Source organism: Ensifer sp. Root278 (assembly GCF_001429285.1).
Taxonomy (GTDB): Bacteria; Pseudomonadota; Alphaproteobacteria; order Rhizobiales; family Rhizobiaceae; genus Ensifer.
Genome location: NZ_LMJJ01000012.1, coordinates 55,601 through 109,492 on the forward strand (window position 1 = coordinate 55,601; position 53,892 = coordinate 109,492).

A 53,892-nucleotide genomic window follows, 5' to 3' on the forward strand; every position below is an offset into this window, starting at 1 on the left:
CACCTTCTGCGAAATGCCATCGATCTCGCGCTTCAGCTGATTGAAGCGCACCGGCTGTTCGTCAAGCTTGCCGAGCACCAGGACCGCCCATTTGTCGGCAAGCCGGTCCAGCACCAAGCGGGTCGGGCAAGTCTGGATATAGACGTCGTATTCCATCAGGCACGCCCCCACGGCGGTTTCCGGCCGGAAACCATGTCACCAAAACCTGCCTCCTTTACAGCATTTTTCTGGATTTATATCTAGTATCCATCCGCAATATGGTTTCATTTTGATACTAAGGAGCATGACGATGGCAGGCAAGATTCTGGTTCTCGGGGCAAATGGAACGATCGGCAGCAAGGTGGTGCGCGCGTTGATCGCAGCCGGGGAAACGGTCAAGGCAGCATCCCGCAAAGCGACGCCGGTCGAAGGCGCCGAAGCCGTCGCCTTCGACTACCAGGACGCCGCGACCTTTGGGCCTGCGCTAAATGGCGTCGACCGCATCTTTGTATTGACGCCGGGAGGTTACCTCGACCCGGTGAGCCTGCTCGGCCCGATCGTCACCGCTGCTGCCGCACGCGGCATCAAGATCGTGCTGATGACCGTCATCGGCGTCGACGCGGATGACAAGATCCCCTACCGCCAGCTCGAACTGCTTGTCGAAAAGACCGGCGCGCCCTTCGTCATCCTTCGCCCCAACTGGTTCTCCGACAACTTCCAGACCTACTGGATCGAGGGCATCCGCCATGGCGCTATCGCCGTGCCGGCGGCCGAGGGCAAGACGAGCTTCATCGATACGCGCGACATCGCCGAATGTGCGGCAGCCGCCCTCACGAGCGACGCCTTCAACGGACGCGCCTACAATCTCACCGGCCCGGAGGCGCTGAGCTACGACGAAGCCGCCGCGATCCTGTCGCGCGTCACCGGCAAACCGATCGCCTATGCACCGGTCGACGACGATACCTTCGTTGACATTCTGACAGCTGCCGGCGTGCCGGCGGACTATGCCCGCTTCCTTGCCTCCATCTTCTATCCGGTGCGCGAGGGCTGGGTCGCCAAACCGACCGGCGACGTGAAGACGATGACGGGCCATGAGCCGCGCAGCGTGGAGACCTACGCCAAGGACAACATCGCGGCGCTCAAAGGCTAGCCACTATCTGATCGCTCCCGCCCGCCGACTGGCGGGCGGCATGCCGACAGAGAACTATATATTCCTAAAGTTGCGGATGAAGCTTTTTGAAGTCCTGCGTCAACACGTCGCTGGATAGCCGCTGCTTAGTCGATCAATAAACTTGAGTATTTTACTCACATATCTTAACCGCATGCCCAAGTGGCCTCGCCCAAGGCCACATACATGCGGAGTTAATGATATGAAAAATAAGAATATTTTTATAGCTGCCCTGGCAAGCAGCACCCTGCTTTCAAGCCCTGCCCTGGCCGTTGACTTCCGCCCCCAGGCGGAGATCGAAGGCGGCTTCTTCAGCGGTGGTTCGGGTGCCAGTGGCGGCTTTTTCCTGCCCTTCGTGCTCGATTCGGGCAATGCGATTTTCATCGATACACGCGGCGCGATTGCGGCCTTGAGGCGTTGAGCGGCGACCTCGAAATGCGCGGCAACTTCTACCTGCCGCTGACGGGTGCCAAATCACTCAGCGCGTTCAATACGGCCTACGTGCGCGACCACGTGCTCGTCTTCCAGGAAGGCAAGGAACGGGCGCGGCGCGGCATCGATGCCGAAATCGGCGGCCGGCTGCCGGTGTTCGAGGAAGACTCCAAGGTGCAGCTCAAGGTCTTCGGCGGCAGCTACTGGTATGGCGGCCGCAACCTCGACGACATGTTCGGCGCCAAGCTGCGTGCGGAGCTGACCTTCGCCGACCTGCCCGGCCTCTCCGACGGCTCGACGGTTTCGCTCGGCGTCACCGGCACCTATGACAACGAGGACAAGCTCAAGGGCGCCGTCATGGCCCGGCTGCGCATTCCGTTCGGAGCGACCGGTTCGACCGGCAACGCCTTCGACCCGATGACGCAACGTGTCGAAAGGTCGACCAGGATCCACACCCACGCAGGCGCCACCGGCGACATCGAAGCGGCCCAGCTCGCCAACAGCGGCCGCAACGCCGGACGGGTCGTCACAGTTTCCTCGGCTTCGGGCAGTGCCTCTGATATCAACGCCCTGATCGGAGCTGCGGGCGCCAACGCGCTGATCCTCACCGACGGCAATCTCGGCGTCGACCAAGCGCTCGCACTCGGCAACGGCCAGACACTTCTCGGCGGCGGCGGTGCGCTTGCCGTGCGCGGCACAAGAAGCGGCGCGACGGCCACCTTCGTCAATGACGGCGCGGCCACGACGATCACCGGCTACAATCCGGCCCAGGACGTGATCGCGATGGCAAGCGGCAGCACGGTCTCGTCGCTTGCGGTCCGCGGCGGTCTCGCCGGCATCTCGGCGACCGATGCAGCGAACGTGACGATCGACAACGTCGATATTTCCGCCACCAATCACGACGGCGTTCGCTTTACGCGGGTCAATGGCGCGCTGGTTCAGGACAGCCGCATCCACGATCTCTTCATCTGCGAAAACAACACGACCTGCGAATTCTCGATCTACAATCCGAACAAGGCGCCCTTTGCCGCCGTCAGCTCCGTCGGCAGCCGCCACGTGACAGTACGCGACACCTCGATCGACAAGGTGACCTACGGCGTCTTTGCCGGCGGCGAATTCAGGAAGGTCGGCCGGACAGACTATGAGCTGGTCACCGGCACGGAAAACGTCACGATCGACAACGTGACGATCAGCAACTCCCGCCGCGAAGGTGTGCTGCTCGTCGCAGGCAAGGATGTCAAACTCGATCGTGTCTCGGTCGACAATTCCAAGCAGGATCGCGACATGGATCTCGTGGTGCTCCAAGGCACTTCGAATGTCGCCATCAACGACATGCGGCTCATGGGCGGCATCAACGGCCTGATGCTCGTTTCCAGCCCGAACCTCGATGCGACGACCACCGACGTCAACGTAAAGGGCCTGACGGTCGACGGCACGCGCAATGCCGGCATCTTCTTCAATCCGGTCTCGGGCATCTCGCTTCAGGACGTCGCCGTTACCAATGCCGGCACCTATGGCGCCTACATCTACGGCAACGAATACGAGTTCCTGGGAGGACCGGTGCGCGACATCGTGCTGAAGAACATGACGGTCGACAAGGCCGGCAAGGCGGGCCTCTACTTCTCCGGTCCGACCGAGGACATTACGGGCAATGTCAGCGTCACCAACACGCCGAAGGATTGCCTGCTCGACAACGGCTGGTCGGCGGGAACGATCACCCAGTCGCCCGGCTCGGTGCTGACAGTCAACGCTACCAAACTCGACCAGGGCAACGCCGCGGCCCGTTGCCGATAACGCGCAAGCCACGCCCGGACAGCTGGGCGTGGCTTCTCTTTGTTCCGATCGGGTTGACCTATTCTGGTTGACGGCACTCGAAGGTGACCGGGTGGTCACCGGCGATGCGGGGGACCGCCCCTCCCGGTTTCCGGGACGGTGCCCTGTCAGACCGGCAGGCGGCAGACTGCGCCGACGAGCCTGGCAACGAGCGGTCGCACGAGAAGCACGCAGATGAAGGCGACGGGCATTGCCAGTCCGTAGGAGCTGAGCACGCGGGCCGGATAACCGGCATCGATGCCTGTGTTGGCGCCGACGATGACGCAGCACATCAGAAACGCCATGATCGCCGACATGAAGAAGGCAAAGGCGATGGGCGCCGCTCGGGGCGGCAACTTGCGGCGACGCGCGATCCGCGGAGCCGATAGGGTGTCTTCCATCAGAAGCTCTCCTGAGATGACCGAGGGGACCACCCCCTCGCTTCGGACCGAACTTATACGGATCGCGCTGCGGCGATGTAGGCCATTGCAGCCTCCTTCAGAAATAGGCAAAACCATCGAATAGATACCAATATTCGATGGATGGGATTATGGACACGCTGCGCGGGGTGGAGAGTTTCGTCAGAAGCGTCGAAGAGGGCAGCATCGCCGCGGCCGCGCGAAAGCTGGGGATCACCCCCGCATCGGCAAGCCAGAACATTGCGCGGCTTGAACGTACGCTCGGCAGTCGGCTGCTCAGCCGGACAACCCGCCAGCTCGGGCTCACCGAGAGCGGCAGGATCTATTACGAGCGGGTACGCGGTGTCGTTCATGAACTGGAGCTTGCAGCCGCTGCCGTCTCGGCGCTCAACGCCGAACCGCGCGGACCGCTCAAGATCGCTTCATCTGTCGCCTTCGGCCGCCATGTCGTGGCACCCCTGGTGCCGTCCTTCGCTGCCAAATATCCCGATGTCTCGATCGAACTCGTCGTCACCGATCGGGAGATCGACCATATCGGCGAAGGGATCGACATCAGCGTGCGCTTCGGTCTGCAACTGGAACAGGGCTTGATCGCCCGCAAGCTTGCTTCCGTGCCGATGATCATCTGCGCCGCGCCATCCTATCTGGAGCGGCGCGGCCGTCCGCAACGGCCGGAAGACCTCATCCACCACGATTGCCTCGTCTATCGCTATGCCGGGCACGGCCGCATCTTTCGCTGGGCATTCACCCGCGACGGCTTGCGCTTCGAGCCGGAACTGAAAGCGACGATCGTCAGCAACGACATCGACACGCTTGCCGAAATGGCGATCGCCGGCGCCGGCATCACCCGCCTCGGAGCCTTTATCGCAGCGCCGCTGATGGAGCGCGGCCTGGTCGTGCCGCTGTTTGGCGGCGCACCTCGCGAAGGCGTTGCCAACACCGACCACGAGCCCTTCGACTTCTATGCCTGCTTTGCCGATCGCCAGGCGGAAACACCGAAGGTTCGGGCGTTCATCGACCATGCGGTGCAGTCGCTCAAGGGCCGGTGGTAGCCGTCACAATCGCCCGGTAGCCACGCTATAAGGCGGGCACCGCCTGCGGGACATTCTGCTGGTCGGCTTCCTCCGCGAGCTTTGCCTCGCGGCGAAGCTTGAGTTTATTGCCGACTTCGACGATCGCATGGATCGCCGGCACGAATTCCTCACCGAGGTCGCTGAGCCTGTATTCGACCGAAGGCGGTGACGTTGGCACGATCCGCCGTTCGATCGCGCCTTTCTCCTCCATCTCCTTCAGTCGTGTGCTCAGCACCTTCGCCGATATCCCGGGGATATCAATCTTGAGCTCACTGAAGCGACGCGGACCGCCGCTCAGATACCAGATGATGTTGGGCGCCCAGGCGCCGCCGAGCATGACCATGCACTCGCCGACCGGGCAGGTAGGCGGCAAGGGGGCGGCCCTATTCTTTCGAATTTTCAAGCTCATGGGCAAAATTCTCCAGTTACCGCGGGGAAACCGGAAACATCGGTAACATAAAGTTATCTCATATACAAAAGTTATCGCCTGAGGTTAGGTTCCGCCCGTCTTCGACAGAGACCACCATTGCAAAAGGAATTTGGCCATGAAGCTTTTTTATGCCCCCGGCGCCTGCTCGCTCTCGCCCCATATCAGCCTGCGCGAGGCCGGCGTCGATTTTGAGATCGTCAAGGTCGACACCACGACCCACCTCACCGAAGGCGGCGCCGATTTCAAGGCGATCAATCCCAAAGGCTATGTGCCGGCGCTGGTGCTGGAAACCGGCGACGTCGTCACTGAGGGTGCGGCCGTCGTGCAATATATTGCCGACCGTTTTCCTGAGGCCGGGCTGGCGCCCGCCAACGGTACGCTGGAGCGCACTCGCCTGCAGGAGCAACTGAACTTCATCGCTTCCGAATTGCACAAGGCGTTCTCGCCACTGTTCAGCAAGACGGCGAGCGCCGACGCAAAGGAAGCCGCCGCAGCGCAGGTCGGCAAACGCCTCGGCAACGTCGAGACGCTGCTATCCGATGGGCGCGCCCATCTGCTCGGAGACGCTTTTTCCGTAGCCGACGCCTATCTCTTCACCGTCGTCAATTGGACGAGCGTCACGGGTATTTCGCTTGGCCCTTGGCCCCACCTGACAGCCTATATGCAACGGGTCGGCCAGCGCCCGTCCGTGCAGGCGGCAATGCAAGCCGAAGGGCTGATCGCGGCATGAGTGGCGCCCCGAACGATCCGCAATTCGCCGCCATCGTCGAGGTGCTGCAAGGCTACTTCGATGGGCTCTACCGAAGTGACACCAGCATCCTCAAGCAGGTCTTCCATCCGAAGGCACTCTACGCTACGGCGACGGACGGCACCCTGCTGGAACTCGACATGGACAGGTATTTCCCTGTTGTCGACAAGCGTCCCTCGCCCGAAAGCCGTGGCGAGGAGCGCGCCGACCGGATCCTTTCGATCGAATTTGCGGGACCGGTGACGGCACTTGCGAAGGTTCAATGCGCTATCGGCGAAAAGGCCTTCACCGATCTTCTGTCTCTTGTCTTCGTAGACGGCCGCTGGCAGATCATCGCCAAGGTCTTCCACTACGACATCAAGCCCGCGAAATGAGGAGATGCAAATGCCCTATGTAAACATCAAGATCACCCGCGAGGGCGCGACCGCCGAACAGAAGGCCGCCCTCATGAAGGGCGTGACCGATCTGCTGCAAACGGTGCTCAACAAGGACCCCGCCACCACCTTCGTCGTCATCGACGAAGTAGCGCTCGAAGACTGGGGTGTCGGCGGACTGCCGGTTGACGAATACCGGCGAAAGGTCGGGGAAAAGTCCTAGCTGAACGAGGCCCCTTCTCCACCAAAGGAGGAAGGGGCAACTCAGCCGCCCGATGGCCAACATCCGTTGGGCGGCTCGTTTGCGCTTGATCGCTTTCGACAGGCTCTCTATCTCATTGTCTCCCGCCGCATTGATCCCGGAGACGCATCTTGTCCGTATTCAGCAACCTCCCCAAAGCTCCCGTCGCCGCAAAAAAGCCGGTGAGCGACACGCGCCACGGCATTACCCGCACCGATGACTACGCTTGGCTGCGCGCGGACAATTGGCAAGCGATGTTCCGCGATCCCTCGATCCTCGATCCGGAAATCCGCAAGCACCTGGAAGCGGAAAACGCCTATATGAACGCGGCCATGGACGACACGAAGGCGCTGCAGAAGGCGCTGTTTGCCGAGATGCGCGGCCGGATCAAGGAAGACGACAGCTCGATACCGGTCAAGGACGGCCCGTTTGCCTACGGCCACGCCTATGTCACCGGCGGCGAGCAGCCGCGTTACTTCCGCATTCCGCGCAACGGCGACCACAAGGACGAGGCGATCCGCCAACTGCTGCTCGACGGCGACAAGGAGGCCGAGGGCAAGGCTTATTTCCGCCTCGCGGGCCTCGACCACTCGACCGACCACAGCCTCGGCATCTGGGGCTATGACGACAAGGGCTCGGAATATTTCACGCTGAGGGTTCGCGATCTCTCCACCGGCGAGGACCTGACCGATATCATCGAGAACACCGGCGGTGGCGGCGCCTGGGCGCCGGACGGCAAGAGCTTCTTCTACACCGTGCTCGACGACAACCACCGGCCATCGAAGATCTTCCATCACGTGCTCGGCACCAGCCAGGCGGACGACCGGCTGGTCTATGAAGAGGACGATCCGGGCTTCTTCATGTCTGTCGGCGGCTCGCTGCTCGACGACTTCATCTACATCGACATCCATGACCACGAGACGAGCGAATATCGGCTGCTTTCGACCAGCGACCTGACGGCAGAACCGAAGCTCGTCGCCGAGCGCGTCACCGGTCTCGAATATTCGATGACCGAGGGCGGCGACGTCTTCTACATCCTGACCAACGCCGACGGCGCCAAGGACTTCAAGATCTTGGAAGCGCCGGTAAATGCACCGGGCAAAGAGAGCTGGCGCGAGGTGGTGCCGCACAAGCCGGGCACGCTGATCCTCAGCCACATGGCCTATGCCCGTCATCTCGTCTGGCTGCAGCGGCGTGAAGGTCTGCCGGAAATCGTCATCCGCGACCGAAAGACCGGCGAGGAACATGCGATCGCCTTTGCCGAAGAGGCCTATTCGCTCGGCCTTTCGGGTGCCGCCGAATACGATACCGACGTCATCCGCTTCTCCTACTCTTCGATGACGACGCCGTCGCAGCTCTTCGACTACGACATGGCGACGCGTCAACGCACGCTGCTGAAGACCCAGGAGGTGCCTTCCGGCCACAACCCGGACGACTATGTCACCCGGCGCGTCTTCGCCCCCTCCTGGGACGGCACTGAAGTGCCGGTGACGCTGCTCTATCGCAAGGACACGCCGCTCGACGGCTCCGCCCCCTGCCTGCTCTATGGCTATGGCGCCTACGGCATCACCATTCCGGCCGGCTTCAACACCAATTGCCTGTCGCTCGCCGATCGCGGCTTCGTCTACGCCATTGCCCACATTCGCGGCGGCAAGGATCGCGGCTTTGCCTGGTACGAAGACGGCAAGATGGCCAAGAAGACCAATACCTTCAAGGATTTCATCGCCGCCGCTGACTATCTGAATCAGCAGAAGTTCACATCCTACGCAAAGATCGTTGCCGAGGGCGGCTCGGCCGGCGGCATGCTGATGGGCGCTATCGCCAACATGGCTCCGGAGAAGTTCACCGGGATCATCGCCGCCGTGCCCTTCGTCGACGTGCTCAACACCATGCTCGACGACACGCTGCCGCTGACCCCGCCGGAATGGCCGGAATGGGGCAACCCGATCGAAAGCCGCGAATTCTACGACATCATCGCCGGCTACTCGCCCTACGACAATGTCGGCGCAAAGTCCTACCCGGCGATCCTCGCGCTCGGTGGCCTCACCGATCCGCGCGTCACCTATTGGGAGCCGGCAAAGTGGGTCGCGCGGCTGCGCGAGAAGACCACCGGCAGCGAACCGATCCTGATGAAGACCAACATGGATGCCGGCCATGGCGGCGCGTCCGGGCGCTTCCAGCGGCTCGAAGAGATCGCCTTCGAGTATGCCTTTGCGATCAAGGTCGCCGGCAGGATGTAACCAGTGCGGGATGAGGAAAAGTGTATGCGGTTTTCCGCCCGCATCCCGCTCTAGCTTATGGAATCGATCACGATGGATTTGGGGTCGATCCGACCCAAAATCATCGTGATCTAGGAGGCACTGCCATGCCCGTCCATGTCGCCCTGCTCCGTGCCGTCAATGTCGGCGGCACGACTTCGCTCGCCATGGCAGACCTGAAGGCAATCTGCGAGGGGCTCGGCTTTGCCGACGTCAAGACCTACATCCAGAGCGGCAACGTCCTGTTCCGCTCGGATCTGCCGGCAGCCAAAGCAGCAGCAATGCTGGACGGCGCCCTTCTCGAAAAGTTTGGGAAGGCGCCGGGCGTGATGGTCCGGACCGGCGCACAATTGCAGGCGATCGCCGATCGCGCCCCTTTCCCGGACGCCAAACCCAACCTGCTGCACATCGTGTTCCTCTCGGAGCCCGCACCCGCGGACGCGCTCGACAAGCTTGTCGCCCCGGATGATGAGGAAGTGCGGTTGGCTGGACACGAAATCTACATTCATTTCCCCAATGGCTCGGGACGTTCGAAGCTCAAGCTGCCGGCGGCAAAGGCCGGCACCGCGCGCAACCTCAATACGGTGCGCAAGCTCGCCGCTTTGGCGCTTGAGATGGAAGGTTAGGCGGCGGCCGGCTGGAACAGCAGCCGGACCAGGGATCGGAGTACGAGCAACTGCTGCGGCAGGCTTTCGGGCTGCTTCAGCGCTTTCGACAGGATGATGCCGCCTTCGAGCACGGTCGAAACCATGTCGGCCAATTGATCGACATCCAGCGGTTCGCGGGGCCGATAGACGCGCATGATCTCCGCGAACATCGCGCCGAAGCGTCGACGCCACGCCAACGCCGCCTGCCGGTTGATTTCCTGAATCTCGCGATCGAAGGCGCGCTCCTGGGTACACATCACCGCAACCAGACATCCGGGGTGGCCGTTCGGCAGGTCGGACAGAGTTTCGGACAGCAGTTTCAAACCGAGCAGGAACGCCTGCAGCGGGTCGTCGGCCAACTGATGGGCTCGACCGAAGATCTCATCGTAGATGCGCTCGTCGTTCTCGATGTAGCGTTCGAGCAGCGCCCGGGCGAGTTCGTTCTTGTCACGGAAATGGTAGAAGAACCCGCTCTTGGTAATGCCGATCTCGGCGATCAGTTCGTCGATCGAGGTCGCGCCGAAACCCTTCGCCAGCACCGCCGCCTCCGCGGTGTCGAGGATTCTCGCTCGCGTTTCCTCACCCTTTCGCATTAGCGGCTGCCCTACCATTGGTGCGGTTTCCGACAACGAAGGGGCCATCAGCCGACGACGCCGTGACGGAACCAACGCAGTAAGTGACTGATTTCGCTACAATATGCGGATATATTAGCAATAGTATACCTTAAGTCGTCTAGTTTAGAAGACGATAAAAAGGCAGTAATTTACGTGGTTCTGCGGGATTGGAGGCGTCCCCGAGCCCCATCAGCAAGACTGAACCGGTGGAGACCGACATGGCCAAATACCGACGGAGCCTGCCACTCTTGAAGGGTGGGCTGTTCCTGAGCGACGGCGGCATGGAGACGACGCTGATTTTCCACGAAGGCGTCACGCTTCCACACTTCGCAGCCTTCGTGTTGCTTTCGACCGCCGATGGGCGGCGTCGGTTGCTGAGCTACTACGCGCGCTACCTCGCGATCGCTCAGCAACATGGCATCGGCTTCGTGCTCGATACGCCCACATGGCGGGCAAGCTCGGACTGGGGCGTAAAGCTTGGCTACAATGACGAGGCACTGGCCGTCACAAACCAGAATGCCGTCTACATGCTTGCGGAACTGCGCGGCGAATATGAGCGCCCGCAGGCACCGATCGTGCTCAGCGGGGCGATCGGGCCGCGTGGCGACGGCTACCGCCTGGGCCGTATGAGCCCTGACGAGGCCGAAGACTACCATTCGCCGCAAATCTCGGCCTTTGCCGTCAGCGATGCGGACATGGTGAGCGCCTATACGCTGACCAGCATCGACGAAGCGACCGGCATTGCCCGTGCGGCCCAGAGCCACGGCATGCCCTGCGCCATTTCCTTCACGGTGGAGACAAATGGTCGGCTACCGGACGGCCGCACGCTTCAGACAGCAATCGAGACCGTCGACGCTGCGACCGGCGGCTATCCGCACTACTACATGATCAACTGCGCCCATCCGAGCCACTTCGAAACAATCCTCGACGCCGAAGGCACCTGGACGCAACGCATTGCCGGCATCCGGGCCAACGCCTCGATGATGAGCCATGCTGAACTCGACAATAGCGAAACGCTCGATGCCGGCGATCCCGCCGACCTCGGGCAGCGGTACAGAACACTGACAGCGCATTTGCCACGATTGCGCATCCTCGGTGGCTGCTGCGGCACCGATCATCGCCATATCGCGGCAATCTGCGAGGCCTGCCTTCCACCGACGGCGCTGAGCGCCTGAGGCACGGGGCCTCGCCCTCCCGGCCCTCTCGCGAGTAATCGCGGGAGGGCGCCGCGTTTTTGGGCTCCCGCAAAGCCATAGTGTTAGGGATGAGGAATGCGTGCGCGGCTTTCCGCCCGCATCCCGCTCACTTCCAAGAATCGATCACGATGATTTTTGGCCGCGCCGACCCACAATCATCGTGATCTCGTGTAGACTTGGGCGGAAAGGACGGCCCCGGGTTATCCCGGCAGACGCCGTTGACCGCTTGATCATGAACTACGCTCCCCCCTCACCGACCGGAAATGCTGAAGCCTTTGTCTTCGACACCAGCTATGCGCGGCTGCCACAGCAGTTCTTCGCCCGCGTCGAGCCGACCCCTGTTGCCGAACCCTGGCTGATCAAGCTCAATAAGTCCCTGGCAGAGGAGCTCAGGCTCGACGTCGCCGCACTCGAGCGCGAAGGTGCACAGATCTTCTCCGGAAACCATGTGCCTGTTGGCGCCGAACCGCTTGCCATGGCCTATGCCGGCCATCAGTTCGGCACCTTCGTGCCGCAGCTTGGCGACGGCCGGGCGATCCTGCTCGGCGAAGTGATCGATCGAAACGGAACGCGGCGCGACATTCAGTTGAAGGGACCGGGCCAGACGCCGTTTTCACGCCGTGGCGACGGTCGCGCGGCGCTCGGGCCGGTGCTGCGCGAATATATCGTCAGCGAGGCGATGTTTGCCCTGGGTATCCCGACGACACGGGCGCTGGCGGCCGTCGTCACCGGCCAGCCCGTCTATCGCGAACAGATCCTGCCCGGCGCCATCGTTACGCGCGTTGCCGCGAGCCACATGCGCGTCGGCACCTTCCAGTTCTTCGCTGCGCGCGGCGACATGGCTTCGGTGAAGATCCTCGCCGATTACGCGATAGACCGGCACTATCCCGACATCAAGGACAAGGACCGGCCGTATCTCGCCTTCTTCAAGGCGGTGACCGCGCGCCAGGCGGAGCTGATCGCCCGCTGGTTGCATGTCGGTTTCATCCATGGCGTAATGAACACCGACAACATGACGATATCCGGCGAGACGATCGACTTCGGCCCCTGCGCCTTCATGGACGCCTACGACCCCAGGAAGGTGTTCTCCTCGATCGACCAGATCGGCCGTTATGCCTATGCGAGCCAACCCGGCATCGGCCAGTGGAACCTCGCCCGCCTCGCAGAGACCCTGGTGCCGCTCTTCGACGATAATGCGGACACGGCGGTCGAACTGGCCAACGATGCGCTCGGCGAATACGGCGCAATCTTCCAGCGCCATTGGCTGGACGGCATGCGGGCCAAGATCGGACTGGCCACGAGCGAAGAGAGCGATCTCGATCTCGTGCAATCACTGCTGACCGCCATGCACAAAGGCGAGGCCGATTTCACTCTCACCTTCCGGCGGCTGTGCGACAGTGCCCGCGATCCGGCAGGCGATGCGATGGTCAGCGCTACCTTTGCCTCGGCCGAGGCAATCCAGCCATGGCTTCAGGACTGGCGCCAACGGCTTTCCCGCGAAACGGCAACGCCCGAAGCGCGCTCGGCGGCGATGAAGGCCGTGAACCCCGCCTACATCCCCCGCAATCACCGCATCGAACAGGCGATCGCGGCGGCAACCGACGACGCGGACTTTTCGCTGTTCGAAGCGCTGATCGACGTCACCGCGAAGCCCTCCGAGGATCAACCGCAATTTGCCGCCTACCAGGAGCCGCCAAAGCCCGAAGAGGAAGTGCAGCGAACCTTCTGCGGCACTTGACCGCCGCCTGAAGCAAGCCAGCTAATGCAACGTCGCCTTGAAGCGATCCCGCACAGTTCCTCCGGTATTGATTCACCGAAACGCTCTATCTTCTTGTTTTTGCGCGCTGCGAAGGCAGCGCCGCTTTCTCTGGCAGCGGGCCGAGCCGAAGCGCATGTCCGCCTTGCCTTCAGCTACCTCGGCGCCTTGAGCACAACCCCATCGCATGCCTCTAAATTTCCGCGCTGCGGAATTGTGGCTATTGAAAGGCAGGTGCGGCGCGTTAGGTGCTACCGGTAAGGGTGCCAAACGCGCCATTCCACGCCAGGCTGCCGCGAAGTTGCTTGCGACCGCCAACTCCGAAACCGACCTGTCTCACGCGGCCCCGAACGGGGACCGGCGTTATGGAAAAAACCGTGCCGCGGCACCGTTCTTCAATGCGGGAGTTTCCATCATGCTCATCCTGACGGCCATCGTCTTCGCTCTCATCGGCCTCGTGCTCGGTGGCGGCGGGGCCAAGCTGCTGATACTCGGCGGCAGCCCCTACTACCTCGTCGTCGGTATCGGCTTCCTGCTGACGGCCGTGCTCCTGTTCATGCGGAAATCGGCGGCGATCTGGCTCTATGCGTTCATTATCGTCGGCTCGCTCGGCTGGGCGATCTCGGAAGTCGGCTTCGACTGGTGGCAGCTTGGCCCGCGCGGCGGCGTCATCGTGCTTCTGGGGCTCTGGCTGCTGCTGCCGGCCGTCCGTCAGCCACTCGGCTTCCAGAGCCCTACGGGCGAGCGCTATGCGGTGAGCGCCTGGCCGCTGGCGATCGCCATACTCATCTCGATCGGCGTGGCGGGCTATGCCCTGATGCTGGATCAGCACGATATCCGCGGCGATCTGCCAAGCGATGTCGTTGCCGCCAACCCGCCGCTGGGAGGTTCGGTGCCTCCGGGCGAATGGCATCAATACGGGCGCACGCCGTTCGGTCAAAGGTATTCGCCGCTCAATCAGATCACGCCGGACAATGTCGGCAATCTGAGGGTTGCCTGGCAATACCAGACAGGCGACGTCAAACGGCCCGACGACGTCGGGGAGACGACCTATCAGGTCACGCCGCTCAAGATCAAAGACACGCTCTATGCCTGCACGCCGCACAATTGGGCGATCGCGCTCGATGCCGCAACCGGTGAGGAAAAATGGAAGTATGATTCCAACTCGGGCATGAACCCCGACCGCCAGCATCAGACCTGCCGCGGTGTCACCTATTGGGCCGATCCGGCTGCCGCGCCGGGCAGCCCCTGCGCCGAGCGGGTCTACCTGCCGACCTCCGATGCGCGCCTGATCGCGCTCGACGCGGCGACCGGCTCCGTCTGCACCAGCTTTGCCGATAACGGCGTGCTGCATCTCGAAACGGGCATGAAGTACAATCCGGCCGGCTACTATTATTCGACGTCACCACCGGTGGCCGTTGCCGGCAAGCTCATTATCGGCGGCGCCGTCAACGACAACTACTCGACCCAGGAACAATCCGGCGTCATCCGTGCCTTCGACATCAACACCGGCGCGCTGATCTGGAACTGGGACAGCGGCAACCCGGATGTAACGACGCCCCTTCCCGAGGGCCAGACCTACACGACCAACTCGCCAAACAGCTGGTCGGTGTTCAGCTACGACGAGGGCCTCGGCCTGGTCTACATCCCCATGGGCAACCAGGTGCCGGACCAGCTGGGCATGGGCCGCAGCGAGCACGTCGAGAAATACTCGTCGTCAATCGTCGCGCTCGACATCAACTCCGGCGCCGTGCGCTGGGTGCGCCAGACCGTGCATCACGACCTCTGGGACATGGACGTGCCGGCGCAACCGGCCTTGCTCGACATCACCAAGGAAGACGGCACAGTGGTGCCGGCGCTGGTCGGGCCGACGAAGCAGGGCGATATCTACGTGCTCGACCGCAGGAGCGGCGAGCCGATCATCCCCGTTGAGGAGGTTCAGGCGCCGGGCGGAGCGATCGCTGAGGATTTCACCGCGCCGACGCAGCCGGTCTCCGGCCTCACCTTCATGCCTGCGCCGCTGCAGGAGAAGGACATGTGGGGCGTCACGCTCTTCGACCAGCTTGCCTGCCGCATCGCGTTCCGGTCGCTGAAATACGAGGGGCGCTACACGCCGCCGTCGATCGAAGGGACGCTCGTCTATCCCGGCAACTTCGGCACCTTCAATTGGGGCTCCGTCGCCATCGATCCGGAACGGCAGGTGATGTTCGGCATGCCGACCTACCTTGCATTCACCTCGCGTCTCGTGCCTCGCGATCAGGTTCCGCCAAAGGGACAGGACGAGAAGGGATCGGAACAGGGCCTCAACCGCAACGACGGCGCGCCCTATGGCGTCTTTATGGGCCCCTTCCTCGGGCCGCTCGGCATTCCCTGCCAGGCGCCGCCATGGGGTTATGTCGCCGGCGCGGATCTTCGAACCGGCAAGATCGCCTACAAGCACAAGAATGGCACCGTCGAGGACATGACGCCGCTGCCGTTGCCGTTCAAGGTAGGTGTGCCAGGCATCGGCGGACCAATGATCACCAAGGGCGGCCTCGCCTTCCTCGGCGCCGCGGTCGACGACTATCTGCGCGCCTATGACCTGACGACCGGCCGCCAGCTCTGGGAAGCACGCCTGCCCGCCGGCGGCCAGTCGACACCGATGAGCTACGCGGTCGGCGACAAGCAATATGTGCTGATCGTCGCCGGGGGCCACGGCTCGGTCGGCACGAGGCCCGGCGACTACATCATCGCCTACACCCTGCCTTGAGGTGCGAGAATCATCCCTAATTCTCGCTAGAAGGTTGCATGGGCAGGCTCCGCGCAAGCCCGCAAAAGCAGCTTCCCCCGGACGACAGATTCCGGGGGTTTCCCATGAAGATCGACAACAGCATCTCGAACTACTACTTCTCCCAACGCCGCCAGCAGATGGGTACGGTTTCGCCGATAGAAGAGACCGGCACCGACGCGCGCCCGCGCCAAGCCCCGACGATTGCGCCGCCGTCGACGTTGAATGCGCTCTCCAACGCCTTGTGGGCGACCGCGACCCGCGACGAAACCGGCACGGCCTCGATCACGGACCAGGAAGGGGCGGCTCCCTCAGGCAACTCGGTCAGCGACGAATTCCTGAAGCGCGCGAAGATGAGCCTGGCGGAACAGATCCGCGCGCAGATCCTGGAATCGCTTGGTCTCAGTGAAGAAGACCTCAAGGCGATGGATCCCGATCAGCGCAAGGCTGTCGAGGACGAAGTCCGCCAGGCGATCGAACGTGCGATGGGTGTCGAAAAGCAACGTGATGACGCCGCTACGGACATCGCGAACGGCGGCGATGACATCCTCTGAGCAAGCGGAATTGCCGGTCCGGCTTGCCTCGGTCCGGTTATGGATTGTAACCGCGAGCCCGGCGCGCAAAGCGACCTTCGGCCGGGAGATGGCTGAGCTTGGCGCTGTTCGAGTAGGTCAGGCCAGGATTTGCCGACGCCACAGTCTCGGCATTCGGGAGGGCCTAGATGGGCCCTTCCCTCCCACTGCCATTGACACCCGACAGCGTGTCATTATCTATTGCTCCAGAAGCTATAGGTTTGAGGCGAGCATGTATTCCATCGGCGATCTCTCACGGCGCACCGGCGTCAAAATCCCGACGATCCGCTATTACGAGCAGATGGGGCTGATCGCGGCACCCGAACGGTCCGAAGGCAACCAGCGGCGCTATGAGAAGAGCGAGCTCGAGCGACTTGCCTTCATCCGCCATGCGCGCGACCTCGGCCTGTCGATCGATTCCATCCGCGACTTGCTCGCCCTCAGCCAGCATCCGGAACGCCCGTGCGGCGAAGCCGACCGGATCGCCAGCGAACATCTGGCGACCGTTCGCGAGAAGATCGCCCGGCTGAAGAAGCTGGAGCAGGAACTGGAACGCATCGTCGCCTGCGACGGCAACCATACGGTGGGCGACTGCTATGTGATCCGGGCCCTGGCCGACCACTCGATGTGCGAAAACGAGCACTGAGACTGCCGAGCCACCGTCGCTCGCGCGAAAAAATTCCCGTTGACAAAATCGCGAAAACGAACAATCTAGCGCCCATGATCAAGAACGCACCCATTTGCCGCGTGTATTTTTGGCTGTTCCGATAGGAGCGGCCTGCTGATCATATTCAACAAGGCCGCCATCAGGCGGCTTTTGTTTTTCCGGCTCCTGATGGCGAGAAAACCCGAGGAGCCAAGACATGCTACAGACCGCCATCCCTACCCTTCATCCGGTCCCGTCGACGCGGCCACCGATGGTCACGATCCGCTGCGCCAAGCAGCGCGACCTGCCGGAACTGCGCGAGATGATCGCCGAGCTTGCCGCCCACCACGGCGATGCCGCGCCGATCACGCCCGAACAGCTCGAGCGCGATCTCTTCGGCCGCACGCCCTGGATCACGGCACTCGTTGCCGAGGCCGGCAATCGGCTGATCGGCTATGCGATCCTGGTGCCGATCTACCGGGCAGCCGAAGGTGCACGCGGCATGGAACTGCATCACCTCTTCGTTCGCCCTGAAAGCCGCGGCACCGGCATCGGCCGTCACCTCGTTGCCAAGGCGCGCGAGCAGGCGAAGATGGCCGGCTGCGACTTCCTTTCGGTCAGCGCCGCCACGGGCAACTTCCAGGCGCATCATTTCTACGAATCCGAACGCTTCGTGCCTCGTCCGGTGACCGGCATGCGCTATATGCAGAAGCTTGGATGAGGATCGAACGATGCGTCTTGCAATCGTGCTCTGTGAAGGCTTCGCCGATTGGGAATGTGCGCTGTTGATGGCGGCGGCGCGCACCCATCTCGGCATCGATGTCGAGGTCGCCACAGCCGACGGCGCACGCGTGACGTCGATGGGCGGGCTCGACGTCTCGGCGCATCTGTCGATCGACGCGCTCGATCCTGCGGGCTTCGATGGCTTGGTGATCTGCGGCGGATCGATCTGGGACACGAATGAGGCTCCTGATCTCTCGACAACGATCCGCGCTTTCGATCGCGACAAGCGGGTGGTCGCGGCCATCTGCGGTGGTGTCAATGCGCTCGCCACAAGCGGTCTTCTCAACGGCATCGACCACACCGGCAACAGCGCCGAAAGCCTTGCGGCGCTGCCCGGCTATCGCGGTGGGCCGCACTATCGCGATCAGCCGCAGGCACTGCGCGGCGGCCATGTCGTCACCGCCGCCGGAACCGCGCCGATCAGTTTTGCCGGCGAGATCCTGCACGGACTTGGCCTTGGCTCGACGGAACTCGACGGCTTTCTCGCGCTCTACGGACACGAGCATCGGACGAATGAAAGCGGCAGCGTCGGCTGAGACTTGCGCTAAAGCGCCGTGCGTTCTTATGAACGCACAAAGGTCGCTCTAGCACTTTGATTCTAGAGCATCTTTCTGCCCACAGCGATTCCACTTGAGGGCAGGATGCTCTAGAGCCAGTTCGAGATCTGATCCAACGGCTTTTTCACCTTGCCGGCGACCGGAACGGTCGCATCCGGGGCGGGATAACCGACAACCAGGATCAGGAACGGCTTTTCACTTTCCGGTCGGCCGCAGATCTCATTGAGGAAATTCATTGGCGCCGGTGTATGGGTGAGTGTCGCGAGCCCGGCATGATGCAGCGCCGTGATCAGGATACCCGTGGCGATGCCGACACCTTCGTTGATGTAGTAGTTCTTCTTCAGGTCGCCCGGATTGGGGCCGCCGCGCTTCTGCGAGAAGATGACGATCAGGTAGGGAGCGGTCTCAAGGAAAGGTTTGTCCTCGTCCGTGCCCAGTGGCGCCAATGCGTCGAGCCATTCCTGCGGCGCCTTATCCCGATAGAAGATGCGCTCTTCCTCTTCCGCCGCGCGGCGCACCTCGGCCTTGATCGCGGCGCTCTCGATGACCGTGAAATGCCAGGGCTGATGATTGGCGCCACTCGGCGCCGTGCCGGCCGCCTTCAGACAGGTTTCGATCACCTCCCGCGGCACCGTGCGATCGCTGAAATAGCGTGTGGTGCGCCGACGGTTGATCTCGTCGTAGAAGTCGGCGGCACGCGTCGCCATCTCCTCGGGGCTGCGCTCGATCCACTGGTCATAGGGCACGGTTTCGTGTGGGCGCATTCAGTCTCCTCCTCGTTGTCCTGCAGCAACGCGCGCCCCTCTTGACGCACAAAGGTCGCTGCAGCACTTTGAATTCCTGCATGTTTTTCCCCTCAACCGGTGACGATCGGGGAAAGCATGCAGAAGGAGTTGAGCGCGCCTCGACGCGAAGATCAAGGGTCAGAGCGCCGGGACCGCCTTGAGATAGGCGGCAATCGCCTCCCGGTCGGCCGGCGTCAGTTTCGCCATGTTCTTCTGCACCTCGACCATCGAGCCGCCGACCGAATCGAATTCCGGCGTGAAGCCGGTTTCCAGATAGGAGGCGATATCTGATGCACTCCAGCCGCCGATGCTCTTGGAACCGGGTGTGATGTCGGGGATGCGGCCCTGGCCCTCCGGATTCGGCGCGCCGGCCAGCCACTGATCGGGCTCGAAACCGCCAATCGCATTACGGGGCGTATGGCACTCGCCGCAATGGCCCGGTCCCTCGACGAGATACTGGCCGCGGGCAAGCTTTGGATCGTTGGCGTCCACCGCGACGCGTGGCTTGTCTGTCAGGAACAGCAGCTTCCAGCCGCCCAATGCCACCCGCATATTGTAGGGGAACGGCAGTTCGTGCGGCGGCGCCACGTAAGCGCTCTTCGGCAGGGTCTTCATGAAACCCCAGAGATCGTTGACGTCATTGGGCGTCATGCGCGTATAGGAGCCATAGGGGAAGGACGGATAGAGATGCTCGCCGTTGCGTCCCACGCCGCGGGTCATCGCATTGCCGAAGTCCGCAAGCGTCCACCCGCCGATGCCGGCGGTCTCGTCAGGCGAGATGTTCGGCGCATGGAAGGTTCCGAACGGGCTCTTCAACGGTGCGCCGCCGGAAAGAACGAGGCGAGCGTCACCTTCGGCGCCCCGCTTGGCGTGACAGCTCACGCAGCCGCCGGCCCAGAAAACCTGTTCGCCGTTGGCAAGATCCGGTTCCCCGAGCCCCTCCCAATGAGACGCACTCCACGGCGCCGGCTTCGTCAGCCACCAGAAGGCTGCTCCACCCACGACGCCCAGCACCACAAGACCCGAAATCAGCTTTCTCGTGCGACGCCCCATTGTCACCCCTCATGCCTAGCCGCAGGCGGGCCGGCTCTAAATGCAGATAGAGGCACGCGGCTCGAAGTCGCGTGCCTCCCTAGTCAACATGATGCGACGTCGCCGCCCCTTAATCCTTCTTCAGGCGATAGCTCTCATGACAGCTGCCGCAGTCCTTGCCGATGCCGCCAAGGGCCGCGCCGACTCCGGCCTGGTCAGCCGGGAGCTGTGCCAGAACCGTCGCGGTATCCGTGCCGAGCTTGGCGGCCTTGGCCTTGAAGTCATCCATGTTTACCCAGATCTTCGGGCTCGCCTCGGTCTCATGCCCCGTCTCCGAACCGGCCGGGAAATGGTCAGGGAAGGTCTTTATCGTTTCGCTGATCGTCGTCAGCGACGCTTTGACGACCTCGGCGTCATAGGGTTTCTCACCTTTGGCGATGCCGGCAAGCGCGCCGGTCGCCGCACCCACCTTTTTCATCAGCTGCTGACGAACCACCTGCGGCTCGTCGGCTGCCGTGACGGCAGTAACCCCCAGGCCCGCAAGAGCGGCAGCCAACATCAGTGCGCGTATTTTCATCAGGTTCTCCCGGTCAATCAAATCTGTTTGGCGAATCTGCCTGGCAAGCCTTCATGTCCAATGCGCCGGCATGATGTCATCTTGATTATTCTGCGGAAGTAACATTTTTTTGATGTGCTTGTTACGACAGCAGAATTTCCAATGATCGCCTCGTATTTCCGGGATTTCGACCGGTCAGAAGTATAAATATGACATTTATAATCATGTTTATACTTCACTCGCGGCCACGATGGACATCAGTTCGCCCAGCCCTGCCAGATGGTGAACGCCGCGACCAGAATGAGCACCACGCCGGCGGCGCGGCCGATCCACATCGTTGCGCCGGGGCTGCCAACCAGGAAATCACGACCGCGGCCGGCGGCAAGCGCCAGGCCGCCATAGATCGCGAGCTGCGTTGTCGCGATCATTGCGGCCATGACCAGAGCCTGCGACCAGATCGGCCCAAACTGGGGTTTGAGGAACTGCGGATAGACCGCCAGCATGAAGAGATAGGCCTTGGGGTTCATCAGGCTCGTCAGCGCACCCTGCCGGAAACTCGCCCAGCGCGAGAGCTTCCCCGAGCCTTCGATGCCGCCGATGGTGATCGAACTCCTGACGAGCGAAAAGCCGATCCAGGCGATATAGGCAGCACCGGCGACGAGCAGCACGTTGAAGAGACCAGGCACCAGATGCAGAATGACGCTGACCCCGAGCGCCGCATAGAGCGTGTGCAGCACGCCGCCCGCCATGATGCCGGCCGTCGCCGACAGGCCGGAGGCCCGGCCGCCGGTCAGCGAGTTCGCCAGAACGAAGACCATGTCCATGCCCGGCACGATGATGATGCCGAACAGCAAGGTGAAGAAGAGCCAGAGATTTTCCGTGTAGGTCATGTCAGTTGTCCGTCGCCTGATTTTTCATTTCTCTATACGAATTGCTGTTTTTTCAATTCGTTGGCTGATGGTATAAATCCGGGCAACTGACAAGGTATTGTCAGGAGCGTTGACGACGGGAGCGGTTTTCGATGCGCAAGGCGGCACGGCTTTTCGAGATCATCCAGATCCTCAGGCTTGCGCGAAAGCCCGTGACCGGCGCGGCGATGGCCGAGACGCTGGAGGTGACGGTGCGCTCGATCTACCGCGATATCGCAGCACTTCAGGCGATGCGGGTGCCGATCGAGGGCGGCCGCGGCATCGGCTATATCCTCAGGCCCGGTTTCGACCTGCCGCCGCTGATGTTCTCGATCGAAGAAACGGAAGCGATCGCCGTGGCGCTGGCGCTGCTTTCACGGACCGGCGACGAAGAACTGAAGGCGGCAGCCGGCCGCGTCAACAAGAAGATCACTGCCGCGGTGCCCGAGCCGCTCCGGCTCGCCTTCCGTTCCCAGGCGCTGCATGCCTGGGGAACGATCGCCCCTTCGCCCGCCGGCATCGATCTCGCTTTGGTGCGCCGGGCGATCCGCGACGAGCAGAAGCTCGAACTCAACTATCGCGACGAACTCGGCCGCGCGACGGAGCGGATGATCCGGCCCGTGGCGCTGATCTACTATTCCGAAACTGCCAACATCGTTGCCTGGTGCGAATTGCGGCAGGCTATCCGCAATTTCCGCGCCGACCGCGTCGAACATTGCGAGGCGGCGGGCGCGTATTTCCCGGGCGAAGGCAACCGCCTGAGGGAACTCTGGGTCAGCGCCTGGAAAACGCCACCGACCGCGGCCTGACCCATCTATTGCCGGAGCGCAGCCCAAATGAAAAGACCCGGCGCAAGCGCCGGGTCCAAACGTCATGCACGGAAAACGAGCGACTTACTTGGCCGCGGCTTCGTACATTTCGAGCACGTAGTCCCAATTGATCAGGCTGTCGACGAAGGCTTCGAGGTACTTCGGACGGGCGTTGCGGTAGTCGATGTAATAGGAGTGTTCCCAGACATCGACGCCGAGGATCGGCGAAGCACCGTGAACGAGCGGGTTTTCGCCGTTCGGAGTCTTGGAGATCTCAAGCTTGCCGTTCTTGACCGAGAGCCATGCCCAGCCCGAGCCGAACTGGCCGGTGCCGGCAGCGATGAAATCGGCGCGGAACTTGTCGTAGCCGCCGAGGTCGGACTTGATGGCCGCGTCGAGCTTGGCCGGCAGGCTGGTGCCGCCGCCGCCCTTCTTCATCCACTTCCAGAAGTGGATGTGGTTGTAGTGCTGGCCGGCATTGTTGAACAGCGGCTGGTTGGTGCCATAGGACTTCTTGACGACTTCCTCGAGCGACAGGTCGGCAAGGCCGGCTTCTTCAGCAAGCTTGTTGCCGTTGGTCACGTAAGCGAGGTGATGCTTGTCGTGGTGGTATTCGAGCGTCTCGCGCGACATGTAGGGCGCCAGCGCATCGTAATCGTAGGGAAGGTTCGGCAATTCGAAAGCCATGTGGGCATCTCCTCTTGGCATGGGATTTCGTCAGGTAAATCTGTGAGCGGGAACATAGGCACCGGCCCCCATGGAGGCAACCGATGCAATGCCAATTTTTCCTCAACCCACGGAATATACTTTCAACATCATTTTGAAAGCATGACACTTTCGAGCACATTGACGCCACGGTTTGCCTGCAGCCTCGCCGCTCTTGCAATCATGCACTAAGGATCACCCATGCCACAGCGCTTGCTCCCCGCTCTCGTTCTCTCCACTGCTGCGGCCTTCACCGCATCCGGTGCCGCGGCCTCTTCCGGCGATGCGTGGGAGACGTTCCGGGCAGAGGTTTCGAAGAAGTGCCTGGCGGCCGCCACCTCCCTGCAAAAGGCCAGCGCCGTCGTCGATCCCTTCGGCTCCGAGAGCTTCGGTCTGGCGCTGGTGATCGGTACGCCAAAGGGCTCCAAGGCCGCGGTCACGCAGATCTGCGTCTTCGACAAGAAAAAGAAGACGGTCGAACTCGGCGGCGAGCTTACGCCCGACACGGTGAAGGTGGGCGTGCCGACAAAGAAGAAATAGCCGAGAGCCGACCTAGACCACGAACTGCCTGCCGTTTGCAGCCAGTTGGCGTCCGCCACAATGAGTTGCGAATCGAACATGCGATCCTGCAAGGCCGATAGGCCGGCAGCCGCAGACTTCGTCTGCCCAGCCGCACAGACCGGCTGGGCGCCTCTGCACCAAGACAATGGCACAAGCGCCTCGACGGCCGCTCGTCGCTTGAGCTTCAACCGACCCGTTGATAAGTCTTGGTCATGGTGAGCGATACCTATGAGAGGATCCTGGACTCAGCCGAACACCTCATGGTGTCGCGGGGCTACAACGCGTTCAGCTATGCCGACATCTCGGGCGAACTGGGCGTCGGCAAGGCGACCATCCACCATCACTTCCCGACCAAGGCTGACCTTGCGGCTATGGTGCTTGCTCGCTACCGCAAGAGCAATCGGCGCCACGTCGAGGGATTGTTTGCCGCCGTCAGCGATCCGGTCGCGCGGCTTGAAGCCTATGTCGGCTACTGGGAAGACTGTATCGCCAGGCAGGATTTGCCCTTCTGCATTGGCGCCCTGCTCGCCTCGGAGTTACCCTCGCTGCCGGACGCTGTCGTTCAGCAGGTACGCGGTCATTTTGCCGACCTTTCCGGCTGGCTCGGCGCAGTGATCGAGGACGGCGTGGTCAGCGGGCATCTGAAGGCGGTGCGAGGGCCGAAGGCAGAGGCCGAGACCCTGATGGCCACCGTCCATGGTGCGATGCTTGCCGCGCGCGTCGCCGGTTCCGATCCGGCCGTTTTTTCCGCGATCGCCCGGCCCGCATTGGACCGGCTCAAGCCGACAGTCGAAGCTTGATCGCCGACCCGAAAGCGCCGGCGATGGAACGAGCATGTGCAGGACGCTGTTCCCGCGGGAACGGTGGACTGTGCAGACCCGCGCTAAAAATCAAAACCAACGGACGCGATGGGCAGCTAAATCCATCGCGTCTCTTTTTCGCTAAGTTACCGACCAACTAGTCGGTCGAAATCTGAAGGAGTAAGCTCATGGCAAATCCGCTTTCCACGCTCGGCATCATTCATACCGCAATCAGCCTCGCGCCCGTCGTTACCGGCCTCTACGGCTTTGCCCGCTACGGCGCGATCGTGCCCGCCACCCGATCCGGCAAGATCTACCTCGCCACGCTCGTCCTGGCGGTCCTGACCGCTGCCGGGCTTTCAAGCATCGGCGGCTTCAACGAGGGTCATGCGCTTGGCATCGTGACGCTGGCGGTCATCGCCGGCAGCTTGGCGATCGAACGGTTGGCCTTCGTTGGCCGCCTGAAACCCTATCTGACGACGTTGGGCTTCTCCTTCAGCTATTTCCTGCTGATCGTGCCGGCAATCGCCGAGACGCTGAAGCGCCTGCCCGCCTCGCAACCGCTTGCCAGCGGGCCGGAATCGCCGATCGTGCAGACCACGCTGCTTGCCTGGCTGGTCATCTTCCTGGCAGGCTTGTCGGTCCAGGCCTACCTGATCCACAAGCGCGCCTTGGTCAGGGCGCGCGCTCCCCGCTCGTACTGAGTGCCCGAACCGACAGCCATTTTGCCCCAGCGCCGAGCGCCGGGGCATTGCATGTGAGCGTGCGTCAGACGTCGCGGACTGCGTGCGCCCAATCCATATAGAGATCGCGCGCCTTGGCGGCGACCGGACCGGCCTGCAGGTCTCGGCTTTCGAGGCGCGTGACCGGCAGCACCTTGGAATAGTTGCCCGTGGTGAAGATCTCGTCGGCCGTTTCGAAGTCGGCCATGGTCAGTGTCGCCTCGACCACTTCGAAACCGGCTTCGCGCAGGAGCGTCATCACGCGGAAGCGGGTGATGCCGGCGAGGAAGGTGCGGTTGGCGGCCGGCGTATAGACGACGCCGTCCTTGACCAGGAAGACGTTGGAAGAGCCGGTCTCGGCGATGTTGCCGAGCATGTCGCGCACCAGCGCATTGTCGAAGCCCCGCGAGCGGGCTTCGGTCAGGACGCGCGCATTGTTTGGATAGAGGCAGCCGGCCTTGGCATCGGTCGGCATCGATTCCAGCGTCGGTCGGCGGAAGGGCGAGAGCGTCAGCGACGAGCCGCCATGGCCGTTGCCCATCGGCGCCTCGAACAGGCAGAGCGCGAAACGGGTCGATTCCGGGTCGATGGCGACGACCCCGGCAGCGCCGTGCTCGGCCCAATACATCGGCTTCACATAGAGCGCTGTCTCGCCGTCGAACTTCTTGGCACCCTCCCAGGTCAGCGCCTCGATCTCTTCCGCTGCCATCGTCGGCTTCAAACCAAGCGCCGTCGCCGAGCGGTTGACGCGCTGGCAATGCAGATCAAGGTCGGGCGCAACGCCGTCGAAGACGCGGGCGCCGTCAAACACCGTCGAACCCAGCCACATCGCGTGCGAGGTCGGGCCGATCAGCGGCGGGTTGCCCGAGAGCCATTCGCCATCGACATAGGTCCAGGTCACTGAGCGGGGGGATGTATCGACGGCCATCGGCGTCTCCTTCAGGTTTTTTGTTCTGCTTACTCGGCATAACCCGAAAAAACAGCATCGTGGTGAATGGGTATATCAAAAAATGTCATGGCGGCCATTCTGGTACCTGGACGGCCTCTCGCTTAGTCTCATGCGCAAAGGAAAGGGACAGCCGTGCGCATCAAGCATCTGGACGAGGACGACGTGGATATCTTCCGCCGCATACGGCTGGAAGCGCTCAACCGCGAGCCACAAGCATTCGCCTCGACTACGGCAGACTGGGAGCGCCTTTCGACGGAGGAATGGCGGGCGCGGCTGACGACCAACGCCGTCTTTGCCGCTCTCGACGGGGACCAGCCTGTCGGCATCATGGGGCTGATGCGCGAACGCGCGAGCCGGCTGGCGCACCGCGCCACGATCATCATGGTTTATGTGCGCGACGAAGCCCGCGGATCCGGCGTGGCGCGGCACCTTCTCACCCATCTGACCGACCATGCCCGCGCGTCCGGCATCCGCCTGCTGGAACTGGTCGTACGCGCCGACAACCCGACGGCCATCCGCTTCTACGCGCGTGAGGGTTTTCACGAAATCGGCCGTGTCCCCGGGGGCATGCTCGACGGAGACGTAGAGGTCGACGAAATTCTGATGGCGCGACACATCGACGGCCGCGCCGTACCCGCATTGCAAGGAGCGCCCCGATGAAAGCCATGTATTACGATGCGTTCGAAAAGACGCCCGAAATCCGGACCCTTCCCGATCCGACCCCGACCGAAAACGGCGTCGTCATCAAGGTCGAGGCCACAGGGCTTTGCCGGTCCGACTGGCACGGCTGGATGGGCCATGACGCCGATATCCGGTTGCCGCACGTACCGGGCCACGAGCTGGCGGGGGTTGTCACCGCCGCGGGCCGCGGCGTGATGCGCTACAAGGTCGGCGACCGGGTCACCGTGCCCTTCGTTTCCGGTTGCGGCCGCTGCGGCGAGTGCCGCTCCGGCAACCAGCAGGTCTGCGAGGCACAGTTCCAGCCGGGCTTTACCCATTGGGGTTCTTTTGCCGAATATGTCGCGCTCGACTTTGCCGACCAGAACCTCGTGCATCTGCCCGAAAGCATGGACTTCACCACGGCCGCGAGCCTCGGTTGCCGTTTCGCCACCTCGTTTCGCGCCATCGCCGACCAGGCGAAGGTGAAGGGCGGCGAATGGGTCGCTGTACACGGCTGTGGCGGTGTGGGCCTGTCGGCGATCATGATCGCAGCCGCCCTCGGCGCCCAGCCGATCGCGATCGACATTGCCGAGGACAAGCTCGCCTTCGCGAAGACGCTCGGCGCGGTCGCGACGATCAACGGCCGAGAAGTACAGGATGTGGCTGCGGCGGTGAAAGACATCACCGGCGGCGGCGCGCACGTCTCGATTGACGCGCTCGGCAACCCGGTGACCTGCTTCAACTCGATCAAGAACCTGCGCCGGCGTGGCCGCCACGTGCAGGTCGGGTTGATGCTCGGCGACCAGGCGACGCCGCAGATCCCGATGGCGCAGGTGATCGGCCATGAGCTCGAGATCTATGGCAGCCACGGCATGCAGGCCTGGCGCTACGACGCCATGCTGACGATGATCGCCGACGGCAAGCTGAAGCCGCAACAATTGATCGGCCGGGAGATCTCGCTTTCAGAGGCGATCCCTGCACTGACCGCCATGGACCGCGCAACCGACCTCGGCATCAGCGTCATCACGCGGTTCTGATAGCGCCATGGGCGGCCGGAAAAGCGCCGTCTACGAGAGGGTGCCGGCAATGCCCATTCCGACTCACGGCCTCAATGCGCTAAACCTTGTTCCGGATCGGGGGCAAGGCAGATGACCATTGGGAGACGGCGAAGGTTGATCAAACGTCAGCGCACCGGCACGGCGCTTGCCATTGCCGCGACGATCTCTTTCCTTGCCGGCATGACCGACGCGATCGGGCTCTTGAGCATTGGCGACTTCGTCTCCTTCATGAGCGGCAACACGACCCGGGCAGCAATCGCCCTCGGCGATGGCGATTTTATCGGCGCCTTGCTGCTCGTCGGCGCGCTCGGGGCGTTCATCATCGGCAACGCACTTGGCGTCATCGCAGCCGCGCGCCTCGGCGTCGTCGGCGTGCTCTCGACGGTCAGCCTCGTGCTGATGCTCTGCGCCGGTTTCGGGGCCCTTATGCCGCGGCCCTTCTATTTCTACGGCGTCGTGCTCGCCATGGGCCTGGTCAATGCGGCGGTCGAACATATCGAGGGCTTGCCGATCGGGCTTACCTACGTGACGGGGGCACTTTCCCGCTTCGGGCGCGGTCTCGGCCGCTGGCTGCTCGGCAACAGGAACCGTCAGTGGCTGGTGCAAATCGTGCCCTGGCTCGGCATGTTCTCCGGCGCGGTCGCCGGCGCTCTCTTGCAGCGCCACTTCGGCGCGGCCTCGCTCTGGGCGTCCTTTGCGCTCGCCGCTGGGCTAGCGCTTGCCACTGTTCTCGTGCCGTCTCGCTGGTCGCGGCGCTATATCCATTCGGGGTGAGCCTCAGCTCCAACGGCAGCTTTTCACCCCTCCCAAGATTTTGCCCTTAAGCGCGGCCGGGTTTCAGGGCAAAATCTGCAAAGAAGAATCACGAGCGAGGTCCTGCCATGGCGCTTGCGGCAGCCGTCACCACGGATGAACTCTATCATCCCATCCTCAAGGCCAATCCGGCGCATCCGGCCGGATGGCCGATCCGGGCAATCGTCAGCTCACAGACCGAAGCGCGACACAATCGCGCGCTCTGGGCGCCAACGCACCTGATCTCGATCCGCGCTCCCGGCAGCCGACTGCTCTCGATGATCGAGCTGCCGCCGGAAAAGAATCTGGAACTCTTTTTCGGCGATACCACCGATCCGGACGAGCCGGATGCGGCGCGCCCGCAAGCCATCGAAGCCACCTTCGCCTTTGTCGACCGCCTGCCCGAAGACGCCCATCTGCTCGTCCATTGCCTTCGGGGCATTGGGCGCGCGACCGCGCTCACCCTCGGCATTCTGGCGCGCTACATGCCACCGGAGGACGCCGCCGCCGCACTCCATGCGCTGCGCCCGGAGGCCAAGCCGAACAGGCATGTCGTCAACCTTTGCGACACGGCGCTCGGGCTCAAGGGCAAGCTCGCCAAGCAGGCACTACGCTTCCCGGCGAAAGTCTGGAAACCAGCCAAAAGCTGAAGCTAGAAATACGCAGCTTGGCCGCCAGCCGTTGTGCATCGCACAAAGATTTGACATGATCCCACGAAAGAACGGTGACAGTTGACTGCCTGATCAGGCATGATGCTGTAAGCCTTTGTTTTCGGACGGGCTTTGACGGGAAGATTCGACCTTGACCCGCCAGCGCCGAATACAAAAGACGGGAGGAAAAGATGTCCCACGCGGCCTATGTGTTTGACGCTTACGGCACGCTCTTCGACGTGCACGCGGCCGTCAGGCGCCACGCGCAGGAAATCGGCCCGGACGGGCAGGCTTTTTCCGAACTCTGGCGGGCCAAGCAACTCGAATATTCCTGGGTGCGCTCGCTGATGGGCAGCTATCAGGATTTCTGGCAACTGACCGAACAGTCGCTCGACTACGCCTTCGCACGTTTTCCCTCCGCCGACCCGAAACTTCGCAAGCGATTGCTCGACGCCTATTGGACGCTCGACTGCTATCCGGAAGTGCCGGCGGTTCTGAAAGGGCTCAAGGAGCGCGGCGCCCGCATCGCCATCCTCTCCAACGGCTCGCCGGCCATGCTCGCCTCTGCGGTCCGCAACGCGGCACTCGACATCGTCATCGACGACGTGTTTTCCGTCGACGCGGTGAAGGCCTTCAAGACCGCGCCTGCCGTCTACGACATCGTCACAACCGGCTACCGGCTTTACCCGCATGCCGTTTCCTTCCAGTCGTCGAACCGCTGGGATATCGCCGGGGCGACGAAATTCGGGTTTCGCACCGTATGGATCAATCGGGCGGACATGCCGGACGAATATCGTGATCACGGGCCGGCGCTGATCCTGCCCTCTCTCGAAAGTCTGCAATTCGGTATCTGAAGGATCTCCCCATGGTCTGGTCGCCTGCGCAGTATCTGAAGTTCGAAGACGAACGCACGCGCCCAGCCAGAGATCTCCTCGCCCAAGTGCCCGACCTGCCCGAAGGCATCGCCTTCGATCTCGGCTGCGGCCCGGGCAACTCCACCGAGCTCATCCGCGACCGGTTCCCCGAGGCCACACTTTCAGGCCTCGACAGCGACGAGAACATGCTCGTTGCGGCGGCGAAGCGGCTGCCGGGCATCACCTTCGAAAAGGCGGATCTCGCAAACTGGGTCCCCCCTGCCGGCGCTTCGCTGTTTTACGGCAACGCTGTCTTTCAATGGCTGCCGAACCACCTCACGATCTTCGAAAGACTGATGGGAGCGCTCGCATCAGGCGGCACGCTTGCGGTCCAGATGCCGGACAATCTCGGGGAGCTGAGCCATTTGCTGATGGAGGAGACAGCGCGCAGCTCGGCTTTCACTGACGCCTTTGCCGGCAAGACCGTCCGCCGCAATCCCATGCCGGGCCCGGCAACCTATGTCGAACGCCTGGCGCCACAGGCCGCCAGCATCGAGGTCTGGCACACGATCTACTACCACCGGCTCGCCAATGCCGAAGCGATCGTCGAATGGGTGAAGGGGACCGGCCTCAGACCCTATCTCGATGCCTTGCCGGAAGATAAACGCGACGCCTTTGCTGCCGACTACACGGACCGGATCCGCGCTGCCTATCCGGCCATGAGCGACGGCAAGGTCCTTCTGCGCTTCCCGAGATTTTTCATCGTCGCGGTGAAGGCCTAGCGCCGGGCGACGCTACATGCGTTCGACCAGGAAATCGATGAAGGCACGGATACGGGCGGCGAGATGCTCATGTCCGGCATAGACGGCGTAGACCGTCTCGATCTCGCCCGACTGATAATCTTCGAGCAGCGGCACGAGCGTTCCGGCTTCGAAGTCCGGCTCGACATGGAAACGGCCGATACGGCCAACGCCAATGCCGGCAAGGCAAAGCTGGCGGACGATCGAACCGCTCGAGACCTGCATGTTGCCGAAGACCGAGCGCAATTCCGCAGCCGGCTGCCCCGGCATGCGGAACGCCCATTCGTCGACGCTGCGACGGAAATTGAAACGAATGCAATTGTGGCCGTCGAGTTCATCGGGCGTTTGCGGGACCCCATGCTTTTCCAGATAGCCCGGCGATGCGATCACGACCGGACGGCTTTCCATGAGCTTGCGTGCCTTGAGGGATGAATCGCGCAACGGACCGGTGCGGATCGCCACGTCGGCGCGCTCTCCGACGACATCGATCATGCTGTCCGTCAGCGTCAGATCAAGTTGCACCTCCGGATAGCGGGCGAGGAACTCTGGCGCGAGCGGCATGATGTAGCGCTCGCCAAAGCCGACTGCGGCGTTCACCCGCAACAGCCCGCGCGGCGTCATGCGGCCCCCGGCAGCGACCAGTTGTTCGGTCTCCGCGATTTCCGTGAGAATCCGCTGGGCGCGTTGCAGATAGACTTCCCCCTCCGGCGTCAGCTGCAGGGTCCTGGTCGAGCGCACGAGCAGGCGCGTGCCCAACCGGTCCTCGATACGGGTCACCAGTTTGCTGACGGCCGACGGCGAAAGCTTCAGGCGCCGCGCAGCCGCCGAGAAGCTGCGGGTCTCCGAAACGGCAACGAAGACCTCCATTTCACCTGCCCGATTGTCCATGCGTCACCTTTGAATCCAATTCACAGTCATTTGTACCATTATGCTGATTATCATGATGAGTGCCAAGGCTCATATTCCGCCCGACTTCAACAACAACCAACGCGCCCGGTTCCTCCCAGCCGGGTGGGAAAGGTCTCGTCGTGCCTATTGCTATCCTTGCGCTGACGATCGCGGCCTATGCGATCGGAACAACGGAATTCGTGATCGTCGGTCTGCTGCCGACGGTCGCCACCGACCTCAATGTCACCCTGCCGCTCGCCGGCCTGATCGTCAGCGTCTATGCGCTCGGCGTCACCTTCGGCGCGCCGGTGCTGACGGCACTCACCGGCCGGATCGAGCGCAAGCCGCTCCTGATCGGCCTGATGGCGCTGTTCATCGTCGGCAATGCTGCGGCCGCCCTGTCGCCGAGCTACGAACCGCTTCTCATTGCACGGGTCATCTCCGCCTTTGCCCATGGAGTGTTCTTCTCGGTCGGCTCGACCATCGCCGCCGACCTCGTTCCGGAAGACCGGCGCGCATCGGCCATCGCCATGATGTTCATGGGCCTCACCGTCGCGATCGTCACCGGCGTGCCGCTCGGCACCTGGATCGGCCAGACCTTCGGCTGGCGCGCCACCTTCTGGGCTGTGACCGGCCTCGGTGTCGTCGCGCTCACCGCGATCGTCGCCCTGCTGCCGAACACGCTCTCCAAGGCCCCGCCGGCCAAGCTTATCGACCAGGTGCGCGTGCTCGGGTCCGGCCGCCTGCTGATCGTCTTTGCCATGACCGCGCTCGGCTACGGCGGCACCTTCGTCGCCTTCACTTTCCTGGCGCCGATCCTGCAGGACATCACCGGTTTCTCGGAAGGCGCCGTCAGCCTGATCCTCGTGCTCTATGGCGTCGCGATCGCCATCGGCAACATTGCCGGCGGCAAGATCGCCAACCGCGATCCGGTCAAGGCGCTTATCGGCCTGTTTCTGGCCCAGGCGGCCGTGCTGGTGCTCTTTACGTTCACGGCCCCCTCGCCGGTGCTGACGCTGGTGACGCTCGCCGCACTCGGCTTCCTGTCCTTTGCCAATGTTCCCGGCCTGCAGCTCTATGTCGTGCAGCTTGCTAAGCAGTACCGGCCGGGCGCCGTCGATGTAGCCTCGGCGCTGAATATCGCCGCCTTCAACCTCGGCATTGCCGTCGGCGCCTGGCTCGGTGGCTTGATCGTCGCCTCACCGCTCGGCCTCGGCATGACGCCCGTCATCGGCGCCCTGCTTGTCGCCGCCGCGCTGCTGCTCACGCTTTTGAGCGGCGTTCTTGATCGCCGGGCCGGCGCCGCCTACCAACCGGCTTGAACCGCCGCACCTGAGGACCACCTATAGATCGTTCCTTTTTCGCCCGGCCATCCGGCCGGGCGCTCGCCAAGTACAGCAGGTCAAGTACAAGGAGTTACCCACCATGCATTCCGTCAATTCAAACGGTGCCAACATCCCGGCGCTCGGCTTCGGCACTTTCCGCATGCCCGGCGCCGACGTGCTGCGGGTGCTGCCGGAAGCGCTCAAGCTCGGCTTCCACCATGTCGACACGGCCCAGATCTACGGCAACGAGGCCGAGGTCGGCGAAGCCATCCATAACTCCGGCGTGTCACGCGCCGACATCTTCCTCACCACCAAGGTCTGGGTCGACAAATATGCGCATCGCGACTTCCTCGCCTCGGTCGACGAGAGCCTGAAAAAGCTGAGGACCGACCATGTCGACCTGCTTCTCCTGCACTGGCCGGGCGGCAGTGACGTGCCGATGGCCGAGCGCATCGGCGCCCTCAACGAGGTGCAGAAGGCCGGCAAGGTCCGTCATATCGGCGTCAGCAACTTCAACACGGCACAGATGGAAGAAGCGGTGAAGCTCAGCGACGCCCCGATCGCCACCAACCAGGTCGAATACCATCCCTATCTCGACCAGACCAAGGTGCTCGAGATCGCGCGCAAGCACGGCATGTCGATCACTGCCTACTACGCGATGGCGAACGGCAAGGTCCCGAACGATCCGCTGCTGAAGGAGATCGGCGCACGCCGCGGCAAGACGGCCGCCCAGGTGGTGCTGCGCTGGCTGGTGCAGCAGAAGGACGTGATCACGCTTTCCAAGACCGCGACGATCGATCGGTTGAAGGAAAACTTCGCGATCTTCGACTTCGCGCTCGGCGACGGCGAGATGGCAGAGATCCACGCGCTTGCCCGCCCCGACGGTCGCATCGTCAATCCGGAAGGTCTGGCTCCGGTCTGGGACAAGGCCGCCTGATCTACTCTCTTGTAGTGGAGCGGGATGCGGGCGGAAAACCGCTCACACTTTTCCTCATCCCGCTCCGCCATTTCGCCGCCGGCCAATTCCCAGCCGGCGGCGGATACGATATGGACATGCCCCGCAGACACCGATCAGAGGGAGGGGGCGATGTCTTTGCATGAGGCGCAGACGAGCGATTTCGCTCCCGATTGGCCGGCGATCATCGCCGTCGTCCTGGGGGTCACCGCCTTCTCGGTGGCGCAGGGGCTCACCTATCCGCTGATCTCGCTTTCGCTTGAAAGCCGTGGCGTCTCTGCCGGAATGATCGGCCTCAATGCCATGGGCTTTGCCGCCGGTCTCGGCGTGGCGACCCTGCTTCTCGGCCGGTTGACGCGGCTTGCCTCCGCCGACCGGCTGATCATCGCCAGTCTCTGCGGCTGCTCCATCTGCCTCGCGACGCTTGCCTCGACGTCAGAGCTTCCCATCTGGTTTATCGCCCGCTTCGCCCTCGGCTTCTTCGTCAGCATGGTGTTCATGCTCGGCGAAGCCTGGCTGAATACGGCCTGTCCCGACCGGCTGCGCGGTCGCGTTTCCGGCCTTTACGGCGCCGGCATGTGCGGCGGCTTTGCCGCCGGTCCGCTGGCGATCCCGTTGCTCGGCACCAGCGGCGGCCTCGGCTTTGCGCTGCTGGCGATCTATATCGCGCTCGTCGCCTTCCTCACCGGGCTCCTGACCATGGGTGCGCGCACTCGGCCCGAGCCTTCCTCGACACGCGACCTCTTCGCCTTCTTCAAGAAGGCACCGATGCTGATCCTCATGGTGCTGATGTTCGGCATTGCCGATATCGCGGCGATCTCGGCAATGCCGGTCTACTTCGTCAAAACGGGCCACAGCCAGGCCTTTGCCGCGCTCAGCGTGACGGCGCTTGCGATCCCGACCGCGCTGGCGCAGCCCTTCATCGGCGTGCTTCTCGACCGGCTGCCGCGCCGCCGTGTGGCGATCTCAGCAGCCGCCGTCGCCGCCACCGGCTACCTTCTGGTGCCGTTCCTGTCTTCGAACGTGGCTTTGCTGCTGACATTCGCCTTCATCGGCGCCGCCAGCTTCGCGCTCTACACGGCCGCCCTGACGATGCTTGGCGAAGAATATCGCGGCAGCATGCTCGTTGCCGGCAGTGCCGCCTTCTCGCTCGCTTATGCCGCCGGCAGCGCTGCAGGGTCGGGCGCCACCGGCGCGCTGATGAACTTCATCGACCCTATCGCCGGCCCGCTCGGCGTGGGCACCGTCCTCGTCTTCTTCACTCTGATGTTTGCAGCGACAGGGCGCCGTTAGGCCTCGGCGCAGCGCAAGGCAAGCGCCTCACCGAAAACACGGGCAGCCGGCCCGAGCGGCTCATCGATCCGATGCACCAGATAGGCCTCGGCACCGACTTGACTGTTGCGGCCAAGGGCCGTCGTCGGCATGCGCACCAGCCGGCCCTCTTCGAGATCCCGCTCCACCTGCCAGAGCGGCAGCCGGCCCCAACCGAGACCGGCGCAGATCATCGCATGTTTCGTATCCTGGCTGCTGACGCGACAGGTCTGCGGCGAAAGCACGCCGAAATCCCGCCCCACCGTGCGCTGCGACGGATCGGACTGCACGATCTGCAGATGGTCGGCAAGCGCGGCGTTTTCGAGTGCACCATCGCCGGCACTCAGCCCCAGGGGATGATGCGCCGCAACGACTGCAACGATCTGAACCGTCGAGAGCGCCTGGCGGGCGATAGCCGGATCGCGGAAATCCTCGCCGACCATGATACCGAGAGTGAAGCGGCGTTCGACGAGGCCATCCAGCGGTCCGCCCAGCGGTGAAACCGCAAGCCTGATTGAAACATTGGGGTAGATCGTCCGCATCTCGTTCAGGGCGAGCCCGACCGTCTCGATCGGGAAGAGCGTGTCGACGATCAGCGAAAGCTCCAGTTCGATCCCCTCGCCGAGCCCTCGCGCGCGGGCCCGCATGGCGTCCACCCGCAGCAGGATATCGCGGGCATTGGCAAGCAGGGCCTGCCCTTCCTGTGTCAGCACCGGCCGATGGCCCGAACGATCAAACAGAGCGACTCCGAGTTCCGTCTCGAGATTGGCGATGGCATGGCTGACCGCCGACTGCACTCGGGAAAGCCGGGCTGCACCCCCGCGGAAACTCCCGCTTTCGGCGACGGTCACGAAGGTCCGCATCTGATCGAGTGTCAGGGCATCCAGCATGATCGATTCCATAGATCAATTTGATGAAGTTTATCTCACTTCATCAGATCATGGAAAGCATCCATCTTCTTTTCCGAACAGCAAGTGCTCAGCAGGAAGGAAGGCCCGATGGCCAGGATACTCGTGCTCTACTACTCATCCTACGGTCATATCGAGACCATGGCGGCGGCGGTTGCCGAGGGCGCGCGCGCCGCTGGCGCCACCGCCGTGCTCAAGCGGGTGCCCGAAATCGTGCCGGAAGCCGTTGCCATCAAGGCGGGCTACAAGCGCGATCAGGTCGCACCGGTCGCGACCGTCGCGGAACTGCCTGACTATGACGCGATCATCATCGGTACGCCGACACGCTTCGGCAACATGGCCGCGCAGATGAAAAACTTCCTCGATCAGGCGGGCGGTATCTGGGCGCGCGACGCTTTGGTCGGCCGCATCGGCAGCGTCTTCACCTCGACCGGAAGCCAGCATGGTGGCCAGGAATCGACGATCCTCGCCACCCATACCGTGCTTCTCCATCTCGGCATGGTGATTGCCGGCCTGCCCTACAGCTTCAAGGGTCAGATGCGCATGGACGAAATCACCGGCGGCTCGCCCTACGGCGCCTCGACGCTCGCCGACGACGGCAACGGCGGCGACCGTCGGCCAAGCGCCAACGAGCTGGAAGGCGCACGCTTCCAAGGACGCCACGTCGCAGACCTGGCGGCGGCGCTGGTCGCCGGTCGTGCGCGCGTGGCGGAGATTGCCTGATGGCCACGGCCACAACCTTCGCTCGGGAGAGAACAGATTGGGCGGGCGTGATGACGGTCGTTGCCGCCGGCGTGGTCGCGGCCATGCAGGTCGGCAAGGGGCTGATTGCCGGTCCGTTGCTTCAGTCCGACCTTGGGCTCGATCTCCCCGCCCTCGGCTGGATCACCTCGGTCTTCGCCATCGTCGGCGTCGTCGGCGGCATGGCGGCCGGCGCGTTCGTCACTGCTGCCGGGGACCGGCGTCTGGTCGGCATCGGGATGGCGATGCTGGCGCTCGGCTCCTTCAGTGGAGCGGCCAGCCACGCGTTCACGCTGCTTCTTCTGTCACGCATCGTCGAAGGCTTCGGGTTCCTGCTTGTCGTCGTCGCCGGCCCGGCCATTCTGATGCGCTTGGTGACATCGGATCGCCGCGACCTCGTCTTTTCGCTGTGGAGCTGTTTCATGCCGGCGGGCATCGCGGCCGCCATGCTGACGGGGCCACTTTTTCCCGATTGGCAAGCGATCTGGAGGAGCAACGGGCTGATCACGCTGGCAAGCCTGGCTTCCATCTTCCTGGCGGTGTCGCCGTCTCGGGAAACATCCAGCATCGCCGCCAGCTTCCGGGATGATGCGACCGAAACGCTTACAAGCCGCGGCCCGGTGCTGCTCTTCGTTCTGTTTTCGCTCTACAGCCTGATGAGCTTCACGCTTTCCAGCTTCCTGCCGATCCTGTTGGTCCAGCGTATGCACGTCTCGCTCGGGACCGTCGGCCTCCTCAGCGCCATCATCACACTGGTGAACGTCATCGGCAATCTTGCCGCCGGCCATCTGCTGTCTCGCAGCTTTGCCCGCGGCCGGTTGATCGCCAGCGCTGCCTTGCTGATGGGTGTGTTCGGCCTATGGATCTTCCTGAGCCAGTCCGGTGGAAATCTGATCTTCGGGCTTTGCGTGCTGTTTTCCGCGATCGGCGGCCTGATCCCCGCCACGTTGATCTCGTCGGTGCCGATCCTGTCGCCGCGTCCGGCGCTTGCGCCGTTGGCAATGGGGCTCTTGATGCAGGGCAGCAATCTGGGGCAACTCGTCGGGCCGGTTGCAGTCGGAACGGCGATCGAACGCTACGGCTGGGCCTCGGGCGCGGCCTTCATCGGCGTCGGCGCCCTTCTCTGCATCCTGCTTGCGAGCACACTGGAGCAGACCCTGCGAAGCAAGGCCCAACGGCGATGATGGCCTGCATGCAAAGAGCAAATCGCAAAGAAAAACCCACCGGCGGCAAACCGGTGGGTTCGGCATTTCCGGCGGATTGTCCGCGGATCAGACGAACTGGCTGAGGCCCGGAACCGAGGCGACGACTTCGTCGACCACTTCATCGCCTGCCTTTTCCTTGGCAAAGGCGATGGTCTCCTTGGCGAGCGAGGTGATTTCGCCCATGCCGAGACCCTGGCTCATCAGCTGCTGGCCGAGCGCCATGACGCCGCCGCCGCCGATCGCCGACATCAGGCCGCCGAGCAGACCGCCGCCACCCGTGCCTTCGCCATTGTACTGGGCGATGAGCTCGGAGGCGCCCGGAATCGCTTCGATCATCTGGGCAACCGGGCCGTCAGCGGCTTCGCGCTGCAGGAAGCCGAGGATCATGCCGACAGCCTTTTCGGCCGTTGCAGGCTCGATGCCGACGTTCTCCGCGACGCGCGTGACCAGTTCATTCATGGAAAAACTCCCTCACTTGGATTTTTGACGTTGACGTCAAGGTAAATGATCGCCCACCAAATAACAAGCCGTGAGCAGTGACTATCGGCCCGTCGATAACGCCGCTTTCCGGTCGCGCGCTGGCACAGCCTTGTTGCCGGGCGCAACCGCAGCACCTATAACAGAAAACCAGGCACATTTCGATGACGGGCACTTGCGATCAACCGCGAACCGCCCGCTTTCATTGATGAAACGGAGATGAAGCCCACATGTTGGAAGAAGGCAAGCTCTTTATCGGCACCAGCCGCAAGCCTGATGATTCGATCAACAAGGGCGAGTATCTGGAACTCAAGTTCGGCAACCGCCACGGCCTGATCACCGGCGCCACCGGCACCGGCAAGACGATCACCCTGCAGGTCCTCGCCGAAGGTTTTGCCAATGCCGGCGTCCCCGTCTTCTGCGCCGACGTCAAGGGCGATCTCTCCGGCATCGGCGCGATCGGCGAGCCCAAGGATTTCATCCTGAAGCGCGCCGAGCAGATCGGCCTGCCGACAAATCCTTACGAGTTCCAGGAATTCCCGGTCATCTTCTGGGATCTCTACGGCGAGAAGGGCCATCGCGTCCGCACCACCATGTCGGAAATGGGGCCCCTGCTCCTTTCGCGGCTGATGAACGCCACGGATGCGCAGGAAGGCGTGCTCAACATCGCCTTCAAGATCGCCGATGAGGGCGGCCTGCCGCTGCTCGACCTGAAAGATCTGCAGGCGCTGCTCAACTACATGGGCGACAATGCCAGCGCGCTCTCCAATCAGTTCGGTTTCATCTCCAAGGCCTCGGTCGGTTCGATCCAACGCGAACTCCTGATCCTCGAACAGCAGGGCGCCGAACATTTCTTCGGCGAACCGGCGCTGAAGATCACCGACATCATGCGCACGACCAATGACGGGCGCGGCGCGATCTCGGTGCTGGCGGCCGACAAGCTGATGATGAACCCGCGGCTCTATGCGACCTTCCTGCTTTGGCTGCTTTCGGAACTGTTCGAGGAACTGCCTGAGGTGGGCGACCCGGACAAGCCGAAGCTGGTGTTCTTCTTCGACGAGGCGCATCTGCTTTTCAACGATGCGCCGAAGGTGCTGACGGAGCGTGTCGAACAGGTCGTGCGCCTGATCCGCTCCAAGGGCGTGGGCGTCTACTTCGTCACGCAAAACCCGCTCGACGTGCCGGAAACGATCCTCGGCCAGCTCGGTAACCGCGTTCAGCACGCGCTTCGCGCCTATACGCCGCGCGACCAGAAGGCGGTGAAGACCGCCGCTGACACCTTCCGCCCGAACCCGGACTTCGACTGCGCCACCGTCATCACCAATCTCGGCACCGGCGAGGCTCTGGTCTCGACGCTCGAAGGCAAGGGTGCGCCCTCGATGGTCGAGCGCACGCTCGTGCGTCCGCCGCAATCGCGCGTCGGTCCGCTGACCGAGGCCGAGCGGCAAAAGGTGATGGATGTGAGCCCGGTCCGCGGTCTCTATGACGAGGATTTCGACCGCGAATCGGCCTATGAGATGCTGACCGCGCGCGCCAAGAAGACGGCCGAAGCGCAGGCGCAAGCACAAGAACAGGCCGAACAGCAGACAACGGAAGCGAATACCGGCGGCAGCCGCTGGACGCTGCCCGGCTTCGGCGACGACGAGGCGGCGGCACCAGCGGGCAAGCAGGCGCGGCCACGCAGCTCCGGCTACCAGCGCGAGACGGTCGTCGAAGCCGCGATGAAATCGGTCGCTCGCACCGTCGCGACCCAGGTCGGCCGCGCCCTGGTGCGCGGCATCCTCGGCAGCCTCAGCCGACGCTGAACATAGCCGCGGCAACCGGCAATGCTTGAGGTCGATATTTTGCCCGCGCCCTGATTTCGATCGAGGCGCGTCGTTATTTTGAAAGGAACATTCGCATGGACGTTAAGGATTCGAACGGCGCCATCCTCCAGGACGGCGACAACGTTACCCTGATCAAGGATCTGAAGGTCAAGGGCACCTCTACGACGCTGAAGCGCGGCACGATGGTCAAGGGTATTCGCCTCACCGACAACCCTGATGAAGTCGAATGCCGGGTGGAGAAGATCAAGGGCCTGGTGCTGCGCACCGAGTTTTTGAAGAAGGCATAGCCCACGGCTGACGGCCTTCTCCGTCGGCAGCCACCTCATGCAGCGCCTGCGTGGAGCATCATGATCTCCGAGAACACAAAAGCCCGGCGGAACGATCCGCCGGGCTTTTGGATTCCGATTGGAATTCAGATATCAGGCAACCGTCAGCTTGACGTCGATATTGCCCTTGGTCGCATGGCTATAGGGGCAAACGATATGCGCCTTCTGGACGAGGTCTTCGAGAACCGCCTTGTCGACGCCCGGAGACGTGATCTCAAGCGCGGCATCGATACCGAAGCCGGTGCCATCTTCGCGCGGACCAATGCCGACTGTTCCCGTCACTTTCGTGTCTTCCGGAAGCTTTACCTTCTCCTTGCCGGCGACGAACTTCAGGGCGCCGAGGAAGCAGGCCGAGTAGCCAGCGGCAAAGAGCTGTTCAGGATTGGTGCCGCGGGCGCCGTCGCCGCCAAGTTCCTTCGGCACAGTAAGGGTGACATCGAGAACGCCATCGGCGCTCTTGGCCTGGCCAGCACGGCCACCGGTTGCGGATGCAGTGGTGCGGTAGAGAATAGGCATTGGCGGTCTCCTTTGCGTTTCCAAGTGGATGAGGGTTAGATAGCGCAAAATTCAATTGCGTGCAAATTAATTTTGCAAATTGCATTTTCGCCCTGTTTTTGCGAGAATGCGACCATGGCAAACAAAGCGGCACATATAGATACCATTCCGGAGGAGGCGCTGTCGCTCGGCAAGCAGCTCTGCTTTGCCGTCTATTCGGCGGCGCATGCCTTCAATCGTGCCTACAAGCCGCTGCTCGATCGTTTCGGCCTCACCTACCCGCAATATCTCGTGCTGCTTGCGCTATGGCAACAGGACGAAATGACGGTGAAGCGCATTGGCGAGGAGATAGGGCTCGATTCCGGAACGCTGTCGCCGCTTCTGAAACGCCTGGAGGCAGCCGGCTTTGTCGCGCGCCAGCGCGACCCAGGTGACGAGCGACAGGTAATCGTTCGCCTCACGGAGAAAGGCCGCGATTTGAAAAGCGAGGCCTTCGGTATTCTCATAGATATCGGCAAGGCTTCAGGCTGCAGCCTGGAAGAAGCGGGCGAAATCCGCGAGACGCTGCATCAGTTGACGCGGCAGCTCAATTCCGGCCATGGCGCGGACTGACATTTGCAGAGGCCGCCCCTCGTGACTGGGGGATGCCGCGAGCGACGACGCCCGTGGTTGTTAGATGACGAGGATCGGCGCCTTGCCACGCACGCGATCGTAGAGGTCCATGACATCCTGGTTGAGCATGCGAACGCAGCCGGACGAGACGGCCTTGCCGATCGACTTCCATTCCGGCGTTCCGTGGACGCGGTAGAGCGTGTCCTGACCATTCTGGAAGATGTAGAGAGCGCGTGAACCGAGCGGGTTGTTGAGGCCCGGCGCCATACCGCCATTCTTGGCCGAATAGGGTTTCAGCTGCGGCTGGCGGGCGACCATGCTGTCCGGCGGGGTCCAGCGCGGCCACTTCTGCTTCCACTGGATGACGCCGCGGCCCGACCAGGCGAAACCTTCACGGCCGAGGCCGACGCCGTAGCGCAGTGCCCGGCCGCCCGGCTGGATCAGATAGAGGTAGCGGTCACCGGTATCGACGACGATCGTTCCCGGCTGTTCGCCAAAGGGATCGCTGACCTCCTGACGATAGAAGCGCGCGTCGATCTGACGGAACGGTACCTCCGGCACCTGATAGCCGCCGTCGTACATGGAGGCATAAATATCCGAAACATAGAGGCCCTGCGGCGGCAGACCGGTCGGAACTGGCCCTGGGCCATCCTGCCTTTCATAGATGCCTTCCGCGCGCGGATCGGTAAAGCGTCCTTCGAGCGCAGGATTGCGGAACACAGGCGCCGTCTCATAGCGGAAGACGTCCGTGTTCATCGAGGAGGTGCAGCCTGCAAGACCGGCGGAGGCAAGAGCCAATCCGGACGAGCGGAGAAATTGACGGCGGGAGAAGACGACTGAAGAGGACATCGAACTCTGAAGGGCTTGAGTGCGGCCTGAGGAGTGCTGCATGAAATTGCTTAACGAAACACTACGCACAGCCCCTCGGAATGGGGCGATGCTTGCATTTCCGGCTGGACCGAAGCTTGCGTCTTGGCGTGAAACGAAGAGAACTCAGACGCTGTGAGCGTTGAAACGTGGCTGGCGCATCAGTGTTTCAAAATCCGGCGCGGAGAGCGGCCGGCTGAAGAAATAGCCTTGGATCTCGTCACAGCCGCTCTGGCGCAGGAACTCGACCTGGGCCTGGTTTTCCACACCTTCGGCGATGACGCGCAGGCCAAGATTTTGGGCGAGTGAGATGATCGCCGCGGTGATCGCGTTGTCGTCGAGATCGACAGGAATATCCGCAACGAAGGACCGGTCGATCTTAAGGCGGCGCACCGGGAAGCGCTTCAAGGCGCTGAGGCTAGAATAGCCGGTGCCGAAATCGTCGATTGCCAGGTGCACGCCGATCGCCTGCAGCTCATGCATGGTGGCAATCGCCCCCGGCACGTCCTGCATGATCAGGCTTTCCGTCAGCTCAAGCTCGAGACAGCAGGGCTCAAGCCCGGTTTCGGCGAGAATTGCCGCCACGTGACCTGCCCAGTTGCGCTCGCGGAACTGGCGCGCCGAAACGTTGACGCTGACGATCAGCGGCGGCAGGCCGTCATCCTGCCAGTCCTTGGCCTGGCGGCAAGCGGCGCGCAGCACCCAGTCACCGATCGGCACGATCAGCCCGGTTTCTTCGGCAAGCGGAATGAACTCGGCCGGCGAAACCGTGCCGCGCTCTGGATGACGCCAACGAAGCAAGGCTTCGGCTGCGAAAACGCGGCCATTCGCAAGGTTCATCTGCGGCTGGAACTGCAGAAAGAATTCTTCGTGTGCCAGCGCCCTGCGCAGCTCCTCCTGCTGACGCAGCTTCTCGTGCGCCTTGGCGGCCATTTCCTCGGTGAAGACCTGCAGATTGTTGCGCCCGAGCTCCTTGGCCCGATACATCGCCATGTCGGCATTGGCGAGCAGCTCGCCGACGGTCTTGCCCTGATTGGGAAAGCAGGCGACGCCCATGCTGCAGGTGACCTGCAGGCTTCGGCCCTCGATCTGCATCGGCCCCGCGATGGCGCGGCGAATATCTTCAAGCCTTGCCAGCACGACATCCCGTTCGCAGGGAAGGCCGTTCAGAAGCAGAATGAATTCGTCGCCGCCGACACGCACGACCATATCCGACTTGCGCACCGACGAGCGCATGCGGGAGGCGGTGACCTTCAACAGCTCGTCGCCGGCCGCATGGCCGAGCGTATCGTTGACCAGCTTGAAATTATCGAGATCGAGGAAGGCGAGCACCGCCCATTGACCGGTGCCGCGCAGGGCCTCCAGCGCCTCGGCGACCTGCTCCTCGAACAGCGCCCGGTTGGGCAGGCCCGTCAGCGCATCATGATGCGCCATGAAACTGATACGGTCCTCCGCGTGCTTGCGCTCGATTGCAATACCGGCGAGATGCGCCGCCATCGCAATCAGCTCCTTCTGCCCTTCGTTGGGAACGCAGACCGCGCCGGAATAGAGCGCAAATGTGCCAAGCACCTTGCGGTCGCGCGAATGGACGGGAGTCGACCAGCAGGAGCGGAACCCATAGGGTCGAACGAGCTCGCGATAATCGTCCCAGAGAGGATCGGCGAGAATGTCCGAGACGATCACCTGTTCGCCGCGCCAGGCCGCCGTGCCGCAGGAGCCCATGTGAGGGCCGATCTCGACGCCATGGATCGTCGCGCAATAGCTCTCGTCGAGGCTTGGTGCCGCGCCATGGAACAGGTGGCGGCCATCGGCCGACAGCAACAGCACCGACCCCTTGATGCCAGGCATCAGCGCCTCGATCAGCAGGATCATGTCGCGGAAGAATTCGTCGAGCGGTCGGCTGTTGGCGATCATTTCCAGTAGGCGGGCCTGCCCTTCGAGCAGGCGTTCGGCCGCCTTTCTGTCGGAGATATCGCGCGACACGCCGACGACGCCGACAATCTCGCCGCGCTTGTTGCGCAGCGGCACCTTGGAGGTCATCAGCCAGCGGTCGCGGCCCTTGCTGACGATCGCCCGTTCCTCGATGCCGAAAATCGGTTCGCCGGTTTCGATGACGCGGCGCTCGATGTCGGCGATCGCCTGTGCCATGTGCGGCGGATGGAGATCGAAGTCGGTCTTACCGACGATATCCTTGAGACCTTCCAGGCCGTTGTCGGCAACAGTCACCTGGTTGGCGATGAGGAACCGCCCTTCGACATCCTTGGCATAGATGTAGTCGGGCACATGGTTGATCATCGTCTCCAACCAGTAGTGGCGGTCTGCGATGTCGGGTTCGGTCGGAAAGATCCGCGCAACTTCTTCCGCCAGCCGATGGCTGGCATCGATCAGGCGACGTGTATCCTCGTTGCCGCCAGCATTTAAGGCGGCATATCGCGGATTGCGAGACGTGTTCTTCGCCAAGCAAGGCCTCCCGACGCGCTCAGCCGCGTCGCTGGTCGATCTTTCCCCACTTCACGTTAGACGAGCAAGAGTTAGCCCTTCCTAAATAACTTGTAGAAAAATCGTGCAGAGGTTGCAATCTCCAAGTTGCGTGCCTGAAAAGAAGGGGTGACGGCGCCACCCCTTCGTCGATTTCAGGACAGACGTCGGCGCGCCGCCGGCGCGAGCATCAGCAGTTGGTCGGCCACCACCATGATAACGATCGCAAGCCCCGTCAGCGGAAAAGTGAGGTCAAAGAAAATGGCCATGATCCACAATCCTGCATAGACACTGCGCTTCGGCGGCATCGGCGGCACCCCGACGCGCCCCGCCGGGCGACGCTTCCACCACATGACGACGGCGGAGAGCGAGATGAGCACGATGGACAGGCAGGCGGCAAGCATCAACAACTGATTGGCGCGCCCCCACTCCTGCCCCTTGTGCACGTTGATGCTCCATTCGATCGCCTTTCCGAGCGCCGGGTAATCGCCAAAGGCTACATCGACAAGCGGTTTGCCGGAGTACTGGTCGATGTGGATCGTGCGCTCCCGTGCGAGCTCGGCCGGAAAGATCGCGGCCGTGTAGACGCCGCTCTCATCGGTCGGGAGCGCCAGCTCATAGCCGGGCAGCATGCCGGCCTCATCGGCGATCGCGACCGCGCGGTCTATGCCGACCGGCTCGGCGCCGACGCCGCTCGACGTCGGGACCGGAGCATTCTCCATCAGCCAGTTCGCCCTGGGGAGGACATCGGTCGAAACCTTGGTCGCGGTTGGCACCTGGTCCCAAAGCACCGCGGGATAGCCGAGCCCCATGGCCGTCAGCTTGCCGTTGACGGTGGCGCCCCAGTAGCCGGACCACAGAAGACCGGAGAAGGCGAGGAAGACGATCAGCAGCCCGGCGACGATGCCGGTCACGGCATGAAGGTCACGCCAGAACACGCGGCGCGCGGGCGTGCCGCGCACGGTCAGCACACCGCCGGTCTGCTGGCGCGGCCACCAGAGATAAATGCCGGTGAAGACCAGCAGAATGGCAAAGCCCGCAACAATCTCGATGATCGTTTCGACCGACTTACCGAAATAGTCGAGGCTGTGCAGGTCCTCGACCACCTGATTGAACTCTTCCGTGGGCGCGACGTGATCGAGGATGGCGCCGGTATAGGGATCGACGAAGACCAGCATTTTGGCCTTGCCGATACCCACCGTGACGCGCGCCGAGCGATCGGCACCGGCGGGTGTGCGATAGGAGACGGCGGCGCTGCCGGGCACGGATTCGACAGCGGTGGCGACGATCGCCGAAGGCGGCAGCCGTTCGGTCCCGGCAGGCACGATGTTGCGATAGGCGAAGACGGTATCGTCGATCTCGTCGTTGAAGAGATAGAGGCCACCGGTGACGGCCAGGCTGATCATGAACGGGATGACGAGCAGGCCGGCAAAGAAGTGCCAGCGCCAGATGGCGCGATAGAGGGAAATGCCGCGCTCGGCGGCGACCGGCTGCGCTGCGGCGCCGGTAAAGGATGCGGTTGTCATGGGTTTCTCCGGGAAATCCGCATTATCGCGGCTTCGCCTCGTGATGGTCGGGTCGGTCGCGGATCACGGCCGGCGACGTCGAACAGCAGTTTCGACGCCTGGGAGGCCGTCAGCCGCCGCTCAAGCGGATATCAGGGAGAAACCCGATGGTGGCGCCCTAGGCCCTGTGCCGCCGCGGAGCACACCGCGAACAAACAGAAGTTCATTGGCAGGAACCGACACATGCCAGGCGAGAGATAGCGGTGGTGCGGCGATCGGATACGGCGCCGGCAGATCAGCGGGGGCGACGAGGCAGCAGGACTGGCATCCATGGCCTCTCGTACCACCTTTTCCGTCGGCATCGTCGTGGCCGGTGAGGCAGAGATCGGCAAACGTTCCATCGGGAAGCGCGTAGGCGGTCGTATCAGGCGCAACCGGCATGGCGACCGCCGGCTGCTGGATCAGGGCCGAGATGACGAGGACAAGCGCGCAGAGCAAACGCGCCGCCATGTCCGTCAACCGATCGCCTAGAAACCGTCGCGCCAAAAGTGCCCCCAAAATCGACTGCGACAGCTAAAGACCAACGGCGCGAAAGGCAAGCGGGCAATGGGCCGCATGGCCTATCAAAAGATTTCATGTGTGGTATCAGCGGCGCCGGCTTTCGCCGTCCAGCACGCTTGGCTTAAGACAAGGTCACGGCAACGACGGGAGGACGACATGCTGACGATCTACGGAGTCTATCGCTCGCGCGCATCGCGCAATTACTGGATGGCGCGGGAGCTCGGAATCCCCTTCACGTCCGTTCCGGTCATCCAGGCGCGCCGGGTTGCAGATCCGCTTGCCGCCGATGCGCCCATCAACACCAAGTCGCCGGCCTTCCTCGCCGTCAACCCGATGGGTCTGATTCCGGCGATCGAAGACGACGGCGTCGTACTGACGGAATCGCTTGCCAACAATCTTTTCCTTGCGCGCAAATACGGCGGCCCGCTGGGACCGGCTGATATCCGTGAAGAGGGACTGATGGGCAACTGGACGATGTGGGCGGCGACGGAGGTCGAGCCGCATGCGGTGCAGATCATCCTCACCTACGACTACGGCACTGAGGAAACCGACCAAGGCAGGGCAACGATCACTACCTGCGCCAAGTCCCTCGACAAGGTGTTTACCCGCCTGGAAGAGCACCTCGACGGGCGCGACTACCTGGTTGGCGATCGCTTCACCGTAGCCGACCTCAACCTCGCGGAAGTCTTCCGCTACGCCATGAGCCAGAAACAGCTCTTCGAGAAGCATCCACGCGTTTCGGCCTGGCTTGCCCGCTGCCATGCCCGCCCGGCTTTCAAGGCGATGATGGAAGAGCGGCTGAAAGAGCCGGCGGATTGAGCCGTCCGGAGGGGGGCTCGTTTCAAGTGATCAGCGCATGGTCGCCGCGTCGAAGCGTACGCGCGGCGCCCTGAGATCGAGCAGGCGCATGCCCTCCTCCACCTCGTCACGAACCCAGCGCTTGAAGGCGGCTGCGGCCTTGCTTTCCCGCCGCGATGGCGAGCTGACGAAGTAGTGGCCGTAGCCGGTGCCCACGCGGATACCGAAGGGCACGACCAAACTGCCTTGGGTGATCGCGAAGCCGGCGAGCGTCTGCCAGGCGAGCATGACCCCCTGCCCCGAGATCGCCGCATCGAGCACCAGCGACGCCTCATTGAACGTGTGGCGAACGGTCATTTCGGCACCGGAGAGGCCGACTTCGCGAAGCCACACCTCCCAGCTGAACATCGAGTGTCCGTCGATCACGGCGGGGAGCTTTAGAATATCTGCAGGTACGCGCAAGTTCTGCGCCACGACCGGCGAACAGACGGGAAAGACCTCCTGCTGCAACAGCAGTTCGGATTTAACGCCAGGCCAGTCGCCCGAGCCCACACGGATGCCGACATCCACATCCGATGTGTCGAGATTGACGAGCTTGGTCGTGGCATCGATGCGCAGGCGAATGTCGGGGTGGCGCTCGGCGAAACGGTTCAGCCGATAGACCAGCCAGCGGGCGGCAAAGACCGGTGCCACCGAGATCGTCAGCACCGACTCGTCGCGTCGCCGAGCCGAGGCCACGGCCTCCGCCAGCTCCTGAAAGGCGTTGCTGAGGCGGACGAGGAAACGCAGGCCAAAGTCGGTCGGGACGAGGCCGCGCGGCGTGCGCTCGAACAGGATGCGGCCAAGCTGGGCCTCCGCCTTGGCAATCTGCTGGCTGACGGCGCCTGAGGTCACGCCGAGCTCCTCGGCAGCAGCCGCCAACGAACCAAGGCGACCGGCCGCTTCCACGGCGCGAAGCCCGTTCAAATGGACGGAATTCAGATCTCTCATATAGTTTTCCTAAACCCGTTCGGTGCTATTCTCAATTGAAAAGACAGCGAGACAGGCAGATCATCCAAGCATCGAAAGGATGGGCCGCCATGTTGAAGCTTCTCTCGATGTTGACCGCATTCGCCACTTTTGAAAGTCGGAAGCAGGATACGCGACTAGCCTGGGCGCGTGACCCGCTGCAGCACCCGGATCTCGAGCGGATGGACGAACGCGAACTCGGTGATCTGCCCTTCCCCGGCTGGCCCTGGCCGCGCGCGGCCGAGTGCGCCAGCGACTGCCTGCAAGCCGGGGGCCGGTGACGGACAATGACCCTGTGATATGCTGACGGGATGAGCGAGGATCTCGACCGCAATTTCGCACGGGTCGTCAAGCTGGCGGAAGCCGCCGGCTTGCCGGAGGTTGCCATCGGCACCTCCTACGGCACGCCGGCACTGCTGGTGAAAGACAAGAGCTTCGTGCGCATGAAGGACGGCGACACGCTTGTCGTCATGTGTGCGCTCGAGGAAAAGGAATTGCTGCTGGAACTCGACCCGCAACTCTATTTCGAGACCGATCACTACAAAGGCTGGCCGGCGATGCTGGTTCGGCTTTCGGTGATCGACGATAAGAGCCTGACCGGGCGACTGGTTGCAGCCTGGCGCCAGAAGGCGCCAAAGCGGCTTGCTGCGAAACTCGCCGGCTGACCGCTTTCAGCTTCGATCCCCGACCTTGTAGATCAGGCAAACCTTGCCGTCATCGACCCTCTTCACGTCATCGAGTTGCACGTAGTGGCGCTGGGCGATGGTTTCGAACAGCGCCTTGCCCTTCCCCACCACCAGGGGATGGATGGTGAGACGCAATTCGTCGATCAGGCCGTGATCCATCAGGCTCGACACGGTGCGAGCGCCGCCGACGACATAGATGGTCCGACCCGGCTGGCGCCTTAGCTGCTCGATCTCGGCAGCATCGCGAACGATGGTGGCGTTGGCCCATTGCACCTCCGAGCGCTCTTTCGAGAGAACATAATGCGGCGTGCTCAAAGCAAAATCCGTATATTCGATCTCCTCCTGCGTCGGCACCTTGCCGGTAAACTCCAGCGGCGCATGCGGATTCTGTTTGATCGCGCTCCAATATTGCTCATAGCCCGAATACATGCCGCTCCCGAGGACGCAGGCATCGATCTCAGGCAGGAGGTCGAAGGTGTCCGACCAGGAATCGACCCAGTCCGTATAGCCATCCGGTCCATCGATCATCCCGTCGATGGACATCTGCATGCCGGCAACCACCTTGCGCATCGTCGTTGTCTCCCTGTTGGCGTTACGCAACAAGGACGTGCGCGCGGCGACTGAGCCGACATAGGCGGTAAAAATCTCGCGCCGGCGGCTGGGGGCATCCAATGAGCGGCCTTCCATTTCAGAGCTCGCGCCTATACCGGTGGAAGCTGACGGCCACACAGGTGTTCTTCCATGATCGTTCGCGACCGCCCCAGCCTTCTGAAACTGTTCTTCATCCTCAGAGGATCGGTCATTCAGCGGATCTTTCCGCAGGTGCTGTTCGTCTTCGGCCTTTCCGCCTTCGTCGTCTGGGCACACCGTGCCGATCCCGGCATCGTTCCAAGCGTCAACAGCGGCCCTTTCGCCCTGCTCGGCATTGCGCTCTCGGTGTTCCTCGGTTTCCGCAACAACGCCTGCTACGACCGCTGGTGGGAGGCGCGGAAGGATTGGGGGCAACTGATCTTCACGTCGCGCGATCTCGCCCGGCAGACACTGGTCCTGGTCGACGCGAAAGCATCGGAGAATGCGGCGCGGCAACGGCTCCTCAACATCGCCATCGCCTTTGCTCGCGCCCTGGTTGGCCACCTGCGGCCGGGCAATGATGCCACCAGGGCGCTCGCGCGACTGCCCGACGATCTCGCTCCCGGCTACAAGGCAAGCCGCAACGCGCCGGACTACCTCCTGCGTGAGATGGGCCGCGATCTCGCGGGCTTGCGCGCTTCGGGCGCGATCAGCGACTTTCAGTGGGCCCAACTGGATGGCACCGTCGGCAGGATGTCGGCGATGCTTGCCGCCTGCGAGCGCATCCGCAACACGCCGGTGCCTTTCGGCTACACGCTGCTCCTGCACCGCACCGCCTATCTCTTCTGCTTCCTGCTGCCCTTCGGCTTTGCCGATGCGCTCGGTTGGGCCACGCCCTTTGTCACCGCGCTGGTCGCCTACACCTTCTTCGGCCTCGATGCACTCGGGGACGAACTGGAGGAGCCGTTCGGCGTATTACCGAACGACCTGCCGATCATGGCGCTTGCCGAAACGATCGAGATCAACCTGCGCGAGGCGCTCGGCGAGACTGATCTTCCGCCCCTGCCGCAGCCCAAGGACTACATCCTGATGTAGCCCAGATGGTCGCGCAGCTCAGGTCTTGAGCGCGGCCAGGACCCGGGCAACGGCCGGACGCGCGGTCATGCGGTTGCGGTGATCCAGGATTTTCGGGAAACGCGCGGGATCCACACCGTCCGATTCGAGCCAGCCGGCGATGGTGAAAAGGTAGGGATCGGCAACCGAATAGGTCTCGCCCAGGACGAAGGGGCCTTCCAACATCGTGTTCTCGATCAGTTCGAAGCAGGCCGCCATGTTGGAGGCGACCTTGGCCTTCATTGCCTCGTGCGCCGCCGGATCGTCGGCCCAGCGCGCGCCGCGACGTCCATGGGCATGGGCGACATGCACCGTCGAGCAGAGATAGTTCATGAACGACTGCAACTGCGCAAAAGCAAAGGCATCGCCCCTTGGTGCAAGGTTCGCTGCCGGATTTGTCTCGGCGATATAGGTGAGGATCGCCGGCGTTTCGGTGATGACGCCCCGGTCGGTCAACAGCGCCGGCACCCGGCCCTTCGGGTTTACCGCGAGATAGTCGGGCTTGGTCTGTTCGGCGGTCGAAAAATCGACGCGGCGCGCCTCGTAGTCAGCGCCCGCCTCTTCCAGCGCGATATGCGAAGCCAATGAGCAGGTGCCCGGGGCGTAGAACAATTTCAACACTTCAACTCTCCTCTGCGATCACGCGGATCGGACGACGTGGTGCCGACAGACCCGACCCTGCCCTATCATTCTGGCGGACGGAAGCGGAATGCGTGCGATGAACCGTGCGCTTCCTAACGTTTCAACTCCAGACCAAAGATCGGCGGCAGAAGAAAGGAAGTCAGCCCGATTGACAAGCCCGAACGGATTTCAATAGAAGATCATTGTTACGTTATAACATTATTCGGAGTTGCTTATGAAAACGCTCTTTTCAACCCTCATCGCTGCTGGCCTGTTTGCCGCCGTCGCCACACCCGCCTTCTCCCATGGCGCATGGATCGGCGAGCGCTGGGGAACGCTGGCGGTGATCTACGGCCACGGCCCCGCGGACGAATCCTATGATCCGGCCAAAGTGAAATCGGTCTCGGCCGTTGGCGAAGACGGTCAAGCGCTGCCGGTGACGATCGAGGCGGAAGACAATCACGCTAGGCTGAAACTCGATGGCAAGCCGGCGCTCGTCGCACTGGAGTTCGACAACGGCTATTGGAGCGAAGGCGCAGACGGCAAATGGGTGAACAAGCCCAGGAACGAGGTGCCCGGCGCCAAACAGGCGAGCCATTCGGTCAAATACAGCATCGCGCTGGTGCATGCGCATGGCGCACTGCCGGCCTTCCCGGCACAGCCGCTGCAGATCATCCCGCTCGACAACCCTGTTGGCCTGAAGTCGGGCGAGAAATTTCGCATCCGCCTATTGCTCGACGGCAAGCCGCTCGAAGGCAAGGAAATCACCCTCGACTATGCCGGATTGCCTGAGCTCGTCTCTGAAAAGACGAACGCGAATGGCGAAGCGGAAGTGACGCTGCGCAACGCCGGCGTCAACATTCTTGCCGTCAGCCACGCGATCCCGCTCGAAAGCAACATCGCCGCCGACAAGAAAGGTTTAACGGCCACGCTGACCTTCGTCGCCGAGCCGCACGTGCACGAATAGGCCTCCCGCCTCCCTCACCGCAATGCGGACCCAATCCTCGGGTTGGGGCCGAGATTGAGGTGGAGTTCAGAAGCACCGCCACGGCCCGGCAGGTATCCCTGCCGGGCCGTTTCCGGTCAGGCAACCAGCGCCTCGCCGCAACCGGGCACGTCTTCCAAGCGGTAGTAGACGGGAATGCCGCGTTCACGGGCGATGCGCACGTCGTTGTCGGCACCCTTGCTGTCGCCCGGCAGACGCAGCACCGCGTCGCACAGTGCCAGCAAGCGGCCGGCGACGGGATGGAAAATTTCCTCGTAGAGGTCGTCCCCGATGCGCTCGCCACCCGCCGCATTCCACACCGGCAGCGCCACCCATTCGCCGATGACAGGCACGTGCCCGGCCCGAAACAGCGCATAGGACGGCTCCTCCAGTCGCTTCAGGTTGGCGGCCATCTTGGCCGGGTCGTCTCCGGTTCCCGAGCGATAGGGCCCCGCGATCAAAATCAGCATGATCTTCTCCAAATTTTTGCACGAAATATCCAGATCATTCTGGAATAT

At 62.8% G+C, this 53,892-nt stretch carries 61 protein-coding genes (1 of these 61 running past the window's edge); 39 read left to right on the forward strand and 22 right to left on the reverse strand.

Going from position 1 to position 53,892, the window contains the following annotated elements:
* Nucleotides 1-156, reverse strand: partial view of a helix-turn-helix domain-containing protein gene (locus tag ASE60_RS11760; RefSeq protein ID WP_057250447.1) — the beginning only. It extends 201 nt beyond the left edge of the window; the window shows 156 of its 357 coding nt (coding positions 1-156); it begins with the start codon at nucleotides 154-156; its stop codon lies off the left edge, out of view.
* 133 nt (nucleotides 157-289) lie between these two features.
* Here ASE60_RS11760 and ASE60_RS11765 point away from each other — a divergent pair, with 133 nt between their 5' ends.
* The 3 genes from ASE60_RS11765 to ASE60_RS11775 all read left to right on the forward strand — a co-directional run bounded on the left by ASE60_RS11765 (nucleotide 290) and on the right by ASE60_RS11775 (nucleotide 3,373).
* Nucleotides 290-1,129 (forward strand): SDR family oxidoreductase, encoded by an 840-nt coding sequence (locus ASE60_RS11765; protein ID WP_057250449.1) that lies wholly within the window; start codon nucleotides 290-292, stop codon nucleotides 1,127-1,129.
* A 220-nt stretch (nucleotides 1,130-1,349) separates the two neighbouring features.
* Entirely contained in the window at nucleotides 1,350-1,568 is a 219-nt protein-coding gene (locus ASE60_RS11770; protein WP_057250451.1) for a hypothetical protein, read from the forward strand.
* A 14-nt stretch (nucleotides 1,569-1,582) separates the two neighbouring features.
* On the forward strand, nucleotides 1,583-3,373 hold the full coding sequence (locus ASE60_RS11775) for a right-handed parallel beta-helix repeat-containing protein (protein WP_156414632.1): 1,791 nt from the start codon (nucleotides 1,583-1,585) through the stop codon (nucleotides 3,371-3,373).
* Nucleotides 3,374-3,519: 146 nt separating this feature from the next.
* On the opposite strand, the gene ASE60_RS11780 is transcribed toward ASE60_RS11775, so the two are convergent.
* Nucleotides 3,520-3,792 (reverse strand): DUF2798 domain-containing protein, encoded by a 273-nt coding sequence (locus tag ASE60_RS11780; protein ID WP_057250454.1) that lies wholly within the window; start codon nucleotides 3,790-3,792, stop codon nucleotides 3,520-3,522.
* Nucleotides 3,793-3,941: 149 nt separating this feature from the next.
* On the opposite strand from ASE60_RS11780, the gene ASE60_RS11785 reads away from it, so the two are divergent.
* Entirely contained in the window at nucleotides 3,942-4,862 is a 921-nt protein-coding gene (locus ASE60_RS11785) for a LysR family transcriptional regulator (protein WP_057250456.1), read from the forward strand.
* Between the two features lie 25 nt (nucleotides 4,863-4,887).
* Here the strand turns inward: ASE60_RS11785 and ASE60_RS11790 are convergent, their stop codons facing one another.
* The gene (locus tag ASE60_RS11790) at nucleotides 4,888-5,292 is read right to left on the reverse strand and encodes a helix-turn-helix domain-containing protein (RefSeq protein ID WP_057250457.1); all 405 of its coding nucleotides are present in this window, start codon (nucleotides 5,290-5,292) and stop codon (nucleotides 4,888-4,890) included.
* 136 nt (nucleotides 5,293-5,428) lie between these two features.
* Here ASE60_RS11790 and gstA point away from each other — a divergent pair, with 136 nt between their 5' ends.
* From gstA to ASE60_RS11815, 5 genes are all read left to right on the forward strand, one after another.
* A complete protein-coding gene (gstA, locus tag ASE60_RS11795) occupies nucleotides 5,429-6,043 on the forward strand; it encodes a glutathione transferase GstA (protein WP_057250459.1) in 615 nt (204 codons plus the stop codon).
* A complete protein-coding gene (locus ASE60_RS11800; RefSeq protein ID WP_057250461.1) occupies nucleotides 6,040-6,435 on the forward strand; it encodes a nuclear transport factor 2 family protein in 396 nt (131 codons plus the stop codon). Before gstA ends, ASE60_RS11800 begins: the two co-directional genes overlap by 4 nt.
* A 10-nt stretch (nucleotides 6,436-6,445) precedes the next feature.
* The gene (locus tag ASE60_RS11805) at nucleotides 6,446-6,658 is read left to right on the forward strand and encodes a 4-oxalocrotonate tautomerase family protein (protein ID WP_057250463.1); all 213 of its coding nucleotides are present in this window, start codon (nucleotides 6,446-6,448) and stop codon (nucleotides 6,656-6,658) included.
* Nucleotides 6,659-6,807: 149 nt separating this feature from the next.
* Nucleotides 6,808-8,916 (forward strand): S9 family peptidase, encoded by a 2,109-nt coding sequence (locus ASE60_RS11810; protein ID WP_057250465.1) that lies wholly within the window; start codon nucleotides 6,808-6,810, stop codon nucleotides 8,914-8,916.
* Between the two features lie 125 nt (nucleotides 8,917-9,041).
* Nucleotides 9,042-9,560 carry a DUF1697 domain-containing protein gene (locus tag ASE60_RS11815; protein WP_057250467.1) on the forward strand — a complete coding sequence of 173 codons (519 nt, stop codon included), beginning with the start codon at nucleotides 9,042-9,044 and terminating at the stop codon, nucleotides 9,558-9,560.
* On the opposite strand, the gene ASE60_RS11820 is transcribed toward ASE60_RS11815, so the two are convergent.
* On the reverse strand, nucleotides 9,557-10,174 hold the full coding sequence (locus ASE60_RS11820; RefSeq protein WP_057250469.1) for a TetR/AcrR family transcriptional regulator: 618 nt from the start codon (nucleotides 10,172-10,174) through the stop codon (nucleotides 9,557-9,559). The genes ASE60_RS11815 and ASE60_RS11820 overlap by 4 nt on opposite strands.
* A gap of 239 nt (nucleotides 10,175-10,413) precedes the next feature.
* On the opposite strand from ASE60_RS11820, the gene ASE60_RS11825 reads away from it, so the two are divergent.
* The 7 genes from ASE60_RS11825 to ASE60_RS11855 all read left to right on the forward strand — a co-directional run bounded on the left by ASE60_RS11825 (nucleotide 10,414) and on the right by ASE60_RS11855 (nucleotide 18,451).
* Entirely contained in the window at nucleotides 10,414-11,370 is a 957-nt protein-coding gene (locus ASE60_RS11825; protein WP_057250471.1) for a homocysteine S-methyltransferase family protein, read from the forward strand.
* A gap of 253 nt (nucleotides 11,371-11,623) precedes the next feature.
* Nucleotides 11,624-13,129, forward strand: coding sequence for a protein adenylyltransferase SelO (locus ASE60_RS11830; RefSeq protein ID WP_057251078.1), 1,506 nt, complete (start codon nucleotides 11,624-11,626; stop codon nucleotides 13,127-13,129).
* 430 nt (nucleotides 13,130-13,559) lie between these two features.
* Entirely contained in the window at nucleotides 13,560-15,896 is a 2,337-nt protein-coding gene (locus ASE60_RS11835; protein ID WP_057251079.1) for a glucose/quinate/shikimate family membrane-bound PQQ-dependent dehydrogenase, read from the forward strand.
* Nucleotides 15,897-16,000: 104 nt separating this feature from the next.
* A complete protein-coding gene (locus ASE60_RS11840; RefSeq protein WP_057250473.1) occupies nucleotides 16,001-16,468 on the forward strand; it encodes a hypothetical protein in 468 nt (155 codons plus the stop codon).
* Nucleotides 16,469-16,718: 250 nt separating this feature from the next.
* Nucleotides 16,719-17,132, forward strand: coding sequence for a helix-turn-helix domain-containing protein (locus ASE60_RS11845; protein ID WP_057250475.1), 414 nt, complete (start codon nucleotides 16,719-16,721; stop codon nucleotides 17,130-17,132).
* 217 nt (nucleotides 17,133-17,349) lie between these two features.
* Nucleotides 17,350-17,853: a GNAT family N-acetyltransferase gene (locus ASE60_RS11850; protein ID WP_057250477.1), complete on the forward strand. Its 504-nt coding sequence runs from the start codon at nucleotides 17,350-17,352 to the stop codon at nucleotides 17,851-17,853.
* 10 nt (nucleotides 17,854-17,863) lie between these two features.
* Nucleotides 17,864-18,451 (forward strand): DJ-1/PfpI family protein, encoded by a 588-nt coding sequence (locus tag ASE60_RS11855; protein WP_057250479.1) that lies wholly within the window; start codon nucleotides 17,864-17,866, stop codon nucleotides 18,449-18,451.
* 110 nt (nucleotides 18,452-18,561) lie between these two features.
* Here the strand turns inward: ASE60_RS11855 and ASE60_RS11860 are convergent, their stop codons facing one another.
* The 4 genes from ASE60_RS11860 to ASE60_RS11875 form a co-directional block, all read right to left on the reverse strand.
* Nucleotides 18,562-19,236 carry a nitroreductase family protein gene (locus ASE60_RS11860; protein ID WP_057250481.1) on the reverse strand — a complete coding sequence of 225 codons (675 nt, stop codon included), beginning with the start codon at nucleotides 19,234-19,236 and terminating at the stop codon, nucleotides 18,562-18,564.
* Nucleotides 19,237-19,395: 159 nt separating this feature from the next.
* Nucleotides 19,396-20,310, reverse strand: coding sequence for a cytochrome c (locus ASE60_RS11865; RefSeq protein ID WP_057250483.1), 915 nt, complete (start codon nucleotides 20,308-20,310; stop codon nucleotides 19,396-19,398).
* Between the two features lie 109 nt (nucleotides 20,311-20,419).
* Complete coding sequence (locus tag ASE60_RS11870) at nucleotides 20,420-20,866, reverse strand: cytochrome c (RefSeq protein ID WP_057250485.1); 447 nt, start codon at nucleotides 20,864-20,866, stop codon at nucleotides 20,420-20,422.
* Between the two features lie 236 nt (nucleotides 20,867-21,102).
* A complete protein-coding gene (locus ASE60_RS11875; RefSeq protein ID WP_057250487.1) occupies nucleotides 21,103-21,735 on the reverse strand; it encodes a LysE family translocator in 633 nt (210 codons plus the stop codon).
* Between the two features lie 131 nt (nucleotides 21,736-21,866).
* Between ASE60_RS11875 and ASE60_RS11880 the strand changes: the two genes are divergently transcribed.
* Nucleotides 21,867-22,562: a YafY family protein gene (locus ASE60_RS11880; protein WP_057250489.1), complete on the forward strand. Its 696-nt coding sequence runs from the start codon at nucleotides 21,867-21,869 to the stop codon at nucleotides 22,560-22,562.
* 84 nt (nucleotides 22,563-22,646) lie between these two features.
* Here the strand turns inward: ASE60_RS11880 and ASE60_RS11885 are convergent, their stop codons facing one another.
* Nucleotides 22,647-23,249 (reverse strand): superoxide dismutase, encoded by a 603-nt coding sequence (locus tag ASE60_RS11885; RefSeq protein WP_057250491.1) that lies wholly within the window; start codon nucleotides 23,247-23,249, stop codon nucleotides 22,647-22,649.
* Between the two features lie 219 nt (nucleotides 23,250-23,468).
* Between ASE60_RS11885 and ASE60_RS11890 the strand changes: the two genes are divergently transcribed.
* The 3 genes from ASE60_RS11890 (at nucleotide 23,469) to ASE60_RS11900 (ending at nucleotide 25,332) form a co-directional block, all read left to right on the forward strand.
* Nucleotides 23,469-23,807 (forward strand): hypothetical protein, encoded by a 339-nt coding sequence (locus ASE60_RS11890; RefSeq protein WP_057250493.1) that lies wholly within the window; start codon nucleotides 23,469-23,471, stop codon nucleotides 23,805-23,807.
* Between the two features lie 233 nt (nucleotides 23,808-24,040).
* Complete coding sequence (locus tag ASE60_RS11895) at nucleotides 24,041-24,628, forward strand: TetR/AcrR family transcriptional regulator (RefSeq protein WP_057250495.1); 588 nt, start codon at nucleotides 24,041-24,043, stop codon at nucleotides 24,626-24,628.
* Between the two features lie 188 nt (nucleotides 24,629-24,816).
* Nucleotides 24,817-25,332, forward strand: coding sequence for a hypothetical protein (locus ASE60_RS11900; RefSeq protein WP_057250497.1), 516 nt, complete (start codon nucleotides 24,817-24,819; stop codon nucleotides 25,330-25,332).
* Between the two features lie 64 nt (nucleotides 25,333-25,396).
* Here ASE60_RS11900 and ASE60_RS11905 read toward each other — a convergent pair whose 3' ends face one another.
* The gene (locus ASE60_RS11905) at nucleotides 25,397-26,278 is read right to left on the reverse strand and encodes a branched-chain amino acid aminotransferase (protein WP_057250498.1); all 882 of its coding nucleotides are present in this window, start codon (nucleotides 26,276-26,278) and stop codon (nucleotides 25,397-25,399) included.
* Between the two features lie 153 nt (nucleotides 26,279-26,431).
* On the opposite strand from ASE60_RS11905, the gene ASE60_RS11910 reads away from it, so the two are divergent.
* The 6 genes from ASE60_RS11910 (at nucleotide 26,432) to tam (ending at nucleotide 31,095) form a co-directional block, all read left to right on the forward strand.
* Nucleotides 26,432-26,959, forward strand: coding sequence for a GNAT family N-acetyltransferase (locus tag ASE60_RS11910; RefSeq protein ID WP_057250501.1), 528 nt, complete (start codon nucleotides 26,432-26,434; stop codon nucleotides 26,957-26,959).
* On the forward strand, nucleotides 26,956-27,996 hold the full coding sequence (locus ASE60_RS11915; RefSeq protein ID WP_057250503.1) for a zinc-dependent alcohol dehydrogenase family protein: 1,041 nt from the start codon (nucleotides 26,956-26,958) through the stop codon (nucleotides 27,994-27,996). The genes ASE60_RS11910 and ASE60_RS11915 overlap by 4 nt, the downstream gene beginning before the upstream one ends.
* A gap of 111 nt (nucleotides 27,997-28,107) precedes the next feature.
* Complete coding sequence (locus tag ASE60_RS11920) at nucleotides 28,108-28,791, forward strand: YoaK family protein (RefSeq protein ID WP_057250505.1); 684 nt, start codon at nucleotides 28,108-28,110, stop codon at nucleotides 28,789-28,791.
* Between the two features lie 107 nt (nucleotides 28,792-28,898).
* Entirely contained in the window at nucleotides 28,899-29,459 is a 561-nt protein-coding gene (locus ASE60_RS11925) for a hypothetical protein (protein ID WP_057250507.1), read from the forward strand.
* Between the two features lie 191 nt (nucleotides 29,460-29,650).
* Entirely contained in the window at nucleotides 29,651-30,313 is a 663-nt protein-coding gene (locus ASE60_RS11930; protein WP_057250509.1) for a haloacid dehalogenase type II, read from the forward strand.
* Between the two features lie 11 nt (nucleotides 30,314-30,324).
* Nucleotides 30,325-31,095, forward strand: coding sequence for a trans-aconitate 2-methyltransferase (gene tam / locus ASE60_RS11935; RefSeq protein ID WP_057250511.1), 771 nt, complete (start codon nucleotides 30,325-30,327; stop codon nucleotides 31,093-31,095).
* Nucleotides 31,096-31,107: 12 nt separating this feature from the next.
* Here tam and ASE60_RS11940 read toward each other — a convergent pair whose 3' ends face one another.
* The gene (locus ASE60_RS11940) at nucleotides 31,108-32,001 is read right to left on the reverse strand and encodes a LysR family transcriptional regulator (RefSeq protein ID WP_057250513.1); all 894 of its coding nucleotides are present in this window, start codon (nucleotides 31,999-32,001) and stop codon (nucleotides 31,108-31,110) included.
* Between the two features lie 140 nt (nucleotides 32,002-32,141).
* On the opposite strand from ASE60_RS11940, the gene ASE60_RS11945 reads away from it, so the two are divergent.
* The 3 genes from ASE60_RS11945 (at nucleotide 32,142) to ASE60_RS11955 (ending at nucleotide 35,574) form a co-directional block, all read left to right on the forward strand.
* Nucleotides 32,142-33,323: an MFS transporter gene (locus ASE60_RS11945; RefSeq protein ID WP_057250516.1), complete on the forward strand. Its 1,182-nt coding sequence runs from the start codon at nucleotides 32,142-32,144 to the stop codon at nucleotides 33,321-33,323.
* A 103-nt stretch (nucleotides 33,324-33,426) separates the two neighbouring features.
* Complete coding sequence (locus ASE60_RS11950; protein ID WP_057250518.1) at nucleotides 33,427-34,263, forward strand: aldo/keto reductase; 837 nt, start codon at nucleotides 33,427-33,429, stop codon at nucleotides 34,261-34,263.
* A gap of 150 nt (nucleotides 34,264-34,413) precedes the next feature.
* On the forward strand, nucleotides 34,414-35,574 hold the full coding sequence (locus tag ASE60_RS11955) for an MFS transporter (protein ID WP_057250519.1): 1,161 nt from the start codon (nucleotides 34,414-34,416) through the stop codon (nucleotides 35,572-35,574).
* On the opposite strand, the gene ASE60_RS11960 is transcribed toward ASE60_RS11955, so the two are convergent.
* Nucleotides 35,571-36,482 (reverse strand): LysR family transcriptional regulator, encoded by a 912-nt coding sequence (locus tag ASE60_RS11960; RefSeq protein WP_057251080.1) that lies wholly within the window; start codon nucleotides 36,480-36,482, stop codon nucleotides 35,571-35,573. The genes ASE60_RS11955 and ASE60_RS11960 overlap by 4 nt on opposite strands.
* Nucleotides 36,483-36,590: 108 nt before the next feature.
* On the opposite strand from ASE60_RS11960, the gene wrbA reads away from it, so the two are divergent.
* Complete coding sequence (gene wrbA / locus ASE60_RS11965; protein ID WP_057250521.1) at nucleotides 36,591-37,223, forward strand: NAD(P)H:quinone oxidoreductase; 633 nt, start codon at nucleotides 36,591-36,593, stop codon at nucleotides 37,221-37,223.
* Nucleotides 37,223-38,425 carry an MFS transporter gene (locus tag ASE60_RS11970; RefSeq protein WP_200964173.1) on the forward strand — a complete coding sequence of 401 codons (1,203 nt, stop codon included), beginning with the start codon at nucleotides 37,223-37,225 and terminating at the stop codon, nucleotides 38,423-38,425. Before wrbA ends, ASE60_RS11970 begins: the two co-directional genes overlap by 1 nt.
* Before the next feature lie 87 nt (nucleotides 38,426-38,512).
* On the opposite strand, the gene ASE60_RS11975 is transcribed toward ASE60_RS11970, so the two are convergent.
* Entirely contained in the window at nucleotides 38,513-38,905 is a 393-nt protein-coding gene (locus ASE60_RS11975; RefSeq protein WP_057250522.1) for a DUF2780 domain-containing protein, read from the reverse strand.
* Between the two features lie 248 nt (nucleotides 38,906-39,153).
* Here ASE60_RS11975 and ASE60_RS11980 point away from each other — a divergent pair, with 248 nt between their 5' ends.
* Nucleotides 39,154-40,728, forward strand: coding sequence for a helicase HerA-like C-terminal domain-containing protein (locus ASE60_RS11980; RefSeq protein ID WP_057250524.1), 1,575 nt, complete (start codon nucleotides 39,154-39,156; stop codon nucleotides 40,726-40,728).
* Between the two features lie 95 nt (nucleotides 40,729-40,823).
* The gene (locus ASE60_RS11985; protein WP_057250526.1) at nucleotides 40,824-41,036 is read left to right on the forward strand and encodes an alkylphosphonate utilization protein; all 213 of its coding nucleotides are present in this window, start codon (nucleotides 40,824-40,826) and stop codon (nucleotides 41,034-41,036) included.
* A gap of 132 nt (nucleotides 41,037-41,168) precedes the next feature.
* Here the strand turns inward: ASE60_RS11985 and ASE60_RS11990 are convergent, their stop codons facing one another.
* Entirely contained in the window at nucleotides 41,169-41,591 is a 423-nt protein-coding gene (locus tag ASE60_RS11990; RefSeq protein ID WP_057250528.1) for an organic hydroperoxide resistance protein, read from the reverse strand.
* Nucleotides 41,592-41,705: 114 nt separating this feature from the next.
* Here ASE60_RS11990 and ASE60_RS11995 point away from each other — a divergent pair, with 114 nt between their 5' ends.
* Entirely contained in the window at nucleotides 41,706-42,182 is a 477-nt protein-coding gene (locus tag ASE60_RS11995) for a MarR family transcriptional regulator (protein WP_057250530.1), read from the forward strand.
* Nucleotides 42,183-42,242: 60 nt separating this feature from the next.
* Here ASE60_RS11995 and ASE60_RS12000 read toward each other — a convergent pair whose 3' ends face one another.
* The 4 genes from ASE60_RS12000 to ASE60_RS34550 form a co-directional block, all read right to left on the reverse strand.
* Nucleotides 42,243-43,031, reverse strand: a complete 789-nt coding sequence (locus tag ASE60_RS12000; RefSeq protein ID WP_057250532.1) for a L,D-transpeptidase family protein — start codon at nucleotides 43,029-43,031, stop codon at nucleotides 42,243-42,245.
* A 144-nt stretch (nucleotides 43,032-43,175) separates the two neighbouring features.
* A complete protein-coding gene (locus ASE60_RS12005; protein ID WP_057250534.1) occupies nucleotides 43,176-45,509 on the reverse strand; it encodes an EAL domain-containing protein in 2,334 nt (777 codons plus the stop codon).
* A 173-nt stretch (nucleotides 45,510-45,682) separates the two neighbouring features.
* A complete protein-coding gene (locus ASE60_RS12010) occupies nucleotides 45,683-47,053 on the reverse strand; it encodes a PepSY domain-containing protein (protein WP_057250536.1) in 1,371 nt (456 codons plus the stop codon).
* 120 nt (nucleotides 47,054-47,173) lie between these two features.
* Nucleotides 47,174-47,542, reverse strand: a complete 369-nt coding sequence (locus ASE60_RS34550) for a hypothetical protein (protein WP_143032883.1) — start codon at nucleotides 47,540-47,542, stop codon at nucleotides 47,174-47,176.
* Between the two features lie 207 nt (nucleotides 47,543-47,749).
* Between ASE60_RS34550 and ASE60_RS12020 the strand changes: the two genes are divergently transcribed.
* Nucleotides 47,750-48,412 (forward strand): glutathione S-transferase family protein, encoded by a 663-nt coding sequence (locus ASE60_RS12020; protein WP_057250540.1) that lies wholly within the window; start codon nucleotides 47,750-47,752, stop codon nucleotides 48,410-48,412.
* Nucleotides 48,413-48,442: 30 nt separating this feature from the next.
* Here the strand turns inward: ASE60_RS12020 and ASE60_RS12025 are convergent, their stop codons facing one another.
* Entirely contained in the window at nucleotides 48,443-49,381 is a 939-nt protein-coding gene (locus ASE60_RS12025; RefSeq protein ID WP_057250542.1) for a LysR substrate-binding domain-containing protein, read from the reverse strand.
* A gap of 92 nt (nucleotides 49,382-49,473) precedes the next feature.
* Between ASE60_RS12025 and ASE60_RS12030 the strand changes: the two genes are divergently transcribed.
* Together ASE60_RS12030 and ASE60_RS12035 are read left to right on the forward strand one after the other, a co-directional pair.
* Entirely contained in the window at nucleotides 49,474-49,680 is a 207-nt protein-coding gene (locus ASE60_RS12030) for a hypothetical protein (RefSeq protein WP_306341282.1), read from the forward strand.
* 30 nt (nucleotides 49,681-49,710) lie between these two features.
* Nucleotides 49,711-50,064, forward strand: a complete 354-nt coding sequence (locus ASE60_RS12035; protein ID WP_057250546.1) for an MmcQ/YjbR family DNA-binding protein — start codon at nucleotides 49,711-49,713, stop codon at nucleotides 50,062-50,064.
* Between the two features lie 6 nt (nucleotides 50,065-50,070).
* Here the strand turns inward: ASE60_RS12035 and ASE60_RS12040 are convergent, their stop codons facing one another.
* A complete protein-coding gene (locus ASE60_RS12040) occupies nucleotides 50,071-50,757 on the reverse strand; it encodes a dihydrofolate reductase family protein (protein ID WP_200964174.1) in 687 nt (228 codons plus the stop codon).
* 69 nt (nucleotides 50,758-50,826) lie between these two features.
* Here ASE60_RS12040 and ASE60_RS12045 point away from each other — a divergent pair, with 69 nt between their 5' ends.
* Complete coding sequence (locus ASE60_RS12045) at nucleotides 50,827-51,750, forward strand: bestrophin family protein (protein ID WP_057250549.1); 924 nt, start codon at nucleotides 50,827-50,829, stop codon at nucleotides 51,748-51,750.
* An 18-nt stretch (nucleotides 51,751-51,768) separates the two neighbouring features.
* On the opposite strand, the gene ASE60_RS12050 is transcribed toward ASE60_RS12045, so the two are convergent.
* The gene (locus ASE60_RS12050) at nucleotides 51,769-52,389 is read right to left on the reverse strand and encodes a glutathione S-transferase N-terminal domain-containing protein (protein WP_057250551.1); all 621 of its coding nucleotides are present in this window, start codon (nucleotides 52,387-52,389) and stop codon (nucleotides 51,769-51,771) included.
* Nucleotides 52,390-52,624: 235 nt separating this feature from the next.
* Here ASE60_RS12050 and ASE60_RS12055 point away from each other — a divergent pair, with 235 nt between their 5' ends.
* Nucleotides 52,625-53,356: a DUF4198 domain-containing protein gene (locus ASE60_RS12055; RefSeq protein WP_057250553.1), complete on the forward strand. Its 732-nt coding sequence runs from the start codon at nucleotides 52,625-52,627 to the stop codon at nucleotides 53,354-53,356.
* Nucleotides 53,357-53,472: 116 nt separating this feature from the next.
* On the opposite strand, the gene ASE60_RS12060 is transcribed toward ASE60_RS12055, so the two are convergent.
* Nucleotides 53,473-53,844 (reverse strand): hypothetical protein, encoded by a 372-nt coding sequence (locus ASE60_RS12060; RefSeq protein WP_057250555.1) that lies wholly within the window; start codon nucleotides 53,842-53,844, stop codon nucleotides 53,473-53,475.
* Nucleotides 53,845-53,892: the final 48 nt, after the last annotated feature.

Coding starts and splice junctions, on each gene's coding strand:
- ASE60_RS11765 (WP_057250449.1), top strand. CDS start 290: ATGGCAGGCAAGATTCTGGTTCTCGGGGCAAATGGAACGATCGGCAGC.
- ASE60_RS11770 (WP_057250451.1), top strand. CDS start 1,350: ATGAAAAATAAGAATATTTTTATAGCTGCCCTGGCAAGCAGCACCCTG.
- ASE60_RS11775 (WP_156414632.1), top strand. CDS start 1,583: ATGCGCGGCAACTTCTACCTGCCGCTGACGGGTGCCAAATCACTCAGC.
- ASE60_RS11780 (WP_057250454.1), bottom strand. CDS start 3,792: ATGGAAGACACCCTATCGGCTCCGCGGATCGCGCGTCGCCGCAAGTTG.
- ASE60_RS11785 (WP_057250456.1), top strand. CDS start 3,942: ATGGACACGCTGCGCGGGGTGGAGAGTTTCGTCAGAAGCGTCGAAGAG.
- ASE60_RS11790 (WP_057250457.1), bottom strand. CDS start 5,292: ATGAGCTTGAAAATTCGAAAGAATAGGGCCGCCCCCTTGCCGCCTACC.
- gstA (WP_057250459.1), top strand. CDS start 5,429: ATGAAGCTTTTTTATGCCCCCGGCGCCTGCTCGCTCTCGCCCCATATC.
- ASE60_RS11800 (WP_057250461.1), top strand. CDS start 6,040: ATGAGTGGCGCCCCGAACGATCCGCAATTCGCCGCCATCGTCGAGGTG.
- ASE60_RS11805 (WP_057250463.1), top strand. CDS start 6,446: ATGCCCTATGTAAACATCAAGATCACCCGCGAGGGCGCGACCGCCGAA.
- ASE60_RS11815 (WP_057250467.1), top strand. CDS start 9,042: ATGCCCGTCCATGTCGCCCTGCTCCGTGCCGTCAATGTCGGCGGCACG.
- ASE60_RS11820 (WP_057250469.1), bottom strand. CDS start 10,174: ATGCGAAAGGGTGAGGAAACGCGAGCGAGAATCCTCGACACCGCGGAG.
- ASE60_RS11825 (WP_057250471.1), top strand. CDS start 10,414: ATGGCCAAATACCGACGGAGCCTGCCACTCTTGAAGGGTGGGCTGTTC.
- ASE60_RS11830 (WP_057251078.1), top strand. CDS start 11,624: ATGAACTACGCTCCCCCCTCACCGACCGGAAATGCTGAAGCCTTTGTC.
- ASE60_RS11840 (WP_057250473.1), top strand. CDS start 16,001: ATGAAGATCGACAACAGCATCTCGAACTACTACTTCTCCCAACGCCGC.
- ASE60_RS11845 (WP_057250475.1), top strand. CDS start 16,719: ATGTATTCCATCGGCGATCTCTCACGGCGCACCGGCGTCAAAATCCCG.
- ASE60_RS11850 (WP_057250477.1), top strand. CDS start 17,350: ATGCTACAGACCGCCATCCCTACCCTTCATCCGGTCCCGTCGACGCGG.
- ASE60_RS11855 (WP_057250479.1), top strand. CDS start 17,864: ATGCGTCTTGCAATCGTGCTCTGTGAAGGCTTCGCCGATTGGGAATGT.
- ASE60_RS11860 (WP_057250481.1), bottom strand. CDS start 19,236: ATGCGCCCACACGAAACCGTGCCCTATGACCAGTGGATCGAGCGCAGC.
- ASE60_RS11865 (WP_057250483.1), bottom strand. CDS start 20,310: ATGGGGCGTCGCACGAGAAAGCTGATTTCGGGTCTTGTGGTGCTGGGC.
- ASE60_RS11870 (WP_057250485.1), bottom strand. CDS start 20,866: ATGAAAATACGCGCACTGATGTTGGCTGCCGCTCTTGCGGGCCTGGGG.
- ASE60_RS11875 (WP_057250487.1), bottom strand. CDS start 21,735: ATGACCTACACGGAAAATCTCTGGCTCTTCTTCACCTTGCTGTTCGGC.
- ASE60_RS11880 (WP_057250489.1), top strand. CDS start 21,867: ATGCGCAAGGCGGCACGGCTTTTCGAGATCATCCAGATCCTCAGGCTT.
- ASE60_RS11885 (WP_057250491.1), bottom strand. CDS start 23,249: ATGGCTTTCGAATTGCCGAACCTTCCCTACGATTACGATGCGCTGGCG.
- ASE60_RS11890 (WP_057250493.1), top strand. CDS start 23,469: ATGCCACAGCGCTTGCTCCCCGCTCTCGTTCTCTCCACTGCTGCGGCC.
- ASE60_RS11895 (WP_057250495.1), top strand. CDS start 24,041: ATGGTGAGCGATACCTATGAGAGGATCCTGGACTCAGCCGAACACCTC.
- ASE60_RS11900 (WP_057250497.1), top strand. CDS start 24,817: ATGGCAAATCCGCTTTCCACGCTCGGCATCATTCATACCGCAATCAGC.
- ASE60_RS11905 (WP_057250498.1), bottom strand. CDS start 26,278: ATGGCCGTCGATACATCCCCCCGCTCAGTGACCTGGACCTATGTCGAT.
- ASE60_RS11915 (WP_057250503.1), top strand. CDS start 26,956: ATGAAAGCCATGTATTACGATGCGTTCGAAAAGACGCCCGAAATCCGG.
- ASE60_RS11920 (WP_057250505.1), top strand. CDS start 28,108: ATGACCATTGGGAGACGGCGAAGGTTGATCAAACGTCAGCGCACCGGC.
- ASE60_RS11925 (WP_057250507.1), top strand. CDS start 28,899: ATGGCGCTTGCGGCAGCCGTCACCACGGATGAACTCTATCATCCCATC.
- ASE60_RS11930 (WP_057250509.1), top strand. CDS start 29,651: ATGTCCCACGCGGCCTATGTGTTTGACGCTTACGGCACGCTCTTCGAC.
- tam (WP_057250511.1), top strand. CDS start 30,325: ATGGTCTGGTCGCCTGCGCAGTATCTGAAGTTCGAAGACGAACGCACG.
- ASE60_RS11940 (WP_057250513.1), bottom strand. CDS start 32,001: ATGGACAATCGGGCAGGTGAAATGGAGGTCTTCGTTGCCGTTTCGGAG.
- ASE60_RS11950 (WP_057250518.1), top strand. CDS start 33,427: ATGCATTCCGTCAATTCAAACGGTGCCAACATCCCGGCGCTCGGCTTC.
- ASE60_RS11955 (WP_057250519.1), top strand. CDS start 34,414: ATGTCTTTGCATGAGGCGCAGACGAGCGATTTCGCTCCCGATTGGCCG.
- ASE60_RS11960 (WP_057251080.1), bottom strand. CDS start 36,482: ATGCTGGATGCCCTGACACTCGATCAGATGCGGACCTTCGTGACCGTC.
- wrbA (WP_057250521.1), top strand. CDS start 36,591: ATGGCCAGGATACTCGTGCTCTACTACTCATCCTACGGTCATATCGAG.
- ASE60_RS11970 (WP_200964173.1), top strand. CDS start 37,223: ATGGCCACGGCCACAACCTTCGCTCGGGAGAGAACAGATTGGGCGGGC.
- ASE60_RS11975 (WP_057250522.1), bottom strand. CDS start 38,905: ATGAATGAACTGGTCACGCGCGTCGCGGAGAACGTCGGCATCGAGCCT.
- ASE60_RS11980 (WP_057250524.1), top strand. CDS start 39,154: ATGTTGGAAGAAGGCAAGCTCTTTATCGGCACCAGCCGCAAGCCTGAT.
- ASE60_RS11985 (WP_057250526.1), top strand. CDS start 40,824: ATGGACGTTAAGGATTCGAACGGCGCCATCCTCCAGGACGGCGACAAC.
- ASE60_RS11990 (WP_057250528.1), bottom strand. CDS start 41,591: ATGCCTATTCTCTACCGCACCACTGCATCCGCAACCGGTGGCCGTGCT.
- ASE60_RS11995 (WP_057250530.1), top strand. CDS start 41,706: ATGGCAAACAAAGCGGCACATATAGATACCATTCCGGAGGAGGCGCTG.
- ASE60_RS12000 (WP_057250532.1), bottom strand. CDS start 43,031: ATGTCCTCTTCAGTCGTCTTCTCCCGCCGTCAATTTCTCCGCTCGTCC.
- ASE60_RS12010 (WP_057250536.1), bottom strand. CDS start 47,053: ATGACAACCGCATCCTTTACCGGCGCCGCAGCGCAGCCGGTCGCCGCC.
- ASE60_RS34550 (WP_143032883.1), bottom strand. CDS start 47,542: ATGGCGGCGCGTTTGCTCTGCGCGCTTGTCCTCGTCATCTCGGCCCTG.
- ASE60_RS12020 (WP_057250540.1), top strand. CDS start 47,750: ATGCTGACGATCTACGGAGTCTATCGCTCGCGCGCATCGCGCAATTAC.
- ASE60_RS12025 (WP_057250542.1), bottom strand. CDS start 49,381: ATGAGAGATCTGAATTCCGTCCATTTGAACGGGCTTCGCGCCGTGGAA.
- ASE60_RS12035 (WP_057250546.1), top strand. CDS start 49,711: ATGAGCGAGGATCTCGACCGCAATTTCGCACGGGTCGTCAAGCTGGCG.
- ASE60_RS12045 (WP_057250549.1), top strand. CDS start 50,827: ATGATCGTTCGCGACCGCCCCAGCCTTCTGAAACTGTTCTTCATCCTC.
- ASE60_RS12055 (WP_057250553.1), top strand. CDS start 52,625: ATGAAAACGCTCTTTTCAACCCTCATCGCTGCTGGCCTGTTTGCCGCC.
- ASE60_RS12060 (WP_057250555.1), bottom strand. CDS start 53,844: ATGCTGATTTTGATCGCGGGGCCCTATCGCTCGGGAACCGGAGACGAC.